The organism is Streptomyces sp. NPDC005496, assembly GCF_042872045.1.
GTDB lineage: Bacteria > Actinomycetota > Actinomycetes > Streptomycetales > Streptomycetaceae > Streptomyces.
The window spans coordinates 57,672-111,874 of sequence record NZ_JBIAJQ010000011.1; the positions used below are offsets into that span (position 1 = coordinate 57,672).

A 54,203-nucleotide genomic window follows, 5' to 3' on the forward strand; every position below is an offset into this window, starting at 1 on the left:
CGGGGCGGCCGTCCTCGCCGTCCGGGCCCTGGTCCGGCGGCGCACGACACCGCTCGCGGTGGTGCGCGCCACGGCGCCCGCCTTCCTGGCCTTCGTGCTGGCGCTGGGCATCGTCGTACGCGCGGTGGTCGACAACGGACTGTCCGACGCCCTCGGCCGGCTCCTGCCCGAGGGGACCGGTTTCCTCGCCCTCCTCGGCATCGCCGCCCTGGCCGCCGTCCTGGCCAACCTGATCAACAACCTGCCCGCGGTCCTCGTCCTGCTGCCGCTGACCGCCGCGTCCGGTCCCGGCGCCGTGCTGGCGGTGCTGCTGGGCGTCAACATCGGGCCGAACCTGACCTACGCGGGGTCCCTGGCGACGCTGCTGTGGCGGCGTATCGTGCACGAGCACGACCACGGCGTCGATCTCGGCGAGTTCACCCGGCTCGGGCTGATGACCGTGCCGGCCGCGCTGGTCTCCGCCGTGGCGGCGCTGTGGACGGGACTGCTGGTCTTCGGAGGCTGATGGACATGCGGGTGATCGCCTGGCTCGTCGAGGGGACCTGGCCCGCGTGTGTCGACGCCGTGCGCGCTCACGCCCCGGCAACCGCGGACGTGGTCCTGCTGCACGTGAGCGAGCCGGACGTACCGGGTCTCGCGCACGGCGCCTTCGCGGGCCTGCTCGGCCGCGGGCACCCGGAACGCGACCCCGGGAACCGCCTGGAGGACCTGGGCACGGTGTCGGCGGCCCGTCTCCTCGCCGCCGCGGCCGAGCGGCTCGGCGGCCCCTGCACCCGGCTGGAGCGCACCGGGCACGCCGAGCGCGAGGTGGTCGAAGCGGCCCGGGGCGCCGGCCTGCTCGTCCTGGCGCGCGACGGCGACCGCGCCCGTCTCGGCCCGCACAGCCTGGGGCCCGCCGGACGTTTCGTCGTCGACCACGCGCCCTGCCCGGTGCTGCTGGTCTGGCCGGAACCGGCGCCGGACGTCACGACGCTGCCGCCACCGCCACCGCCACCGCCCGCCTGAACCCGGTCAGTGCCGGTGTCCCCGGCCGCCCCGGCCCCACCAGCCGTGTCCGTCATCCCCGCAGGTGGACCAGGAGCACGTGTCCTGACCGGGACCGCCGGACGGGGCCTCGGTGGGGGCGGGGGTACGCGTGGCCGTCGGTGACGGGGGCGCGGAGGGCTTCGGGCTCGCGTCCCGCGGTGACGCCGGGCGGTCCGCGGAGTCCCAGTCGACCGACTCCGGTCTCAGCCGGTCCGCCGACGTGTCGGTCACCCAGCGCTGCTCCGCGGACTCGTCCGCCCGGGGCTTGAGGACCAGCGCGGCGCCGTCCCGCGAGGAGGCGGGCGTCAGCGCGAGATCCCGGTTCCACCGGGGGACCAGGGAGCCCCGCGGGGTGAAGTCGTAGCGCACGTTCCCGGTCCCGGGCCCCGCGGCGTCGGTGCACCCGCCCAGCACGACCGAGTCGCCGAGGTGGGAGTCGAGGCACAGGTCGGGGGCGGAGCCGCTGCGCAGCAGCCCGTCGGTCTCGTACACCCACTGCTGGTCCGCCGCCGCGCCGCACGGGACCAGCACCGCCTCCGCGCCCGCCACCGGCCTCCCCCGGTCCAGGCCGACGCAGAGGCCGCTCGCCGTGTTGCGGAGCCGGCCCCGCAGCGTGCCGACGGGACCGCGGTCCGCGGCGCTCACCCAGGAGGGCGGAGAGCCGGGCGCGGACTCCTTGTGCGGGCCGTTCCCCCCGGCCGGACGCCCGTCGCCGTCCCCCGAGGCCGCCCACACGATGAGCGGTACGAGGACGCAGACGCCCGCCGTCAGGGCGGCGAGGGCGAGATGCCTGCGGTGGCGTGCGCGGCGGTGCGCGCGCAGCGTGGCCGTGCGGGACCCGGCGCGCGGCGGCCGGGCGGGGGCCGCCGGGGAACCGGCCCCGCCGCGAGACGCCGTTCCGGTGACCGGCCCGGCCGGAGCCGCGGTGCCGGTGGACGGCTCACCGCCGGGCACCCCGCCCGGCCACGCCGTCCGCTCCTCGCCGGGCCCTTCGTCGGCCTGCCCTGGCCGGGAGTCCAGGTAGTCCCGCGCACCCCAGCCGAGTACCGCCTCGGCCAGCAGGAGGGCGAGCCGCCCGTCGCGGTGGTCGAGCTGCCCGGCGGCCTGCCCGCAGTGCCGGCAGGTGGCGAGATGGTCGCGCAGGTCGGGGTCCAGGATGTCGTCGTCGCGCCGGAGGGACACGTCCAGCAGGCGGCTGTAGCGGCGGCACTCCTGATCGGGGGCCAGTTCGCGGTGGACGTCGAGACAGCCCGCGCGCAGCAGCGAGCGTGCCCGCTCCAGCTTCACGGCGGCGTCCTCGGTGCTCAGCCCCAGCAGTGCGGCGGGCGCCTCCAGGGGCTCGGCCTCGACCTCCGCGTGCCAGAGCAGGCAGCGGGCGGGCGCGCCGAGCCGCTGGAACGCCCGGGAGACCAGACGTCCGGTCGCCGTGGGCAGGAGCCGGCTCGCGGCGCGTTCACCGTCCTCGGCGGCGGACAGCAGGGCGGGGTGGAGCAGTTGCCGGCGGTGGTCCGTGTCCCACTCCGCGGCGATGCGCCGTACGGCGACGAGGACCTCGGGCCGCCAGGCCGCCGTCGGACCGCTCCCGCGCAGGGCCTCCTCGAAGAGGCGGGTGAACGCGGCGGTGGTCAGCATCCCGGCGGGGTGGGGACCGTCCGCGCACAGCAGCGCGTACGAGAAGGCGGATTCCCAGTGGCGGGCGAGGAGTTCCTCGACGGGTCGGTTCGCGGGCCCTTTTCCCGAGTGCTTCTTCAGTTCGACGGCGAGCTGTTCGTCCGTCGGTTCGGGTGCTCGGCCGGGGGCGGAGGAATTCGGCGGAGCGAGGTCATTCACGTTCACTTTCCTCCTGAAGCCCGCGCGGCGAAAAGTCCGTACCAGAGTTCCGCGACAGGGGGTCACCAGAAACGCAAAAAGCGTGCAGGGGGAAACGAAATAGGCCGCCCCCCCGTCAGGCACGGCACACCTTTGCACAGGTCACGGAGGCGGAACAAGACATCCCGAAACTTTCGCGACTCCGCCCGTGGAACGCGGATTGACGAATTGTCAGCAAGGCCCCTCCACGGCTATTCACCTCTGCCCGCGCCCGGGCGGCGCGGGCTACTCCCCGAGTACGTCGCGGAGTTGGGCCCGCGAGGTGATACCCAGCTTGGGGAAGATCCGGTAGAGGTGGAAACCGACCGTTCGGGGCGAGAGGAAGATCCGCTCACCGATCTCGCGATTGGTGAGGCCGGTGGCGGCGAGCCGGGCGATCTGCACCTGCTGCGGGGTGAGTTCGGCCAGCGCGTCGGCGGCCGGCGGTGTGCCGGGCGTGACGCCCGCCGCGCGCAGCTCCGCGAGCGCGCGTTCACGCCAGGGGCGGGCACCGAGCCGGTCGAAGACGTCGAGCGCCGCGGTGAGCAGCGGTCGCGCCTCCACCGAGCGTCGCCTGCGGCGCAGCCATTCCGCGTAGTCGAGGCGGACCTGCGCGCGCTCGAAGGGCCACTGGTCGCCCTCCGGGCCGGCGAGGGCGGCCAGGAAGTGCCGTTCGGCGTCGTCGGGTGCGGCCAGGAGCGCGCTCGCCCGGTGCACGATCGCGTCGAGCCGCGCGGACACCTCGCCCCGCGCGAGCCGGCGGCGGACGGCGTCGAGGACGCGCCGCGCTTCCTCGGCCCGTCCCGTGCGCACGGCGGCCGCGGCGAGGTCGGCCAGGTGGTAGTCGGAGGCGTGGTAGTGCAGGGGTTCGGGTTCCGGGTCCTGGGTGTAGACGGCGCGGAAGCGGTCGTAGGCGGCCGGATGGTCGCCTTCGGCGAGCGCCGCCGCGCCCAGCGCGTAGTGCGCCCGCACCTGCAGGCTGCGGCAGTTGGGCAGGTCGATGCCGTGCGATGCGCGCTGTACGGCGGCGCGCGCCTCCTCCGTGTCGCCGCGCAGGGCGAGCAGGGTGGCCCCGAGGACGGGTGAGCCGACGGCCACGTTCTCCAGGCCCGCCTCCGCGGCCGTGCGGTACGCCTCGTCGACGGCTTCCTGACACGCGGCCCAGGAGCCGTTCTCGTACAGGGCGAGGGCGAGGGCCTGGGCGACGGTCGCGTTGGCGCCGGCGGTCGGGGAGCGTCGCAGGTGTTCCAGCGCGGCGCCGAGCAGACGTATCGCCTCGGCGGTCTCGTCGAGGATCCACGCGGCGGCGCCGGCCGCGGTCAGGCGGGACAGCCGTTCGTCCGAGCCGCCGGGGCCGGGCTCCGCCGCGGGCTCGGTCCAGGCCGTGCCGCGCAGCATCGAGAGGGCCCGGGTCCGGTGCAGCAGCGGGTCGCAGCCGGCCAGGATCCACAGCCGGGCCGTCTCGTCCCGCTGGGGCGGCACCCGCTCGGCGGTCCGCAGGATCTTCTCGCGGTGCGTGAAGTCCCCGGCGTTGTAGGCGGGGGTGGTCGCGGTGCTCAGAGCGTCCAGGGCGAGCCCGGGATTCGTCTCGACGGCGGCCTCGGCGACCGGCAGCAGGAAGCCGAGCGAGCCCTCGAACTGGGTCGTCACGGCGAGCGCCCAGCCCGCCCGGAGGGATGCCTCGGCCAGCACGGCCGGGTCCTCGGCGATCGCCGCGACGCGGGAGGCGATCTGGCCGACCCAGCGGGGGTGTCCGGCGTACATCGCCATGGTCGCGGCCCGGACCAGGCGTCGCGCGCGCACCTCGGGGTCGGGGGTGAGCAGCGCCGCCCGCTCCAGGGCGGTGGCCGCCGCCGCGTAGCCGCCCCGGCGCCGGGCGCGCGAGGCGCTGTCCACCAGTTCCCGGGCCACCTCCTCGTCGACGCCGGAGACGGCGGCGGCGCGGTGCCAGGCGCGGCGGTCGGGTTCGCCGTCGAGCACCTCGGCCAGCGCGCGGTGGGCGGCGTGGCGTTCGGCGTAGGTCGCGGCCTGGTAGACGGCGGAGCGGATCAGGGGGTGGCGGAAGCGTATGTGCCCGTCGGCGATGCGGACGAGGCCGGCCCGTTCGGCCGGCAGCCAGTCGCCGGGGCCGGGCGGGCGGTCCGGGGCCGTCGTCTCGGCGGCGGACAGGATCACCGGCAGCTCGGCCGTCTCCGCGGCCGCGGCGAGGAGCAGCAACTGCCGGGTGGCGCCGGGCAGTCCGGGCAGGTCCGCGGCGAAGATCTCCTCCAGCCGGCCGGTCAGCGGCAGCGTCCAGTCCTGGGCGGCGGCCGGGTCGCGTCCGGCGGCGCGGGCCAGCTCCACCAGGGCGAGCGGTACGCCCGCGGCCTGCTCCAGGATGCGGGAGCGGGCGCGTCCGACCGGCGGCCGGGGCTGGACGTCGAGGAGCCGGCCGGCCGCCGCGGGCTCCAGCGGCTCGACGGCCAGTGTCCGGGCCTCGCGGGCGAAGGGCGCGGGTACGCAGCCCTCGCGTGCCGCGACGAGCAGGGTGAGCGGTTCCCCTTCGAGGCGCCGGGCGACGAAGGCGAGGACGTCGAGCGTGCCCACGTCCAGCCAGTGGGCGTCGTCGGCCACCAGGAGCAGCGGGCCCCCGTTCGCCGCGTCGGAGAGCAGCGTCAGGGCGCCCAGCGCGGTCAGCAGCGGGTCGGCGGGCTCGGCGCTCTCCTCGATCCCGAACACGCCGAGCAGTGCGGCGCGTTGACGGGCGGGGAGCCCGTCGGCCAGGTCGAGGACCGGCCGCAGCAGCTGGTGGAGTCCGGCGAACGGTAGCTCCGACTCGCCCTCGCAGCCCCGGCAGCGCAACACCCGCGTTCCGGCGCGCCGGGCCTGGCGGGCGGTGGCGTCCAGCAGCACGCTCTTGCCGAGTCCGGGGCCGCCGGTGACCAGCAGGACCTGGGCCGACGGGTCGTCCACCAGCCGGGCGAGCAGCTCCAGTTCGTGTTCGCGGCCGACGATCCACTCGTCTCCGGCGGGCGTCATGCGGCGAACCGGAGGACGGCGTCGGCGACCGCCCTGGGGTTCTCGAGGAGCATGGCGTGGGTGGCGTCGATTCCGGTGACCGTCAACTCGGCCCGGTACTCGGCCAGTTCGGCGAGTTCCCGCTCGATGTCCCTCGCACCGGCGGCCGTCGGGGCGCACGACCAGTCCATGCCCGGGATCGGCGGCGCGGTCCGCAGCGCACGGCCGAGAAGCAGGGGCCGCGTGGTCCGCCGGAGAAGGCCGAAGAGGTCGAGCGAGTCGATCGCGGCGCGCATCTCCCGTACCTGGGCGCGCTCGGGCCGCAGCGCCAGCCGTCCGTCGGGCCCGTCGTGGGTCGCGCGCCGGACGCCGGCCTCCAGCAGTTCGTAGGGGATGCCGAGCCGCTCCGACAGGGTGCGCTGGAGCGCGAGGAGTTCCTTGAGTCCGTCGGCCGGCAGCGGACGTCCGGACGCGGCGAGCGCCGGATCTTCCTCGCTCCCGGGGTCCCCGTCCGGGCCGGGGCGTCCCCACCCGAACCCGTCCAGGTTCACCGCGCCCGGGGTGACGTCGGGGTGCTCCAGCGCGTACAGGACGGCGAGCACACCGCCGACGCAGTGCCCGACGGGCAGCGCGTCCGGGATGCCGTGCTCCTTGAGGACGCCTTCGAGGTCGCCGAGCAGCTCCGGGACGCTCCAGGCGCCGGACGGGGAGAGGCCGTGTCCGCGCAGATCCACGGCGAGCACCCGGTGTCGGCGCACGAGCATCGGCGCGACGGCCGCCCAGTCGGCGAGGGTGCGGCCCGCGCCGTGCAGCAGGAGCAGGGGCGAGCCCTCGCCCCCGTGGTCGTGCACGGCCAATGCGCCGCGGTCGTTCCTCATGTCATGACAATAAGGCCTCCGCGCCGGGCCTCAGAATGAGCTCCAGCGTCGCCAGCGGACCGCCCGGGAACTGCTGGAGCCGCCCGCCGCCCGCCAGCGGCCCGAGATCCACCGCCGCCCAGCCCGCGCGCCGCACGAGACCGGCGATACGCCCGTTGGCGCCCGGGTGGTTCCCGGAGAGGAAGATCACACGGCGTCCGGCGGGGGTGCGCGGGTCGGCTCCGAGCAGGGCCGGCGGCAGCGTGTTGAACGCCTTGACCAGGCGCGCGCCGGGCAGCAGACCGGCCACGACCTCGCTGGACGGGCGCCGGCCGAGCTCGGCCGGCGTGTGGCCGGGCCCCAGCGGGTTGGTGGTGTCGACGACGATCCGTTCCTGCCAGTCGGACGACTCGGCGGCCCGCACCGCCTCCCGCAGCCGCCGCCAGGGCACGGCGAGCACGACGATCTCCGCGACGGCCGCCTCCTCGACCGTCGCGGCCGTCAGTCCGGGCCCGAGGGCGTCGGCCAGGGCCCGCGACCGCTGCGGGTCCCGGCTGTCGCTGACGACGACCCGCTCCCCGGCGGCCAGGAAGCGGACGGCGAGGGCCTGTCCGACGGCTCCCGCGCCGATGATCCCGATGGGCATGCGTGCCTGCTCTCCCGTGGTGCCCGGCTTCTCCGACGTGCGCACCGGCCAGCATCGGGCACGGGCCGGGGCCGTGCTTCTGTCGCGTGACCTGATTCGGCGGCGCCGGGGGCCGCTTGACTCGCGGCGGCCCGGCACGCTTGGATCTTTCGCGTGCCGTGGTGGAACCCGGCACGCAGAGGTGCGCCCAGCCGGTAGCGGACTCGGTCCAAGCCCGGCCACAGTCGCCAGGACCGCCGACGCGTCCGAGGCGGGGTCGTACTCGCGATCGATGGAGCGGACATGTCCGTCACGCGTGTGGGCCGTGCCCGGCCCCTGCGAACCGTCGCCGCGGCCCTGGCCGTCCTGACCGCGCTCGCGGGCTGCGGATCGGGGTCCGGCGGGGCCGGGAAGAACGATTCGGGCGGCCGGGAAAGCGCGGCCACGGCCCCGGACGAGCACGGCGGCCCGAAGCCGCGCGAGGACTCCTCCTCGCGGGCCGGGGTGCGCCTGCCGCCGCTCGGCGCGGACTTCGACTACCAGATCGGCGGCGCCTATCCCCCGCCCGCCGGCGTGCGCGTCGTCAGCCGCGACCGCTCGGCGACGCCCGCGCGCGGCCTCTACAACGTCTGCTACGTCAACGCCTTCCAGGCCCAGCCCGCGGAGCGCGACGCGTGGCCCGCGGACCTGCTGCTGCGCGACGCGGACGGCGAGGTCGTCGTGGACCGCGACTGGAACGAGGCGCTGCTGGACATCGGCACCCCGGCCAAGCGCGAGCGGGTGGCCGCGCGGGTCGCCCGCTGGATCGACGGCTGCGCCGCCAAGGGCTTCGACGCCGTCGAGCCGGACAACTACGACAGCTACACCCGCTCCCGGCACCTGCTGACCGCCGACGACGCCGTCGCGTTCACCAGACTCCTCTCGGCGCACGCCCACGCCCGGCATCTGGCCGTCGGCCAGAAGAACACGCCGGAGCTGGCGGGGCGGCGGAAGGCTGCCGGGCTCGACTTCGCGGTGGCGGAGGAGTGCGGCCAGTACGACGAGTGCGGGGTCTACGCGAAGGCGTTCCGGGACCGGGTGCTCGTCATCGAGTACACCGACAGCGGCCTGCGCAAGGCGCGCTCCGCCTTCGGCGACCGGCTGAGCATCGTCCGCAGGGACGTCCTGGTGTCCACGCCGGACGACGAGAAGTACGTACGCCGGACCCGCTGACGCCCGGCCGTTGCCGTGGTGGCCCACGGCGGGCACCCACCCCCGCCCCGAGCCTCCGGTGCCCCGGATGGGTGCCCGTCCTTCGTGCCCGCAGGTGACCGTCCGGCGTGGGAGCGGCGGCCCGGGGCGGCCGGACGCGCATCCTCGACGCACGCGACCGGCGGACCCGCCGGTCACAGCCGTGCGGGAGGAAAAAGCCGTGCCGACACGCACCACCGTCCGCAGGACGTCCCGGACCCTCACGGCGGCGGCCCTGCTGGCCGCCGCCGTCGGATGGGGCGTCGTGGGGGAGCCCGCGGCGAGCGCCGAGCGGCGCGCCCCGGCCCCCGGCGGTTCCGCCCCCGCCACCCTGTGCGCGCAGGCGGGCACGCTGAAGGGCGAGAACGGCCAGCGGGCCTCCGTGAACCTGTGCGCGAGCAGCGGTGGTCCGACCATGTCGGTGTCGGCCCCGGCGACCTGCCGCCGGGCCGGCACGTCCGTCGCGTACGCCTGTACGACCTCGGGCAGCTGGACGGCGCGGCGCGCGGGCGAGACCGTCGCCTCCGGGACGCTGCCCGGCGGACGCGACTACCCGGGGCCCGGCACCTACGACATCAGCGGCGAGGTGCACGTCCGCTCGACACCCGCGGGTGTCGACCTGCGCGGCCGGGTGCACGCCACGCTGACCCTGTCCGGGCCGAAGGCCGCGCCCACCCACCGCATCGACGTCGACCGGGACTCGCTGCGCGCGGGCTCCACGACCACCGTGACCTACACGGTCGCGCGGGAGAGCGAGCAGGGTGACGGCAGCGCCCGCTTCGGGCTCATCGGCGAGGAGGGGTCCGGGGTGGAGCTGACGACGTCGGATCCCCGCTGCGTCAACCCGCTGACCGGCCGCTATCCCTCCACGGAGCGGAGCATGCACGCCCTGGACTGCGCCCTCACCGAACTCCAGCCGGGCCGGCCCGACACGGTCGTCGTCCACGTCTCCTTGCCCGAGTCCTGCTCCACGGTCGTCTCCAAACTGGGCTACTGGATGCCGCAGGGCCAGGCCGTCTACACGGGCGGCATGCTCGTCGGGCCCACGCTCACCTGCGCGGACCGGCGCTCCGCCGCCGGGGTCGGACGGGACGGGTGAGCAGGTCGAGCGCCCGCTCCCAGCGGAATTCCCCGCGTCCGCCGTCCTCCCCCGGCGCGCCGTCGTACGGGTCACCGAACCGGACGCCCATGCCGCCGAGCCGTTCGACGCTCGCGCGGTAGGCGGGGTGGGCGGCGAGCGCCTCGTTCACACAGGGCAGGACGGATATGGGCACGCCGAGACCGTACGCCTCGCACAGGGTGCCCAGGGCCAGGGTGTCGGAGATGCCGCCGGCCCATTTGTTGACCGTGTTGAAGGTGGCCGGTGCGACGGTGACCGCGTCGGGGGCCGGGAACGGGCGCGGGTCGCCGGGCGAGCGCCAGGCGGAGCGGATCGGGCGGCCGGTCCGCTGCTCGGCGTCCGCGGTGTCGAAGAAGCCGAGCGCCTGCGGGGTGGCGATGACGCCGACCTCCCAGTCCCGCAGGGCGGCGGTGATCAGCGTGCCGACGTCCGCGGCGACACCGGCGGCGCAGACGACGACGTACAGGAAGGGCTTCTCGGCGCGTTCGCTCACCCGAGCACCCTAATGACCCGGGTCCTGACGTCCGGATCCGGTCGGCGTAGCGCGGTCCGGAGCGGCACATCGCCGATGGCGGCCGGTCCGGACGGCCGGAGCTAGCGCAGGGGCAGGGTGTCCGCTCGTTCCGTCTCCGGGCGGGGGCCCCTGATCCGGCGCTCGGCCTCCTCGATCCGCACGTCGTCGATGCTCGCCTCGCGGCGCGTCATCAGGCCGTGCTCGTCGAACTCCCAGAGCTCGTTGCCGTACGAGCGCCACCACTGGCCGTCCGCGTCCCGGGACTCGTACTGGAAGCGCACGGCGATCCGGTTGCCGTCGAAGGCCCAGAGGTCCTTGCGCAGCGCGTACTCGTGCTCCCGTGCCCACTTGGCGGTCAGGAGCTCGACGATCTCGGCGCGGCCCCGCACGAAGGTGTCGCGGTTGCGCCAGACCGAGTCCTCGGAGTACGCGAGCGAGACCCGGTGCGGGTCGCGGGTGTTCCAGGCGTCCTCGGCCGCCCGGACCTTCTGTGCGGCGGTCTCGCGGGTGAAGGGCGGAAGCGGTGGACGGTCGCTCATGGCGTCCTCCTCGGGGCGGGGCGCGGACGCCCACGATATAGAGAACGGCCGTTCTCTCGATGGCTGCTAACGTAGAGAACGGTGGTTCTCACGTCAAGGAGCGGACTTCGGATGGACAGCACGGCCGCCCGTGAACAGGCAGTGGCCCTCGCCCGGGACCAGGCCCTGGACGCGGCCGAGGAGTTGTTCTACGGCCGCGGTATCCAGGCCGTCGGCATGGACGACGTGCGCGGCACCTCCGGCGTCTCGCTCAAGCGGCTGTACCAGCTGTTCCCGTCCAAGGAGCTGCTGGTCGAGGCGTATCTGGAGCGGCGTGACGTCCGCTGGCGGCGGCGGCTGGCCGAGTACGTCGACCGTCGGGAGGACCCGGCCGAGCGCGTCCTCGCGGTCTTCGACTGGCTGGAGGGCTGGTTCGCCGAACCCGGATTCCGCGGCTGCGCGTGGATCAACTCGTACGGCGAACTGGGCGCCACCTCGCCGCGGGTGGCCGCGCGGGTGCGGGCGCACAAGCAGGCGTTCAAGGGCTGGCTGGCGGCGCTGGTGGCCGACGCGGGGCGGCCGGCGGCCCTCGCCGAACAGGTGTACCTGCTCGCCGAGGGCGCCATGGTCACCGCGGGCGTCGAACAGAGCACCGCGCCCGCCGCGCACGCGCGCGAGGCCGCCCGCGCGCTGCTCAACTCCCGGCCGTAGGACATGGATCGCGGACGGGTCCGGGACGTCACGCGGGTGTCGGACCGTCAGGCCCCCGACACCGTGATGGCGCTCACGGGACAGGCCCGTGCGGCCTCGCGCACCATGGGGTCACCCGCGCCGTCCTCGCGGCCGGGGACCAACTCGCCGAATCCGTCGTCGTCCTGGGTGAAGACGCCGGGGGCGGCCAGGGCGCACTGCCCGGCCCCGATGCAGACGTCCCTGTCGATGGTGATGTCGTAGTCCATGCCCGAAGCCTCTTACCAGGTCACGGGGAGTTCCAGCATCCCCTGGATCGTGTCCCCCGGTTTGAAGGGGATGTCCTCGGCCGGGGCGGCGAGCCGCAGTGTGGGGAAGCGCTCGAAGAGGGAGCGCAGGGCGATCTCCAGCTCGGCCCTGGCCAGGTTCTGCCCGAGGCACTGGTGGATGCCGAAGCCGAACGCGACGTGGTGCCGGGCCGGGCGGTGCCAGTCCAGGGCGTCCGGGGTCCCGAAGGCGTCCGCATCGCGGTTGATGACGGAGGTGGAGAAGACGACGCCCTCGTCGGCCCGGATCGTCGCCCCGGCCACCTCGATGTCCTCGGTGGCCACCCGCAGCAGCCCGTCGGCGATCGAGAGATAGCGCAGCAGCTCCTCCACCACGTCCGGCCACAGCGCGGGTAGGGCGCGGAGTTCGGCCAGCCGCTCCGGGTGCCGCAGCAGCGTGAAGGTGCCCAGCGAGATCATGTTCGCCGTGGTCTCGTGGCCGGCGACCAGCAGGAGCGTGGCCAGTCCGAGCAGTTCGGTCCGGTCGAGCGTGCCCTCGCGCAGCCTCTCCTGGACGAGTTCGTCGAGCAGCCCGTCGCCGGGATTTTCCAGCTTGCGGTCGATCAACGCGCCGAAATAGGCGTCGAGTCGGTCGCGGGCGGCCTGGATGTCGGCCGCACCGGGGCCGCGCAGCAGTCTGCGGGACTCCTCCTCGAAGAAGTCGTGGTCGGCGTAGGGGACGCCGAGCATGGCGCAGATCACGGTCGAGGGCACGGGCAGCGCGAAGGCGTCCACGAGTTCGGCGTCGGGACCCTGTTCCGCCATCCGGTCCAGCAGCCGGTCCACGGTCTCCTGGATCCGGGGACGCAGCTCGGCGGTCCGCTTGAGGGTGAAGCGCGGCACCAGCATGCGGCGCTGCGTGCGGTGTTCGGGGTCGTCGACGCCGAGCAGGGCGACGCGGCGCGTGCGGGAGGCGGCGAACCGCTCCGTCGGCGCGGGGAACGCGGGCAGGGTGCGGTCGGACGACAGGCGCGGGTCGGCGAGCAGTTCACGCGCCTCGGTGTGGCCGGTGACGAACCAGACGTCACGGCCGTCGTACAGCGATATCCGCGACAGGGGCCCCGCCTCGCGCAACGGCTCGTAGGCGGCGGGCGGGTGGTAGGGGCAGGTGCGGTCCTGGGGGAAGGCGACGGGTTCTGTCATGAGTGACCTCGCAAGCGACGGTTCGCTCTTGCCGATCATCATTAGATGCCCAGGGCATCTACAGGGCCACGCGAAGTTCGGCCAGATGTACCTGCCACGCGATCTGGCTGAACCCCTACCGTGCGGGCGGTCCCGCGCCGGGCGGCAGCGGCCGTCCCGGGACCGGGTCGAACCGGCCCGGCCCGAGGGCCGGGACCGGTTCGGTCAGGGGTCAGGCGGGGGTGATGTTCTCCGCCTGCGGGCCCTTCTGGCCCTGGGTGACGTCGAAGGTCACCGCCTGGCCTTCCTGGAGCTCACGGAAGCCGCTCGCGTTGATGTTGGAGTAGTGCGCGAAGACGTCCGGTCCGCCGCCGTCCTGCGCGATGAAGCCGAAGCCCTTTTCGGCGTTGAACCACTTGACGGTTCCGCTGGCCATGCTGTGCCCTCCGGTTGAGATCGGGACCCGCACCGCGCGGGCCCCAGAGGTGATCGACCTGGTCGACCGCACAGCAAAGCGCCCGCGCCGGAGCGCGGGCAGGTACGGCGAACCACGACATCTGGCAGCGACGCTACACGGCGGAACCGGCGCCCACCAGAGAGCAATGGGACATGATCCGGACGGCGCGTCGCGCCGACGCCGCCCGGACCCGCCCCGGTCCGGTGCCGGCGACGCGTCCCCGGCCGGGCTCAGGGCCGTCCGGGGGCGTGACCGGCGGGCCGGGCCGGCTCGAAGGCGCGGGCCACGGAGAGGCTGTCCTCGTACACGTGGTGCCGGGTGACCAGCCCGTCCTCGACGGTGAGATGCAGGGCGAACCTGGCCCGGTACTCCCGTCCGGTGGCCGCCGCCGTCTGGCGGATCTCGCCGAGCACGACCGCGTCCCCGCCGTCGACGAGGACGCGCTCGATCGCGGTGGCCGCCGCGCCGGGCCTGTGGTGCGCGGCCAGCTCGCGGTAGTGGGCGGCGGCGTCGGCGCGCGTGGAGCGGTGGCGGATCCAGGGGGTCGCGGACCGCCCGTGCTCGTCCTCGGGCCAGCTCAGCTTCCAGTCACCCCGTTCGGCGTACAGCCCGGCGATCCGCTCCGGGTCCCCCTCGCCGATCCGGCGCAGCAGTTCCTCGACGACGGTGCGCGTGGCGGGGGTTCGGCCGTTGGCTGCGGACATGGCGGGACTCTCTCATCTCTACCGGTTCCGACCGGGGCTGCGGCGGCGTGACGACGGGTCCACCGTGCCCCGTCCGGCCGACACCGTCGGTTACCCCCGAGGTAGGGGCCTGGTTGATTTGCGCGCGAACCGGTGTTGAATCTTGACTGGACGACACCAGTACAACGCGACGATGGGACGGAAGACATGCCTCTTGAGGGTGAGTACGAACCCAGCCCGGAGCAATGGGTGCGCGACCAGGTGGAGTTGTACGAGAGTTCGGGCGGCACCAAGGGGACGACCCTCGGGAACACGGGCCTTCCCGTCATCATCCTCACCACCCGGGGCGCCAAGAGCGGCAAGATCCGCAAGACCCCGCTGATGCGGGTGGAGCACGACGGGCGCTACGCGGTGGTCGCGTCCCAGGGCGGCGCGCCCAAGCACCCGGTCTGGTACCACAACCTGAAGGCCGACCCGCGCGTGTCGCTGCAGGACGGCCCCGCCCTCCACGATCTGACCGCGCGTGAGGTCACGGGCGAGGAGAAGGCGGTCTGGTGGGAGCGCGCGGTCGCCGCCTATCCGCCGTACGCGGACTACCAGAAGCAGACCGACCGCGCCATCCCGCTGTTCGTGCTGGAGCCGACCGACTGAGCCGGACGGCCGCACGGGAGTGACCCGTACGGGCGCCGGTCCGCACGGGTCACCGCCGGTGTCCTACGGCCCGCGCGGGCGTGCGGGACCGGCGCCGCATGATCCGCCGCCTCCGGGGGCACCCGGACGTCAGGCCCCGCCGCGCTCCCCCGTCGCGGCGGGGCTTTCCGTCGCGCTCCGGCCCGCGGCCTCCCGGGCGGCCCGCGCGTCCGTCACGTCGAGGAATATCTGGTCGGCCTCCGGCACCAGCCGGGCGACGGAGCGCTTGATGCGGACGGCGACGTCCTCCACCTCCTCGCTGTCGAGCCCGGGGACCAGGTCGACGCGGGCGGCCACCAGGGTGGAGTCCAGGCCCATCTTCATGGTGAGGAGCGCCTCCACGCTGTCGATCTCGGGTTGGGCGTCCAGCACGGCGCGGATCCGGTCGCTGAGTTCCTCGTCGGCGGCCTCCCCGACGAGCTGGGCGCGCGCGTCCCGTCCCAGCCAGTAGGCGACGCAGACGAGCAGCGCCCCGATGGCCAGCGAGGCGGCGGCCTCCCACACGACCTGGCCGGTCACCATGTGGAGCACCATGCCGATGATCGCGAACGTCACACCGAGCACCGCGGTGCCGTCCTCGGCGACGACCGTCCGCAGGGCGGGGTCGCGCAGCCCGCCGCCCTGCTTGTGCACCTGGTGCAGCGCCCGCACCAGGGAGGCGCCCTCCGCCAGCAGGGCCACGCCGAGGACCACCAGGCCCGTCACATAGCCGGAGAACGACTCCTCGGCTCCGTTCCTGAGTGCCTCGACGCCCTGGAAGACGGAGAAGCAGCCGCCCATCACGAAGATCCCGACGGCCGCGAGCAGGGACCAGAAGAAGCGCTCCTTGCCGTACCCGAACGGGTGGCGCCGGTCCGCGGGGCGCCGGCTGCGCCGCAGGGCCGCGAGCAGGAAGACCTCGTTCAGGCTGTCGGCGACGGAGTGCGCCGCCTCGGAGAGGAGCGCGGGCGAACCGGAGACCAGACCACCCACCGCCTTGGCGACGGCGATCAGGAGATTGGCGCCGAGCGCCACCAGGACGGTGATGCGCGTCTTGCGGTCGGAGCTGGTCGGTTGTTGCGTCGAGTCGTTGGCCACAGGCCCCGGATGCCCGAGCCCGGCCCGCTCACACAGTGGCGTCGGCGGAAATCGGGGAACCCCTCCACCGAGGGCTCACGCGGACGGCGGCGGGCGGAGAGGAGAGGCGTGATGGGCGAGGACGGGTCGAACGCCGACTACGGCAAGAAGGAGTTCAAGCGCTCCGGCAGCCACTTCACGGACCGCGTCACCGCCGACGGACGGGACGGCTGGCCCGTCGAGGCCGGACGCTACCGGCTGGTCGCGAGCCGGGCGTGCCCCTGGGCGAGCCGCGCGCTTGTGTCACGGCGCCTTCTCGGGCTGGAGGACGCCGTGTCCCTCGCCGTCGTGGACCCGATCCAGGACGACCGGAGCTGGCGGTTCACGCTGGACCCGGACGGCCGCGACCCCGTCCTCGGCATCCGCTTCCTGAAGGAGGCCTACGAGGCCCGGGAGAAGGACCATCCGGGCGGGGTGAGCGTGCCCGCGCTCGTGGACGTGCCCAGCGGCAGGCTGGTCACCAACGACTACCAGCGGCTCACCCTGGACTTCGCCACCGAGTGGACGGACCTGCACCGCGAGGGGGCGCCGGACCTGTATCCGGCGAAGCTGCGCGACGAGATCGACGAGGTCATGGCGGGCGTCTACGACGACGTGAACAACGGGGTGTACCGGGCGGGATTCGCGAACCGGCAGGAGCGGTACGAGGAGGCGTGCGCGGGTGTCTTCCGGCGGCTGGAGTGGCTGTCACGGCGGCTGGCCGAACGGCGCTACCTCGTCGGGGACACGATCACCGAGGCGGACATCCGGCTGTTCACGACGCTGGTCCGCTTCGACGCGGTCTACCACGGCCACTTCAAGTGCAACCGCTGGAAGCTCGCCGAGGACCGGGTGCTGTGGGCGTACGCCCGCGATCTGTACCAGACGCCCGGGTTCGGCGACACCGTCGACTTCGACCACGTCAAACGGCACTACCACCAGGTCCACACCGGCATCAATCCGACCGGGATCGTGCCGCTGGGCCCGGATCCGGCGGGCTGGCTGACGCCGCATCACCGCGCGGAACTCGGCGGCCGGCCGTTCGGCGACGGGACGCCGCCGGGACCGGTGCCCGAGGGTGAGGAGGTGCCCGTACAGGGGCGGCCCTGATCACCGAAGACCGCGTCGACCGACCCCGGCCTGCGTATTCGCCGCGGATAGGGACACACGCCAAGTGTCCGGCGACACCCCGGAGGCCGGCCGAAGGCAACAAGGAGAACCACATGTCGAAGAAGACGAAGAAGAAAACGCTCCCCCTCGCCTACAAGCCCGTCGGGTTCGTGCTCGGCTGGGCGGGAGGTGCGCTGGCGGGCAAGGCGTTCCAGACCACCTGGAAGGCGATCCGCCACGAGGACAACGCGCCGGACGCCCTCGACAAGGACCGCGGCTGGGGCGAGGTGCTGCTCGCCGCCGCGGTGCAGGGCGCCATCTTCGCCGTCGTCCGCAGCGCGGTGGACCGCACGGGCGCGAAGGCCATCGAGCGCTCCACGGGCGTCTGGCCGACCGACGACAAGACCGGCCGGGACTGAGCCGGAGCGGCGCACGGGCATCCGGCATTCCGGTGCCGGTGCCGTCCGGCGGCGGTCCTCGGACCGCCGCCGGCGCTCAGCCCTGCTTGGGGGCCGTGGCCGGGACGAGCCGCAGGGTGAAGGAGTGCCCGGCCGGATCGCTGTAGCCGCGCTCCTCGTACGGACCCGAGGCGTCCTTCGTCTCCAGCGGACGCCCGCCGAGGCCCACGACCCGGCGCTCCGCCTCGTCGAGGTCGTCGACGTGGAAGTCCAGGTGGGCCTGGAGCGAGTTCTCCGGGCGCGGCCAGCTCGGCGGCGTCGCCATCACATCGCGGCGGAAGGCCAGCCGCAGCCCGTCGGGGGCCTTGATCTCCACCCGGTTCGCGGTCGCGTCCGTCTCCTCGGCGTCCAGCAGTTCCTTGTAGAAGGTGGCGAGCTTCTCCGGCTCGGCACAGTCCAGCACCACGACGCCTGTCACTACCAGTGCCATGCTTCCTCCGTACGGTCGGGGCGCGGGCGGCGGTGCCACCTGCTGCCATACGCTCCCCGGGTACCCCCCGCCCGACGGAATCAGTCGGGCACCGACGACCTTGCCCGGTACATGTATTGACACTTCGTCAGGTCTGTACGCGCGTCCGCACCGCCGACAAGTCCCGTTCACGGGAAGGGAGTCGAGGCCGCTCTCAGCCCGTGATCTCGGCGAGGCGCGCCGCGACGGCGGCGAGGAGCAGGTCGAGCGCGGTCGGGTAGGCGCTGCGCCGCATGGCGGCGACCAGGTGCCCCGCGGTCGCGGCGATGTGCGGGTGGGTGCCGGAGGGCAGCCTGGCGTACGTCCGCCGCCACACTCCGACATCCGCCTGTCGCGCGGGCGCCGGGAGGGCGGCGCTTCCCGCGTCGAGCGCGCCGAAGGCCAGCGCCTGGTCGACGAAGGCGTGGTAGACGCGCACGGCCTCGGCGTCCGGGAAGCCGGCCCCGCGCAGGACGCCCAGGATCGTCTCGACGGCCTAGATCTCGTGGACGCGCCCGGTCACCCGGTACGCGCTCAGCACCGCAGCCTGGGGATGCGCGAGCGCTCCCGCGTGCATCCGCAGTCCGAGGTCGCGCAGGTCGGCGCGCCAGTCCCCGCAGGGCCGCCAGGTTCGCATGCTGCGGCCGATCAGCTCGTCGGCGATCGCGAGCAGCAGGTCGTCCGTGTCCCGGAAGTAGCGGTACAGGGCGCTGGGATCGGCGCCGAGGGCGCGGCCGAGCCGGCGGACGGTGAGGGCGTCGGCGCCGTGCTCACCGAGGAGCCGCAGCGCGGTCTCGACGATGAGTTCCTCGGACAGGACGACACCCGACTTGGTGGGGCGCCTGCGCCGCCTGGCGGCGGGCGGGACGAGGCGGTCGGTCATCGGCTCCTCCTGACGGCGGCCGTACGGGGACGGACGGGCGCCGTCGACCGGCGTACGCGCACCTTATGTCAACACCGTTGACCTGTTGCGGGGCCGGGCAGTTGCATGGGCCGTCACCGGGCCGTTCCCGGGCCGCGGGGTCCCGCACCGGTCACGGCACCGGCGCCGGAGGCCCCGCGGCCTCGCGCCCTCGACCCAAGGAATCAGGACCATGCGAGCTGACATCATCTTCATCGGCGGCCCCGTCTTCACCCCCGGCGGCGGCCGGGCGAGCGCCGTCGCGGTGACCGGCGACCGGATCACCGCCGTCGGGGGCGCGGAACTCGCCGGGCTGCGGGGGCACGGGACCGAGGTCGTCGACCTGGCGGGCAGGCTGCTGCTGCCCGGCTTCCAGGACGCCCACGTCCATCCGGTCCCGGCGGGACTGGAGTCCACCCGGTGCGACCTCACCGGCACGACCACCGCCAAGGACACCCTCGCCGCCGTCCGTGCCTACGCCGACACGCATCCCGACCGGGAGTGGATCACCGGCGGCGGCTGGTCCATGGAGGCGTTCGAGGGCGGCACGCCGACCAGGCAGCTGCTCGACGCCGTCGTCCCGGACCGGCCCGTGTACCTGCCGAACCGGGATCACCACGGCGCCTGGGCCAACAGCAGGGCGCTGGAGCTCGCGGGCGTCACCCGCGACACCGCCGACCCGGCCGACGGACGGTTCGAGCGGGACGCGGCCGGCGAACCCACCGGCATGCTCCAGGAGGGGGCCATGCAGTACGTCGGCCGGCTCGCCCCGGAGGCCACCGCGGCGGACCGGCTCGCGGCGCTGCTGCACGCCCAGCGGACCCTGCACGCGTTCGGGATCACCGCGTGGCAGGACGCCCTGGTCGGCTCGTTCCTCGGTATGGACGATCCGGCGGACGCCTATCTGACGGCGGCCCGCGACGGTTCACTGACCGCGCGCGTGGTCGGCTCCCTGTGGTGGGACCGCGAGCGCGGCGCCGAGCAGATCCCCGAACTCGTCGAACGGCGGGCGGCCTTGAGTCACGGCCGGTTCCGCGCCTCCACCGTGAAGCTGATGCTCGACGGGGTCGCCGAGACGGGCACCGCGGCACTGCTCGGCCCCTACTTGGACAAGTGCGGCTGCGCCACCGCCAATCACGGCACCAGCTTCATCGACGCGGCCCGACTGCCGTCCTACGTGACCGAGTTGGACGCGCTCGGCTTCCAGTGCCACTTCCACGCGCTGGGCGACCGGGCGGTACGCGACGCGCTGGACGCCGTGGAGGCGGCCCGCTTGGCCAACGGGGACACCGGTACCCGCCCGCACCTGGCGCACCTCCAGGTCGTGCATCCGGACGACGTGCCGCGCTTCGCACGCCTCGGCGCGACGGCCACCGTGCAGCCGCTGTGGGCCGCCCACGAACCGCAGATGGACGAGCTGACCATCCCCTTCCTCGGCCCCGAGCGGGCGGCCCGGCAGTACCCGTTCCGCTCGCTGTTGCGGGCCGGGGCGCGGCTCGCCGCCGGCAGCGACTGGCCGGTCAGCAGCCCCGATCCGCTCCAGGGCATTCACGTCGCCGTCAACCGCGTGCTGCCGGGTGCGTCCGGGCCGGTCTTCCTGCCGGGCGAGCGCCTGACGCCGACGGCCGCGTTCACGGCGTACACCGCGGGGTCGGCGTACGCCAACCACCTGGACGACACGGGGAGCGTGCGGGCCGGGGCTCTCGCCGATCTGGTGGTGCTGGACCGCGACCCGCTCGCCGGGCCGCCGGAGGCGATCGCCGAGGCCCGGGTGGCGCTGACGTACGTCGGCGGTGAGCGGGTCTTCGCGTCCCCGGACGCCTGAGGGTCTCGACGCCGGCCGCGCGGGACCGACGGGCGGGGCTCACGCGCGGCGCAGGATCCGGTTGGCGCCGGCGGCGGCCGTGGTGGCGAGCAGCCAGCCCAGGCAGATCAGCAGCACGGCCGGCCACTGGAGCGCGCCGTCCGGACTGAACGCCCGTTCCTGCCCGAAGTCCACGAGCGGCAGGAGCAGGTCCAGGGTGTAGACGGCGGGCTGGAAGCGGGGTGGCCGGCCCGGGTCGAGGGGCTGGGGCGGCCACCGGGAGAACAGCAGGGTGCCGCTGACCATGATCGCGGCCAGCCACCACACCGCGCGCATCGGCCGGTAGCCGTATCCGACCGTCACGTCCTGGAGCCGGCTCCACACCCGGCCCGGCCAGGGCAGGGTGGCGCGCAGCCGGGTCTGCTTGGCCAGCTGCACCGTACGGGCGTCGGCGTCGTGCCCGTGTTGCCGGTACACGGAGGCGAGCTGCTCGTAGGGCTGGGGGGTGAAGCCCTGGGGGTCGCGCGCCAGCAGCGGAAGCCGCCCCCGGGCGGGGAGTTGGGGCAGCAGGCTCTCGTACACCACGCCCTCCATGCGCACCCCCTCGGGCCAGCCGTCGGGGGTGCCGCGCAGCACGGTGACCCGGGTGTGGCTGAGGTCGACGGTGCCCCGCGCGGGCGGGGCGAGGCCCAGGGTGAGTTCGGAGGCGGTGGAGCGGCGGCTGGTGAGGGCGGGGCGGCCGGCCGGTACGTCGACGCGGGCGTCCGCGAAGGACACCTTGCTGCGGACGGTGATGTTGCTGAGGGCGAGTCTGCCGCGTGCGGTGAAGCCGTCGCAGCAGTTGAACTCGGCGCCCACGTCTATGCCGTGGGCCCGCAGCGCGGTTTCGTGCCCGGCGCCGAGTGAGGCGCCCTCGAAGAGCACGCCGCCGCCCACCCGCGCGTCGCACAGGTCCACGATGCCCTCGGCGACCAGACCGCCCCGGCCGTTCAGGTCACCGCCTATGTGCAGCCGGTTCGCCTTGAGCACGGTCCCGGCGGGGTTGCCGAGCACGGCGCGGGTGAGCACGACGCTGCCGCGTACGGAGGTGTCGCGCAGGTCGGCGCAGCCGTCGACGCGCAGCCCGGTGCCGGCCTGGATGTCGCCGCCCACGGTGGCGCACAGGAGTTGGAGGGCGCTCTCGCCACGCCGCTCGCCGCGTCCGGTCAGGTGGCTGCCCTCCAGGTGCAGGGTGCCGCCGATCGAGGCGCCGTACAGGTCGGTCGGGCCTTCCACCCGGCAGCCGCTGATCTCGCATTTCCAGCCGGTCGTCAGGCCGACGGCGGACAGGCCGGGCAGGGAGCAGCCGCGCATCTCCAGTGCGCCCAGCGAGGCGCCGTCGAGGCAAGGGGCCTGCGTGAAACGGCAGTTGTGCAGGCGCAGGGTCCCTCCGACGACGGCTTCGGCCAGGTCGAGCCGGCCGGTCACGCGCACATCGCGCAGCCGGAGGCGGGCCAGGTGTCCGGGCTCGGGCGGCGGCGGGGCGATCAGCAGCCTGCGGACGGCCGCCGCCCGTACCTCTCCGCCGTCCGCATACCACTCCCCCCGGCGGAAGGCGGCCCACATGCTCCGCTCGTTCCGGCTCCACTCGCTGGGCGCGAGACTGCCCGACACGTCAACTCCCCCTCCGATCAAGGAAAACCGCAGCATCGCTACCCCTGCCGCCCACCGGACAACCCACGCCTTCGCGCGCCTGCGCCCGTGACGACCGGCAGCCCGTACCCCGAGGTGTTTCCTGGACACCTGTCCAGCTATAGTGGACACCTGTCCATGAAGTCATCCTGAACGGGGAGTCCACAGACGATGCAAACGGTCGCGAACGTGCTGGTCGGCTTGGTGGCCGCGCTGCACGTGTACATCCTGGTCCTGGAGATGTTCCTGTGGGAGCGCGAGCCGGGCCGGGGGCTGCACGGCTTCGATCCGGACATGGCCCGGGCCACCGCTCCACTGGCCGCCAACCAGGGCCTCTACAACGGTTTTCTGGCCGCCGGGCTGGTGTGGGGCCTGGTCGCCGCCGACCCCACCGGGTTCCGCGTCCAGGTGTTCTTCCTCGTGTGCGTCGTGGTCGCCGGGGTGTTCGGGGCGGCCACCGCGAATCGCCGCATCCTCGTCGCCCAGGCACTGCCGGGCGCCCTGGCCCTCGCCGCCGTGCTGGTCGCCGGGTGACACCGGCACGCCGCCGGGACCCGCACGAAGGCACGCCGCCGGCGGACGGCGGGACCGGCCGGGGCGACCCGGCGCCGCAGGACCCGCGTGCCGCCCGGACCCGGGCCAGGCTGCGCCGGGCACTGCTCGACGAGTGCGCCCGGCGCCCGCTGTCAGAGGTGGGCGTGGCGGCGCTGACCCGGACGGCCGGGGTCGGCCGGGCCACGTTCTACGTGCACTACGCCGACCTGGAGGCGCTGGCGGTCGACGCCTGCGCCGATGTCGTATGGGACGCCGTGGACGCGCTGCACGCCTGGCGCGGGCGGCCGGACCCGGTGTCGGCCCCGCCCGCCCTGCTCGCGTTCTTCGGCGGCCTCGCCCCGCACGCCGCCCTGTACCGCACGCTGCTCACCCCGGGTGGCGGCGGCCCGCTCGGCCACGTCCTGCACCGTGACCTGCGCGCCCGCAGCCTCGCGGAGCGTGAACTCGCCGGCGCCCCCGACGCCCCGCTCGTCGCCTCCGCCGTGGCGGCCACCTTCGCCGGGGTGCTCGCCGACTGGCTGCACGGCCTCATCGAGGCAGGCACGGACGAGATCGCCCACCAGGTCTGGCAGTTGCTGGTCGCCCTGCACCGGAGCCGTTGAGGGTCGCGGGCGCGCGCCGGTCCCGCCCGCGGTGGGTGAAGCGCACGGCGGCCGGGAGCACCGCCTGGGCACTCCTAGTGCACGGTCTGGAACGTGCGCCGGTACGCCTGGGGCGAGACCCCGATCGCGGCGTGGAGGTGCTGCCGCAGCGAGGCGCCGGTCGCGAATCCCACCTCACCGGCGATCTGGTCCACCGACAGGTCGCTGGACTCCAGCAGATGACGGGCGCGGGCGACGCGCTGCTGGATGAGCCAGCGGCCGGGGCTCATGCCCACCTCCTCGTTGAAGCGGCGGGCGAAGGTGCGCAGGCTCATCCGGGCGTGGCCCGCGAGATCGGCGAGCGTCAGCGGTTCACCGAGGTGTTCGAGCGCCCAGTGCCGGGTGGCGGCCGTGCCGGCGGCCGAGGGTTCCGGGACCGGCTGCTCGATGTACTGCGCCTGGCCCCCGTCGCGCCAGGGCGGCACCACGCAGCGCCGCGCCACCTTGTTGGCCAGCTCGCTCCCGTGGTCCTTGCGGATCAGGTGCAGGCAGACGTCCACGCCGGACGCGGCGCCCGCCGAGGTGAGGACGGAGCCGTCGTCGACGAACAGCACGTCGGGATCGAGGTCCACCTTCGGGAACATGGCGCGGAAGTGCTCGGCGAGCTGCCAGTGCGTGGTGGCCGGGCGCCCGTCGAGCAGTCCGGCGGCCGCCAGCACGAAGGCACCGGTGCAGATCGAGACGATGCGGGCGTCGGGCCGGATGTGCGCGAGGGCCGCCGCGATCTCGTCGGACAGCAGCGAGGTGACGTACGAGGGCGTGATCGGCGGGATCACCACGGTGTCGGCCGTGCCGAGCACCTCGGGGCCGTGCTCGACGGTCACCGAGAAGTCGGCGTTGGTGCGCACCGGACGTCCGTCGACGCTGCACGTCAGCACTTCGTATCTGCCGTCCGCCGCACCGAAGATCCGGCTGGGGATGCCGAGTTCGAAGGGGTAGATCCCCTCGAGCGCCAGCACCACGACTCGCTCCACATGGTCCATGGCACGATTCTAGCGAACATTGGCAATCTTGCCATTTCCTCGGCCGGCCGCTTTCGGCAGGCTGGTGCCCATGAGTACTGCGAACACGATGCGAGCCATTCGTCAGACCGTCCTCGGCGGCCCCGAGGTCCTGGAGGAAGTAGTGGTGGAGCGGCCCTCCCCCGGACCCAGCGAGGTGCTGGTGCGGGTGCGGGCCGCCGGGGTCAACCCCACCGACTGGAAGCACCGCGCGACCGGCGGGTTCCTCAAGGAGCCCCCCTTCGTCCTCGGCTGGGACGTCTCCGGCGTGGTCGAGGCGGTCGGTCTCGGCGTCGCCGTCTTCAAGCCCGGGGACGAGGTCTTCGGGATGCTGCCCTACCCGTTCGGTGTCGGCTCGCACGCCGAGTACGTCACCGCGCCGGCCCGCGCCTTCGCCCGCAAGCCCGCCTCCGTCGACCACGAGCAGGCGGGCGCCCTCCCGCTCGCGGCACTGACCGCCTGGCAGGTCCTCGTCGACACCGCCGACGTGCGGCCCGGACAGCGGGTGCTGATCCACGCGGCCGCGGGCGGGGTCGGCCACCTCGCCGTGCAGATCGCCAAGGCGCGCGGCGCCCACGTGATCGGCACCGCCAGCGCGGCCAAGCACGACTTCCTGCGCGAGCTGGGGGTCGACGAGCCGATCGACTACCGGGAGACCGACTTCGCGGAGACCGTCCGTGACGTGGACGTCGTCCTGGACACGATCGGCGGCGACTACCGGTTCCGCTCGCTGCGCGTGCTGCGCCCGGGCGGCCTCCTCGTCTCGATCCTGCCGAGCGGGGCGACAGACTTCATCGAGGAGGCCGAGAAGCTGGGCGTCCGGGCGGTGGAGATGCTCGTCGAGGCCGACCACGCCGGCATGAACGCGATCGCGGGGCTGGTGGAGGAGGGCAAGCTGCGCGCCACGATCGCGGGATCGTTCCCGCTCGCCGAGGCGGCCAAGGCGCACGCGCTCGGCGACACCGGCCGCACGACGGGCAAGCTCGTACTGACGCTCCCGTAGTGCCCCTCGCGGAACTCACGGCCCGGCCCGGCTCGGATGGACACGAGCCGGGCCGGGCCGCGCCTGTGCCGTGACGACCGAGCCGACCCGTCGAACCCGTCACCCCGGAGTCCGCCGTTCCACCCCAACCGCTCAAGACGCGCCGCGATGATCCAAGACAAGACATATGTCAATCGAACATGCTGGAATTCACTCCAACGGGGGTAACTTGCAGAGCAAGGAACGGTTTTGCAGCCCCGGGTGTCCAGGTGTCGTGTCTACGCTCGCAGATGTCGTCACCCCGGCCCCGGTGACTTCGGGGCCCGCGACCAGCAGCGGGCCGGCGGCCGGTTGGAGGCGATGTCGTCGTGCGGCAGGAACCTGCACCCCTCACCCGGCAGCTGCGGATCCGCCGGTACCGGGGCCACACCGTGCTGGAGCTCCACGGCGAGATCGACATCAGCGCGGCGCTCGACCTCGTCCCGCTGATGGACGCGGAGACCGGCCGCCCCGACGCCTCGATCGTGATCGACCTGCGCCCCGTCCAGTTCTTCGACTGCTCCGGGCTGCGCCTGCTGTACCGCGCCAGGCACCGCGTCGTCTCCCGGGGCGGCGAACTGCGGCTGGTGTGCACCCACCCGCTGACGCTGCGGATCATCCGGGTCACCGGCCTCGCCCGGGTGCTGCCGCCGGCGGCGTCCCTGGCCGAGGCGGTCGGCCGCACCGAGGCGGCGGCCGGGTCCTCACCGGGCTCCGGACGGACCGGACGGCCGCTTCCCACCTGCCCGGACTGACGCGGCCGGGCCGGCGTACGCCGAGCCACGGCCTGCCGACCGGCGTCCCCGCGCCTACGCGGTCTCGGGCGGGTCGAACAGGGCGCTGACCGACTCTCCGTTGTGGATCCGCCGGACCGCCTCGGCCAGGGCCGGGGCGATGGACAGGATCCGCAGCTTGTCCGTGCGCTCCTCGGGGGCGATCGGCACGGTGTTCGTGCAGACGATCTCCAGCACGTCGGGCTGCTCGCTCAGCCGCTTGAGGGCGCCCGCGGCGAACAGGCCGTGCGTGCAGGCGACCCGGATGGAGCGCGGGCCCAGCTCGCGCAGTCGCTCCAGCAGCTCCAGGACCGTACTGCCCTTGGCGATCTCGTCGTCCAGGACGATGACGTCCCGCCCGCTCACGTCGCCGATCACGGAGCTGATGCTCACCCGGTCGTCCGCGAACCGCTGCTTGGCACCGGCGGCCACCCGCGCGCCCAGCATCCGCGCGAACGCGGCGGCCTCCTTGGCGTTGCCGAGGTCCGGTGAGACGACCGTCGTCATCGAGAGGTCGTTCCCCTGGAAGTGCGCGGCAAGCTCCCGCAGGGCGTGCAGGTGGTCCACCGGCACGGAGAAGAAGCCGTGCACCTGGGGCGAGTGCAGGGTCATCGCGAGGACCCGGCTCGCCCCGGCCGCCACCAGCAGGTCGGCCACCAGCCGCCCGCCGATCGAGATGCGCGGCGCGTCCTTCTTGTCCGAGCGGGCGTAGGCGTAGTGCGGCATGACGACCGTGATCCGCCCGGCGGAGGCGCCCCGCGCCGCGTCGCACATCAGCAGCAGCTCGACCAGGTTCTCCTGGACCGGCGCCACCAGCGGCTGCACCAGGAACACGTCCCGCTCACGGCAGTTGGCCTGCAGCTGCGCCTCCAGGCAGTCGTTGGCGAAACGGCTGATCCGGGCCGGGCTGAGCGGTACGCCCAGGTGCGCGCAGACCTCGGCCGCAAGCTCGGGATGGGCACTGCCGCTGAAAACCGCGATGTCACGCACGATCCGCTCCTCCAAGATCAGATCCGGACTGCGCGGCACATGCTACGGGCAGGGAAGACCGCCCCTGACGGCCGCCTCTCCCCCGGCGCCGACGGTGGACGGCCGGAGCGGCACACCGGGCGGGGCGGGGCGGGCCGGATGAGTGGCGTGCCGGACGGGCGGGGGCGAGCCGGACGACCGGCGTACCGGAGCGGAGGCGGCCGGACGGACGGGGCGGCGGACCGTACCGGCGGCACGGACGGCGCGGACCGGACGAGCGGTGTACCGGAGCGGAGGTGGGGGCCGGACGACCGGCGTACCGGACGGGTGGAAGGGACAGAGAGCGGGCGGCGGACCGGGCGGTCAAGGGCGGTACGCGCGGGCGGACACGGCGGCACGCGGGCACGCCGGCACGGCGGCGCGCGCGGGCGGCCGGTGTGTCAGCAGCCCGAGGCCGCGGCCTGCGCGAGGATGCGGGCCGTCTGCTGTCCGGCCCGGACCGCGTGTTCGGCGCGGGAGCGCCGGCAGCGGCCCAGCACGGGGTCGTACTCCGCCATGACCACGCCCGCGTGGTCGGTGGCGGGTTCCGTGAGGCTGGCGGGCCGGCCCTGGTCGCGCAGCGCGTCCAGGAGGCGGCGCGAGTGGTGGCCGGGTACGTCGGTGTCCCCGGTGCCGTGCACCAGGTGGACGGGCGTCGGGGAGGCCGGAAGGTCCTCCGCGTCGGCGAGGGGCACCGTGCCCGTACTGCGGGCCGCGACGTCGTAGCGTCCCGCGACGCCGACCACCGCGCAGGGGCGCCAGTGGTCGGACCCCGCGCGCAGGGCGACACCGACGGCCGCGCCCGCCCCGGCGGACCAGCCGGCCAGCACCGTGCGGTCTGGGTCCCCGCCGAGACGCCCGGCCCGGTCGCGCAGCCAGTCGAGGGAGGCGAGGAGGTGGGAGCGGCCGCGGTCGGGGGCCGCGGGGTTCCAGTCGGGGACGAGGACCAGCAGTCCGTTGCCCGCCGCCTCCTCGGCCAGGGCGGCCAGCGTGTCCTTCTCGTCCGTGCCGCTGCCGTGCCAGAGCAGGGCGGCGGAGACCGGCGCGTCGAGGTCGGGTCGGTAGACGTCCAGGAGTTGCCGGCGGCCGTTCACGGGAGTGGTGTAGGGCAGGTCGCGGGTGACGGTGACGGGCATGTGCGCTGAGGAGACCTTCCGCGGGTTCTGCGGGGCGGGCGGGACCATCGGGAATCTTTGTCTATCAGCCGCGCCGCGGCGCCGGACCGGCGGGGCGGTGTCTTCGCGACCCACGCCCGGGCAGGGGCTGTTCGTGGTTCCGGGCGCGGCACAGCCCCGGCGCTCGCCTGAACCGCCGTCGGCGGCCGGAACCGTGCCCCGGCGGACGCCGGCCCACTTTCGTGATCCTCCGGGCGGGCCGCGAGGATTCGGCCAACCGGGCGTTGTGCCGGGGGATTTGGCGGGCACACGGCGTAGAGAAAGGAGGGCTGTCGACATGACGACGTCCACCAAGCAGACGCCCGGCTCGACGACGTCCGAGGACCGGGGCAAAAGGCAGCTGCCCGGCTGGATCAAGGCGCTCGTCGCCCTCGTCCTGGTGCTCGCGGTGCTGTTCGCCGGACTGCGGCTCAGTGTGCTTCCCGGGCTGCGTGACATGTTCGGCGAGGAGACGCACGACCGGTCGGGGCCCGCGCTCCTGAAGTCCATCCAGGACATGAGCCGGTACGAGGCCGCGTCCGGCAACTTCCAGGTCGTCGTGGACCTGGAGAAGGACGCCAAGCTCCTGCCCGACGCGATCCGCGGCACCCGCACCCTGTACGTCGGCGCGGGCACCGTGGACGCCTACGTCGACCTCGGGCGGCTGGACGAGAAGGACGTGTCCGTCAACGACGACCGCACGTCGGCCACGCTCCACCTGCCGCACGCGGCGCTCGGCAAGCCCGCGCTCGACGCCGACCACTCCTACGCCGTCTCCAAGCAGCGCGGCCTCCTGGACCGGCTCGGCGACCTCTTCTCGGACAACCCCAACAGCGAACGCGCCGTGCAGAAGCTCGCGGTCCAGCACATCGGCGAGGCCGCCGACGACAGCGAACTCACCGTGCGCGCCGAGGAGAACACCACGAGCATGCTCAAGGGACTGCTGGGCTCGCTCGGCTTCAAGGAGGTGAAGGTCACCTACGGCACCGCCTGACCGTGCGGGACCGCGACGCCCCGGGGGACTGCCGCTCCCCCGGATGGCAGTCTTCCCGGAACGGGCGGAGCATGGAGATGAGGGGTCCGGTTGACGTGGGCGTCGGCCGGAGAACGCCGCGGAGGAGACGAGCACCGGCCCCCGGCAGGCATCGGGCACGACCCGGTGGAAGGGAGCCGTCATGCTTGAGGTCAAGACGGTCGACAAGCCGGACGAGCGGCGCGATTTCCCCCGCGGGCACCTCGAAGCGGTCCACCTCAGCGGGCTGGACTTCGCCGTGGGGACCTTCGAGCCCGGCTGGCGCTGGTCCGAGTCCGTCGGTCCGATCGCGGGCACGGAGAGCTGCATGATCCACCACAACGGCTACGTGGTCCAGGGCCGGATGCGGCTGCTCATGGACGACGGCGCCGAGGGCGAGGTCGGCCCCGGTGACGTCTTCGTCTGTCCGCCGGGGCACGACGCCTGGGTGGTGGGCGACGAACAGGTGATCCTCTACGACTTCGCGGGCGGTATGGCGCAGGACTACGCGAAGGCCGGCAACGGGTAGGACCCGTCGTCCGGAGACCGGACGGGGCCCGGCGGGTACGCATCCCGCCGGGCCCCGTCGCGTTCCCGTGCCTTATCCGGCGGTTTCCCGGTCCTACGCACGGCGGCCCGGTGAGGCGGGGGAAAGCGGGCAGACGGCGAGGGAGGGAATCGCGGCCGTGGCGCCCACGGCTCACGGCCACCTCGTCGAACCCGCGCTCGCGGCTGCCTCCGACCGGGCATCCACCGCCGTATCGCGGGTAACCGCGCTCATCCGTAGAGCAGTTGAAACCGGGAGGACGGAATGGCACGTACGGCGTCGGGACTGTGGGGCATGCGCACCACGCGAACAGCCAAGTCCGGCAGGCGAACGCCGGCACCGCCGCCGGAGCCGGCGCCGCGGGAGCGGCGCGGACTTCCCCTCCCCTTGCGGCTGCTGGTCATGCTGCTGGCCTTCGCGGCGATGGTGGGCTTCGCGGCCGTGCTCGCGCGGCTGACCCTGGAGCCGTCGCCGGCCTCGGAGGCGCTCACCCACAACAACCTGCACCCGGGCCGCTCTCTGGAGGCATATCTCTCCCAGCCGGCCCTGCGTGACGCGGTGAAGCAGGTCGGCGGAAACCTGCTGCTGGGCGTGCCGTTCGGGGTGCTGCTTCCCATGCTCGCCCCCAAGACCCGGGGTCTGCTGCGCGTGGTGCTCCTGACCGCCGTGGTGATGCTCCTGGTCGAGGTGGTGCAGGGGGCGTTCATCACCGGGCGCGCCTTCGACATCGACGACGTCATCCTCAACACCACCGGGGCGCTGGTGGGTTACCTGCTGCTGGGCCGCCGGCTCGGGCGGGCGGTGCACCCGCGTCGTCGTCGCCGTGACTGACGCGCGGACTCCCCCGAGGTGGTCCGTACCAAAGTCTTGACACCCCCTTACCTCACTTCTTAAATCAAGAGGCGAAGCATGCACCCCCCACACCTATCGGCACACCCGCCGCACGGGTAGCCGTACAGAAGGGAGAGTCATGGACTCCCCGCGCCTGCTCCGCCGATGTCTGCTCGCCGCGGTGTCCGCCGTGTTCGTCGCCTCCGCCGCCGTGGTCCCCGCGCACGCGGGACCTCAGGCGGCGGCGGCCGTGACGTTCTCGGACACCTTCGACGGGCCCGCCGGATCGGCCGTCGACTCCTCGAAGTGGCAGATCGAGACCGGCGACAACGTCAACAACCACGAGCGCCAGTACTACACCTCGGGCAGCAACAACGCGGCCCTGGACGGCCAGGGGCACCTGGTCATCACGGCCCGCAAGGAGAACCCGGGCAACTACCAGTGCTGGTACGGCCGTTGCGAGTACACCTCGGCCCGGCTCAACACCTCGGGCAAGTTCACCAGCACGTACGGCCACGTCGAGGCGCGGATGAAGATCCCGCGCGGGCAGGGCATGTGGCCGGCGTTCTGGATGCTGGGCAGTGACATCGGGCAGGTCGGCTGGCCCAACTCGGGTGAGATAGACGTCATGGAGAACGTGGGCTTCGAGCCCTCGACCGTGCACGGCACGATCCACGGCCCGGGCTACTCGGGCTCGGGCGGCATCGGGGCCGGCTACACCCTCCCGGGCGGCCAGATCTTCGCGGACGCCTTCCACACCTTCGCGGTGGACTGGGCGCCCGACTCCATCACCTGGTCGGTCGACGGCACGGTCTACCAGCGGCGCACCCCGGCCGACCTGGGCGGCAAGACCTGGGTGTTCAACAAGCCGTTCTTCCTGATCCTGAACCTCGCGGTGGGCGGCTACTGGCCGGGCGACCCCGACGGATCCACCACCTTCCCGAAGCAACTCGTCGTGGACGAGGTCAAGGTGACCACCAGCGACTCGGCCGGCACCGCGGGCCCGATCACGGGGCTGGCCGGCAAGTGCGTGGACGTGGCCGGGGCCAGCTCGGCCAACGGCACCCCCGTACAGCTCTACGACTGCAACGGCACCGCCGCCCAGAAGTGGACGGTGTCCCCGGACGGCACGATCCGCGCGCTGGGCAAGTGCCTGGACGTCAAGGACAACGGCACGGCGGACGGTTCCGTCGTCCAGCTGTGGGACTGCGGCGGCAGCCCGAACCAGAAGTGGGTGGTGACGGCGGCCCGCGACATCGTCAATCCCCAGGCCGACAAGTGCCTGGACGTCACCGGCAACAACTCCGCCAACGGCACCCGGCTGCAGATCTGGACCTGCTCCGGCAACGCCAACCAGAAGTGGACGGTGAGCTGAGGCACGGACCGCCCGGCGGGCGGCTGAGGGGTCCGGCGGGGGTCGCCCCGGCCGGACCCTCTTCCCGTTCCCGGCGCGAGGGCCGGGCGGTCTCTAGTGCAGGGTCCAGGTGAGCTTGTCGCCGCCGACCCAGCGGACGACGTCCGGGTCGTCCAGGTCGTGGACCGTGATGCCGTAGGCCGCCGCGACCACCAGGACGTCGGTCACGGCCCTGGCCTCGCCGACCACTTCGCCGTCGATCTCGACGATGCGGAACGGCGGCCTGCCCGGCTGCACCCCGAGCACCATGATCCGCGGGGTGGAGATGTGGGGGCTCGCGATTTCGGTCATGTCTAGAGCGTAAGACGGTTCTCCCGGGACGGTTGAGAACGGCTGAGGCGCCTGTGGCTGCCCCGGCCCGTACGGCGCGGGAGGGCCGGGGCGTCCGTGTTCGCCCAGCCGGGTGAGCGCGGCGGGGCGCCTTGCGTCCCGTTCACCCGGCCGGGCGAGCGGAGCCGCCGTGCGCTCCGGCGGCCGCTGGGCAAGGCTGGAGACAGGAGGTGGCGATGGACCCCGTCGAGGCGCTGGACCGGATCGCGTTCCTGCTGGAGCGGGCCCAGGAGCCCACGTACCGCGTGCGCGCGTTCCGGACCGCGGCCGGCGTGCTGGGCGCGCTGCCCGCGGACGAGCTCCGGGAGCGGGCGGCGGCGGGGACGCTGGAGTCCCTGAAAGGGGTCGGCCCGAAGACCGCGCAGGTGGCCCGTGAGGCACTGGCCGGGCAGGTGCCCGGCTACCTGGAGAAGCTGGAGGGCGAGGCCGAGGTCCCGCTCGCCCGAGGCGGCGAGGAACTGCGGGCACTGCTGCGCGGAGACTGCCATCTGCACTCGGACTGGTCGGACGGCGGCAGCCCGATCGAGGAGATGGGGCGGGCCGCGGCCCGTCTCGGGCACGAGTGGGCGGTGCTCACGGACCACTCCCCGCGGCTCACCGTGGCGAGGGGCCTGTCCCCGGAGCGGCTGCGCGAGCAGCTGGACGTGGTGGCGGAGCTCAACCGGACGTGGGCGCCTTTCCGGCTGCTCACCGGCATCGAGTGCGACATCCTCGACGACGGCTCCCTCGACCAGGAACCCGAGCTGCTGGAGCGGCTCGACGTGGTGGTGGTCTCCGTGCACTCGAAGCTGCGCATGGACGCCCGCGCGATGACGCGCCGCATGGTGGCCGCCGTACGTGATCCGCACGCGGACGTCCTCGGGCACTGCACGGGGCGGCTGGTCACCGGGCGGGGGCGGCCCGAGTCCGAGTTCGACGCCGACGAGGTCTTCGCCGCCTGCGCCGAGGCCGGGACCGCCGTGGAGATCAACAGCCGACCCGAGCGGCTCGACCCGCCCCGCCGGCTGCTGCGCCGGGCGGTCGACGCGGGCGTGCTGTTCTCCGTCGACACCGACGCGCACGCACCGGGCCAGCTGGACTGGCAGATCCACGGCTGCGCCCGCGCCGAGGAGTGCGGGGTGCCCGCCGAACGGGTCATCACCACCTGGACGGCCGACGAGCTGCTGGCCTGGACCCGGAACCGGACGGCTCCGCGACGCGTGGCGGGCCCGTGACGTGGTACCCGAGCGACGCGAGAGGAGATCACATCTGATGGAACGGGCTGCCGTGTTCGACGTCGACGGGACTCTCGTCGACACCAATCACCTGCACGTGACGACCTGGTGGGAGGCCTTCCGGCAGGCCGGGCACCAGGTGCCGATGCATGCCATCCACCGGGCGGTGGGGCTGGGGTCGGACGACCTGATCGCCCACCTGCTCGGCGACGACCGCGATCCCGACCAGGACGAGACGCTCAGCCAGGCCCACAAGGCGCTCTACGGCACGTACTTCGACCGGCTGCCGCCCCTGCGGGACGCCGGGCGGCTGCTGCGGCGCCTCGCGGACGACGGCTGGACCGTCGTCCTGGCCACCTCGGCGAGCGGTGCCGAGCTGGGCGCCCTGCGCCGGGCCATCGACGCCGACGACGCCATCAAGGCGACGGCCAGCGCCGACGACGTGGAGCAGGGCAAGCCGGCCCCGGAGCCGGTCGAGCACGCCCTGGAGCTGGCCGGGGTGCCGCCCGAGCGGGCGGTGTTCGTGGGCGACACCGTGTGGGACATGCGCGCGGGCACCCGGGCCGGGGTGACCACGGTGGGTGTCCTGTGCGGCGGTATCCCGCGCGCCGACCTGGAGGAGGCCGGGGCGGGCAGCGTCTACCGCGACCCTGCCCATCTGCTCGAACGGCTGTCGGACACCCCGCTGGCGCCCGGCGCCTGACGCGCGGCGCGTGTTCCGGAGGCCTGGAACACGCGCCGAACCGCTCCTCCCCGCCCGGTCAGGAGGCGGGCCCGGCCGCCCTGCGGAGGTTGGAGATGCAGGCGCCGATGGCCTCCTGGAGCTCCTCCAGGCGCTGGAGCATGTCGTCCTCGTAGATGTCGTCGATGTCGTCGACATCGTCGAAGGTCAGCTCCTCGAAGACCTTCGTCGCCCGCTGGAGACTGCTGTAGAACTTCGTACGGCGCTCCTGGACCCGCAGCTCGGGGTCGGCCTCGACGGTCTGCACGACGAGGTTCTTGACGGTGTCGTACGCCTCGGCGGCCCACTGCCCCGCCTCCTCGTCCTCGTCCAGCTCGTCGATGAGGGACAGGTGCCGCTCCGCCTCCGCGCGCAGCTCGGCCGGGGCGTCGATGGTCTGCCCGGCCGGCGTCTTGACCTGCCCGTTCTCCACGATCTGGCGGACGTAGCCGATCCGGTCGGCGGCGCGGGTCTCGGTGGCCACCGCCTTCTTGAGGTCGTCGGTGCGGGCGATGTCCCGGGCCAGCTCCGTCTGCAGCGCCGGGTCCTCCTTCAGCCGGTCGAGCAGCGCCGTCCGCGCGGCCTGGGCGGTGGAGGGGTCGGCGAGGATCGCGGCCCGCAGCGCGGTGGGGTTCTCGGCGACCTCCAGGGCCTTGGTCGGCCGGATGCCCTCGGCCTCGGCCGCCGCCGTGATGGCGGTCCCGCGCTCGGACGCGGAGCTGGAGCGGGAGGAGTAGTACGACAGCCAGGCGTCCGAGTCCGGCAGGTCGACGTCCTCGCCCGGGGCGAGCACCTCGAAGTGCGGGACGAGACCGTCGTCGGCCGCCCGGTCCCAGGCCTTGTAGTAGCGCATGACCCGTTCCGGGGAGCACCCGGCGAGTCCGGCGAACTCCTTCGCGGAGATCTTCGGGGTCTCCCCCGCCGCCTGCCCGCCGGGGCGCACGCTGCGCGCCACCTTCAGGGCGAAGGCCCAGCCGCCGGTGCGGGCGTAGACGCCGAACTCCCGCGCGTCGAGCGAGACGCGCTCGTCCACGGGGCCCGCCGGCGCCTCGTCCGGAGCGTCTCCCGGAGCGGCGGGCGCGGGCACGGAGCCGGCCGGGGCGCCCTCGTCGGAGGCGGCTCCCTCGTCCCAGAAGTGCTCCTCGGCGGAGGTGTCGTCGGTGGGGGGAACGGTCGCCTCGGGTGCGGCGCTCGCTACGGACACAGGGAACTCCCCAGATCAGTGCGGATGACACAGACAGAACGAGCAGCCTATATGAGCCCGTTCACTCGGCTTTGTGCTCGCGCCGGAGCGGCTCGGCACGGGTGCCGGGAGCCCGAACCCCGCGGTGACGCAGATCACCGCGAATGCCCCCATCCCGGGGAACACCGACAGGTAGTCGCCCGTTGAACAAACCGTGGGTGCGGATGGGACAGTGTCCCCGGGCCTCACCTATTGCCCACAGGGACGATCAGTCCGGCTGAAGCCCTGTGGAGCGTCTCGCCGAGAGGCGACCGCCATGCGTGCCCACATCAGGACCGCCCCGACCGTGATCCCCCCGTCCGGTCGGGGCACTTCTGTGTCCGGCCGAGGACGCCCGCCGGAGCGAGGTCGACCGGGCGGCCGTGTCCGCTTGACTTGGAGTGCGCTCCAATTCGTAGCGTGCTGGGCATGAGCACTGCACAGCACAAGATCGGCTCGGGCTTCGGCGCCACGAGCACCGCCGACGACGTCCTGCACGGCATCGACCTGGGCGGCAAGCTCGCGCTCGTCACGGGCGGCTACTCCGGCCTCGGCCTGGAGACGACCCGGGCGCTCGTGAAGGCGGGCGCCCGCGTGGTCGTGCCCGCCCGGCGGGTGTCCGTGGCACGGGAGGCGCTGGCCGGACTCGACGGCGTCGAGGTCGACGAACTCGACCTCGGGGACCAGGACAGCGTGCGCGGCTTCGCCGAGCGGTTCCTCGCCTCGGGCCGCCCGCTCGACATCGTCGTCGACAGCGCCGCGATCATGGCCTGCCCCGAGACGCGGGTGGGTCCCGGCTGGGAGGCGCAGTTCGCGACCAACCACCTGGGTCACTACGCCCTCGTCAACAGGCTCTGGCCGGCCATCGCGCCCGGCGGCGCCCGCGTGGTGTCCGTCTCCTCCGCCGGCCACCACTACTCGGGCATCCGCTGGGACGACGTGAACTGGCAGGAGGGCTACGACAAGTGGGAGGCGTACGGCCAGGCCAAGACGGCGAACGCCCTGTTCGCCGTGCACCTCGACCGGCTCGGCCGGGACACGGGTGTACGGGCCTTCTCGCTCCACCCCGGCGGCATCCTCACCCCGCTCCAGCGCCACCTCCCCAAGGAGGAGATGGTCCAGCGCGGCTGGATCGACGAGAACGGCACCCCGCTGAACCCGCAGGGCTTCAAGACGCCCGAACAGGGCGCGGCCACCCAGGTGTGGGCGGCGACCTCGCCGCAGCTCGCCGGGATGGGCGGGGTGTACCTGGAGGACTGCGACATCGCCGAGCCCGCTCCCGCGGACGGCACGCGCACCGGCGTGTGCGCGCACGCGACGGACCCCGAGCAGGCCGCGCGGCTGTGGCGGCTGTCCGCGGAGCTGACCGGGGTCGACGCGTTCGCGTGAGCCCCGACCGCGTTCAGCGGGAGGCGAACTCCCGCAGATCCGCGGTGAGCCGGGCGGCGTGGGTGGCGAACAGGCCGTGGCCGCCGTTCCGGCCCGGCCATGGCCCACGGGCAGGTCGGCCGGCTCCGGACGGGACGGAACTACGCCCGGCGGTCCGCCCGTTCCCGCTGCGGTAGGACCGTGTACTTCGGGTCCTCGGCCGAGGCGACGCCCGCCGCGAAGACGCCGAAGCGGGTGCAGACCGATCCGGCGAGGAGGGCGAGTCCGCCCACCGCGGCGGCGCCCCGGGAACGGCCGCCGAGGAGGGCGCCGCCGAGCGCCCCGCCCACGGTGAGGGCACGCGCGGCCCGCAGCAGCGTGCCCGCCCTGCCCTCCCGGTAGGTCTCCGCGACCATGCCGAGCCGCTTCTCCGCGGCCCGGGTCGCCGCGGTCTCGCCGAGCGCCGCGAGCACCGCGGCGCAGCGGGCGGGCGCCGTCTCCCGGGCGGGGGCGACGACGAGGGCCATGCCGGCGGCGGCCGCCGTCGCGGAGGACACGAAGAGGTACGGCAGTTCGCGGTGGGCGCCGTGCCAGGCCGGTACGGCCGTGTCCGCCGCGAGGACGGCGGTGTAGGCGGCGACGGCAGGCCCGAGCAGGGCGGCGGCGCCGGTCGCGGCGGCCCCGGTCCGCGGCATCCGACCCGTCACGGCGCAGGCCGCGGCCGCCCCCGCGGCGGGTCCGTACGCGGACAGCAGCCAGGAGCCGACGCTCATCGGGGAGGTCGGTTTGAAGACCCGCAGCATGTTGACGAAGCGGTCCGGCCGCCCCAGGTCGTGGACGAGGGCCGCCGCGGAGAGCGAGACCGCTGCGAGGGAGGAGACCTTCAGCGCGGTCGCCGTGGTGGTGCGCCCGGTCAGCTGGGCGCCGGCCGCGAGCACCGACCCGGCCCCGGCGAGCCCGCCGAGGAAGAAGTACCCGGCGATGTCCCGCGGCTCCCAGGACGGTGCCTTGATGACGGGACGGCCGTAGTAGGACTCGAACTCGGCGCGCGGGACCATCAGTTGCTCCCCGCGGCGGCCGCGTCGGCGCCGCCGTCCCGGTTCCTGTTCCCGCGTCTCGGCGGAGCCGGAACTGGTCATCGGCGTCCCTTCCCGGTCACGGCGAACGACAGCGCGATCCCGCCCAGCAGGGACAGGGCGGCGGCGCCCGCGTGCTTCCACATCGCGGGCAGGTCCCGGGTGGTGACGACCGGGTCCGGGGGCAGCCCGTACACCTCGGGCCGGTCCAGGAGCAGGAAGAACGCGCCGTCGCCGCCCACCCCGTCCTCCGGGTCGTGTCCGTAGAGGCGGGCGTCGGCGACGCCCGCCTCGTGCAGCTGGTCGACCCGCAGCGCGGCCCGCTCGCGCAGTTCGTCCAGGGGACCGAACTGGATGGACTCGGTGGGGCAGGCCTTGGCACAGGCGGGTTCGCCGCCCGCGCCGAGCCGGTCGTAGCACATGGTGCACTTGAACGCCCGCCCGTCGTCCGGGCGTTGCTCGATGACGCCATACGGGCAGGCGGGTACGCAGTAGCCGCAGCCGTTGCACACGTCCTGCTGGACGACGACGGTGCCGAACTCGGTGCGGAACAGGGCGCCCGTGGGGCACACGTCCAGGCACGCGGCGTGGGTGCAGTGCTTGCACACGTCCGAGGACATCAGCCAGCGCATGCCGTCGCCCTCGGAGGCGGATGCCGGAGCCGACTCCGGCTGCGCGAGCGGGAGTTCGGTCCGGCCGTCCGGGCGGGGCGGCTCGGCCGGTGCGGTCCGGCGCGGCTGCTCGACGAACGCCACGTGCCGCCAGGTCGACGCGCCGAGCGCCTGCGTGTTGTCGTACGACATACCGGAGAGCGTCAGGCCGTCCTCCGGGATCGCGTTCCACTCCTTGCAGGCCACCTCGCACGCCTTGCAGCCGATGCAGACGGAGGTGTCGGTGAAGAAGCCGACCCGTTCGCCGCTCATGCGCGGGCCTCCGTTCCGGTGGTCTCGGTGATGCCCGCGCGCCGGCGGTACTCGGCGACCAGGCGCGGCAGTTCAGGGCCGCGCGGGCGGCGGCCGGGACGGATGTCGGCGGTCAGCGCCTTGTCCTCCTGGATGTGGGCGTTGGGGTCGAGCGCGATGGCGACCAGCTCGTTGGCCGCGTCTCCGGTGGCCACGCCGTTGGGGCCCCAGTGGAAGGGCAGCCCGATCTGGTGGACGGTGCGGCCCTGCACCTTCAGGGGGCGGATCCGCTCGGTGACCATCACGCGCGCCTCGATGGCGTTGCGCGCGGTGACGACGGTGGCCCAGCCGCCGTGCTCCAGTCCGCGTTCGGCGGCGAGCTCCGGGGAGACCTCGCAGAAGAACTCCGGTTGCAGCTCGGAAAGATAGGGCGACCAGCGGCTCATGCCGCCCGCGGTGAAGTGCTCGGTCAGCCGGTGGGTGGTGACGATGTACGGGTAGACGTCCGCGCCCGGTTCGTCGCCGCTCGGGTGGTAGCGGTTGCCCTCGCGGGGCAGCAGCTGGCGCACCGGGGAGCGCGGGGTCGACGGGTACAGGGCGTTGGTGAACGGCGAGTCCTGCGGCTCGTAGTGGGTGGGCAGCGGCCCGTCCTCCAGGCCGGCGGGCGTGTAGAGCCAGCCCTTGCCGTCGGCCTGCATGATGAACGGGTCGTCGCCGCGCAGCGCGTCGGGCCCGGTGGCGTCCTCGTCGGGCACGAAGTCCGGGGCGCGGTCGGGCACGAAGTCCGGGACGTCGCGGCCGGTCCACCGGCCGGCCTCCGGGTCCCACCATACGTGGGCCTTGCGCTCGCTCCACGGGGTGCCGTCGGGGGCGGCGGAGGCGCGGTTATAAAGGATGCGGCGGTTGGCGGGCCAGGCCCAGGCCCATTCGGCGGCGACCCAGTCCTGCTCGCGCCCGGGCTTCCGGCGGGCGGCCTGGTTGACGCCCTCGGCGTAGACACCGCAGTAGATCCAGCAGCCGCACCGCGTCGAGCCGTCGTCCTTCAGCTCGGTGTACGCGCCGAGCGGACTACCGTCCGCGGCGTGGCCGTTGATCTCGGCGAGGACGGCGTCGGCGACGGGTTCGTCCAGCGGGCCGGTCACCGGGTAGTCCCAGGTGAGGTCGAGGACGGGACGGTCCATCGGGTCGGTGGAGCCGGCCAGCTTCTCCCTGACCCGGCGGCCCAGGTGGTACACGAACCACAGGTCGCTGCGCGCGTCACCCTCGGGTTCGACGGCGGGGTGGTGCCACTGGACCCAGCGGTTGGTGTTGGTGAAGGAGCCCGCCTTCTCGGTGTGCGCGGCGGCCGGGAAGAAGAACACCTCGGTGCCGATGTCCTCGGTGCGCAGCTCGCCGCTCTCGATCTCGGGGCCGTCCTGCCACCAGGTCGCCGACTCGATGAGGGAGAAGTCACGGACCACCAGCCAGTCGAGCTTCGCCATGCCGAGGCGCTGCAGGCGGGTGTTCGCGGAGCCCACCGCCGGGTTCTCCCCCATCAGGAAGTAGCCCTTGCAGGTGCCGTCGAGCTGCGCCATGACCGTCTCGTACGTGGAGTGGGAGCCGGTGAGGCGCGGCAGGTGGTCGAAGCAGAAGTCGTTCTCGGGGGTGGCCGCGTCGCCGTAGTACGCCTTGAGGAGGCTGACGAAGTAGGCCCGCATGTCGCCCCAGAAGCCCTTGTCGGTCCGGCTGGCGGCGACGCAGGAGTCGAGGTCGATGTGGGCGTGGGCGTGCGGCATGGGCAGGTAGCCCGGCAGCAGGTTGTAGAGCGTCGGGATGTCGCTGGAACCCTGGATGGAGGCGTGGCCGCGCAGGGCCTGGATGCCGCCGCCGGGGCGCCCGATGTTGCCGAGCAGCAGCTGGAGGATGCTCGCGGCGCGGATGTACTGGGCGCCGACCGAGTGCTGGGTCCAGCCGACGGCGTAGCAGAAGGCGCTGGTGCGGTCGCGGCCGGAGTTGGACGTCAGGTCCTCGCAGACCCGCAGGAAGGTGTCGCGGGGTACGCCGGTGATCTCCTCGACCATCTCGGGGGTGTAGCGGGCGTAGTGCCGTTTGAGGATCTGGTAGACGCAGCGCGGGTGTTGCAGCGTCTCGTCGCGCGGCGGGCGGGGGCCGGTGCGGGCGCCGCCGGAGCCGTGGGTCTCGGAGCCGCCGAGCGTCCCGACCCGCTCCTCGTACTGCTCGTCGACCTCGCCGGTGGGCTGCTGGACGTCGATGCCCTCGTACTGCCAGGTGCGCGGGTCGTAGTGCCGCTCGGTCTCGTCGAGTCCGGAGAACACCCCGTCCAGGTCCTCGGTGTCGCGGAAGTCCTCGCGGACCAGGAAGGAGGCGTTGGTGTAGTTGAGGACGTACTCGCGGAAGTCCTTGCCCTCGGTGAGGACGTGGTTGATGATCCCGCCGAGGAAGGCGATGTCGGTGCCTGCGCGGATCGGGACGTGCAGGTCGGCCAGGGCGCTGGTGCGGGTGTAGCGCGGGTCGACGTGGATGACGCGGGCGCCGCGCTTCTTGGCCTCCATGACCCACTGGAAGCCGACGGGGTGGGCCTCGGCGAAGTTGGAGCCCTGGATGACGATGCAGTCCGAGTGCTGGAGGTCCTGCATGAAGGTGGTGGCGCCACCGCGTCCGAAGGAGGTGCCGAGTCCGGCGACGGTGGAGCTGTGGCAGACCCGGGCCTGGTTCTCCACCTGCACCACGCCGAGGCCGGTCAGCAGCTTCTTGATGAGGTAGTTCTCCTCGTTGTCCAGCGTCGCGCCGCCGAGGCTGGCGATGCCCATGGTGCGGGCGGTGCGCATCCCCTCGTGCTCCCACTCCCAGGTGTCGCGCCGGGTGCGCACGACCCGCTCGGCGACCATGTCCATCGCCGTGTCGAGGTCGAGCGGCTCCCACCCGGTGCCGTACGGGCGCCGGTAGAGCACCTGGTGGCGGCGGGCGGAGCCGGTGGTGAGCTGGAGGGTCGCGGAGCCCTTGGGGCACAGGCGGCCGCGGCTGACGGGCGAGTCGGGGTCGCCCTCGATCTGGACGACCTTGTCGTCCTTGACGTACACCTGCTGGCCGCAGCCGACCGCGCAGTACGGGCAGATCGACCGGGTCACCCGGTCGGCCGTGTCGGTGCGCGGTCGCAGCTGCTCCGTGTGCGGCGAGGTCGCGGCGGACCCCCGGGCCAGGCGGTCCTCTCCGGTGAGCTGACGGTAGACGGGCCAGCGGCGCAGCCGGTCGGACACACCCATGGACGCTCCCTGTCGGGGTCAGGCGGAGGGCTCTTCGGGACCGGGGTGCTCGGGGTGGACGGTGTCCGAGCGGTCGCCGCCCTGTCTGCCGGTGCCCGCCTCGTCGGTGTCGGGCACGTCGGAGCCGGACTCGTCCTCGTCGTCCGCCTCCTGGGCGAACGGAGCGACGTCCCAGGGGTCCTCACCCTCCTGGACCTGCTGGTCGGGCAGGTCGCGCGGGATCGGATCGCCGGTCTCGCCGGGACCCTCCATCCGGTGATCGGTCACAGCGCTCTCCATTCTTCGGCAGGTCGGCGCGGCCCGCACACGCTGAGGGGCCACCCGTCGGCGAGGCGCGGGTACCGCACCGCTCCCCGGCGAAACCCCGTGCCGAGGATCAGTGCGGGGCGCGCTCCTCCAGCGCGGTGCGCCAGGCGGGTGAGCGCCCCTCGCTCACGGTCTCGGCACGCCGGCCGCCGCGGGCGAAGAAGTCGGCGAGCGGCAGGATGGCCGCGCCGACCGTGACGGCGTCCGGGCCCAGCCGTCCCAGGTCGATGGTGACGTGCTGGGCCGGGTAGCGCAGGGCGTAGGAGGCGGCGTAGCGCCGGACGGCGGGCAGGAAGCGGGAGCCGAGCTGGAGGCCGGCCCAGCCGCCGATGAGGATGCGCTCGGGCTGGAAGAGGTTGATCAGGTCGGAGAGGCCGGCGCCCAGGTATTCGGCGGTCTCCTCCAGGACGGCGAGCGCCACGGAGTCGGGGGCCTCCTCGCCGGCCGGGTAGGCGGCGGCGAGCATGGCGGTCAGGGCGGTCTCCTCGTCGACGCCCTCGGGGGGCCGTCCGCCCTCCTCGCGCCAGCGGTCGAGCAGCGCCTCGGCGCCGGCGTAGGCCTCCAGGCAGCCCAGGGCGCCGCAGCGGCAGCGGCGCCCGCGGACCCGTACGGTCAGGTGCCCCCACTCCACGGCCCGGCCGTGCTCGACCTCCTCGGTGACCAGGCAGGCGCCGACGCCGGAGCCGAAGAGGACGACGGCCGCGTTGCGGGCGCCGCGTCCGGCGCCGAACCACATCTCGGCCTGGCCGAGGGTCTTGGCACCGTTGTCCGTGAAGTACGGGACGGAGTCGGGGAGTTGGCAGGCCGAGCGGAGCAGGGACTCGATCGGGACGGCGTCCCAGCCGATGGTCTGACCGTGCACGACGGCGCCGCGCTCGGCGGTGCGGGCGACGATGCCGGGGACGCCGACACCGACGCCGAGGAGGCGTTCCGGGGCGATGTCCGCCGCGGCCAGGACCTCGGCGATGCCGTCGCAGATGTGCCCGACGATGACATCGACGTCGTATCCCTGCTGCTCCAAGGGCCGCTCGGTGCGGGCGAGTTCGGTGAGGGTGAGGTCGAAGAGCTCGACGCGGACGCGGGTCTCGCCGACGTCGACGCCGATCATGTGGCCGCTTGCGGGCGCGACGCGCAGCAGGGTGCGCGGGCGGCCGCCGTCCGAGTCGACGCTGCCGGCCTCCTCGACCAGCCCGTCGGCGAGGAGCTCGGCGACCACGTTGCTGATGGAGCCGGAACTCAGTCCGGTGGCCGGGCCCAGTTCGTAGCGGCTCATCGGCCCGTCGAAATACAACCGTTGCAACACGGCGGTGCGATTGCCCCGCCGCAGGTCACGCACTGTTCGCCCGTTCCGCCCCGCCATGTGGGTCCCTTCCGGTCCGCCCGACCTGCAAGATACCCCTGCGCGAAGGCTTGACGCGACTTTCTTCCGGGTCTTAACTCACGTCCTAAATTAAGCCATGAGGGTCGTTCGGGAAGTGAACGCACGCCCGGCCCCCTCACGGCTGGTTCTCCGGAAAGGGACACCAGAGCCATGCGCAGATTCCGAGCCGCGGCCGCCGGTGCGGTCACCGTCTCCATGCTGACCGCCGTGACCGCCTGTGGCGGCGGCTCGTCGACGGGCGGGGGCGGGTCCAACGACTCGCCGAAGACGCTCACCTACTGGGCCTCCAACCAGGGGCCCAGCGTGGAGGCGGACAAGAAGATCCTCACGCCCGAACTGAAGAAGTTCGAGAAGCAGACCGGGATCAAGGTGAAGCTGGAGGTCGTGCCCTGGTCCGACCTGCTCAACCGCATCCTGGCGGCGACGACCTCCGGTCAGGGGCCGGACGTGCTCAACATCGGCAACACCTGGTCCGCCTCGCTCCAGGCGACGGGCGCCCTGCTGCCCTGGGACGACAAGAACTTCGACAAGATCGGCGGCAAGGACCGCTTCGTCGACTCGGCGCTCGGCTCCGCGGGCGCGTCCACCGCCGACCCGGCCGCGGTCCCGCTGTACTCGATGGCGTACGCCCTCTACTACAACAAGAAGATGTTCGCCGACGCGGGCATCTCCAAGCCGCCGGCGACGTGGGACGAGATGGTCGCCGACGGCAAGAAGATATCCAAGAACGACAAGTGGGCGCTGGGCGCCGAGGGTTCGAACCTCTCCAACAACATCCACCAGGTCTTCGTCCTCGCCAAGCAGCACGGCGCCGACTTCTTCGACGCCGAGGGCAAGCCCGACTTCACCTCGGACGGTGCCGTCGCGGCCGTCAAGCAGTATGTCGACCTGATGGCGAAGGACAAGATCGTCGCGCCCGGCAACGCCGAGTACGCGCAGAACCAGTCCCTCCAGGACTTCGCCAAGGACAAGACCGCGATGGTGCTGTGGCAGACCGCCTCGGCCACCTTCAAGGCGCACGGCATGAGCGACGACGAGTGGGGCGTCGCTCCCGTCCCGGTCCAGTCCGGCACCCCGGGCACCGGGACGGCCACCAACTCGATGGTCGCCGGCATCAACATGGCCGTCTTCAAGAACACCAAGAACATCGACGGCGCCACCAAGTTCGTGAAGTTCATGACCAGCGACGGCGAGCAGAAGATCCTCAACAAGACGTACGGATCGATCCCGCCGGTCAAGGCGGCGCAGGCGGACCCGGCGTTCAACACCCCGGCCCTCGCGGTGATCAAGGACACGCTCGCCAAGAGCGCGGCGCCGCTGCCGCAGGTCGCCGACGAGTCGCAGTTCGAGACGGCCGTGGGCACGGCCGTCAAGGAGCTCTTCGCGGACGCGGCGGCGGGACGGGCGGTGACCACCGCCTCGGTGAAGGCCAAGCTCGCCAAGGCCCAGCAGCAGATGCCGAAGAAGTGAGCGTCTCGATGACCGCGACGTACGACGGGGGCGGTCGGCCGCCCTCGGTGACCGTGACTGCAGAAGCGAGTGCTCCATGACCGTGACCGCTGCCCCCGAAGCCGGGGAGCGGGCGGTACGCAAGGACTCCCCCGGTGCGGCGCGCGGCCCGCGCCGCACCGGGCGGATCCGCCGTATCGGGCTCCCGTACCTGCTGCTGCTCCCCGCGCTGCTGCTCGAACTCCTGGTCCACCTGGTGCCGATGGTGATCGGCATCCTCATGAGCTTCAAGGAGCTCACCCAGTTCTACATCCGCGACTGGGGCACCGCGCCCTGGACGGGCCTGGACAACTACCGCCTGTCGGTGGACTTCGACGCGCCCCTCGGGCAGTCGCTGCTGCACTCGTTCTGGGTGACGTGCGCCTTCACGCTGCTGTCCGTCGGCCTGTGCTGGCTGATCGGCACGACGGCCGCGGTGTACCTCCAGGAGACGTTCCGCGGACGCGGGCTGCTGCGGGCGATCTTCCTGATCCCGTACGCCCTGCCCGTCTACGCGGCCACCATCACCTGGGCGTTCATGTTCCAGCACGACAACGGCCTGGTGAACCACGTGCTGCACGACCAGCTCGGGCTCACCGACAAACCGTCCTTCTGGCTGATCGGCGACAACAGCTTCTACGCGCTGCTGACCGTCTCGGTCTGGAAGGGCTGGCCGTTCGCCTTCCTCATCGTGATGGCGGGCCTGCAGAACATCCCCAAGGAGCTGTACGAGGCCGCCTCGATCGACGGCGCCGGCATCTGGCAGCAGATCCGCCGGATCACGCTGCCCTCGCTCCAGCCGGTCAACCAGGTGCTCGTGCTGGTGCTGTTCCTGTGGACGTTCAACGACTTCAACACGCCGTACGTGCTGTTCGGCAAGGCGGCACCCGAGGCCGCGGACCTCATCTCGATCCACATCTACCAGTCGTCGTTCGTGACCTGGAACTTCGGCACCGGATCGGCGATGTCCGTACTGCTGCTGCTCTTCCTGCTCGTCGTGACGGCCGTCTACCTCGTGGTGACCTCCCGGGGAAGGAAGACCGCCGATGTCTGACACCGTCCGCGCACCCCGGTCGCCGATGGCGGCCCCGCGCTCCTTCCTCTGGTCGCGCCGGATCTTCCTCACCCTGCTCACCGGCTTCGTCCTGCTGCCGGTGTACGTCATGCTCTCCAGCTCGCTGAAGCCGCTGGAGGACGTGTCGGGCAAGTTCCGCTGGCTGCCGAGCGGGCTCACGATCCGGCCGTACATCGACATCTGGTCGACGGTCCCGCTCGCCAGGTATTTCGTGAACTCGCTGATCGTGGCGGGCGCGGCGACGGTCTGCTCGGTGACGATCGCGGTGTTCGCCGCGTACGCGGTGAGCCGCTACCGCTTCGCGGGCAAGCGGGTGTTCACCGTCACCGTGCTGTCCACCCAGATGTTCCCGGGCATCCTGTTCCTGCTGCCGCTCTTCCTGCTGTACGTGAACATCGGCAACGCCACGGGCATCGCGCTGTTCGGCTCGCGCGGCGGCCTCATCCTCACGTATCTCACCTTCTCGCTGCCGTTCTCGATCTGGATGCTGATCGGGTACTTCGACTCGGTGCCGCGCGATCTGGACGAGGCGGCCATGGTGGACGGCTGCGGGCCGCTCGGCGCGCTGTTCCGGGTGGTCGTGCCGGCCGCCATCCCCGGCATCGTCGCCGTCGCCGTGTACGCCTTCATGACCGCGTGGGGCGAGGTGCTCTTCGCCTCGGTCATGACCAGCGACGAGACCCGCACCCTGGCCGTCGGCCTGCAGGGCTACGCCACCCAGAACGACGTGTACTGGAACCAGGTCATGGCCGCCTCGCTCGTCGTCAGCGTCCCCGTGGTCGCCGGGTTCCTGCTCCTGCAGCGCTACCTCGTCGCCGGGCTCACCGCGGGAGCCGTCAAGTGACCGGCTCTCCCCCTTCCGAAAGGACCTCCGTGACCATCGACCTCGCCGCCTTCCCCGATGACTTCCTGTGGGGCACGGCCACGTCGGCCTACCAGATCGAGGGCGCCGTCGCCGAGGACGGCCGCTCCCCCTCGATCTGGGACACCTTCTCGCACACCCCCGGCAAGATCGACAACGGCGACGACGGGGACCTCGCCTGCGACCACTACCACCGCTGGCGCGAGGACATCGGGCTGATGCGGCAACTGGGCACCAACGCCTACCGGTTGTCGATCGCCTGGCCGCGCGTGGTGCCGGGCGGCGACGGCCCGGTCAACGCCAAGGGGCTGGACTTCTACGACGGGCTGATCGACGCCCTCCTGGAGGCGGGCATCACGCCGTCCGTCACCCTCTACCACTGGGACCTGCCGCAGGTGCTCCAGGACCGCGGCGGCTGGCCGGAGCGCGACACCGCGCACCACTTCGCCGCGTACGCCTCGGTCGTCGCCGAGCGCCTCGGCGACCGCGTCCAGCACTGGACCACCCTCAACGAGCCGCTGTGCTCGGCGTGGATCGGCCACCTGGAGGGCCGGATGGCTCCCGGCTGGACGGACCTCACGGCCGCGGTACGCGCCTCCTACCACCTGCTCCTCGGCCACGGCCTCGCCACCCAGGCGATCCGCGCGGCCTCCCCCGGCGCCCAGGTCGGCATCGTCAACAACCTCTCCAGCGTCGAGCCCGCCACCGACCGCCCCGAGGACATCGCCGCGGCCCACCGGCTGGACGGGCACACCAACCGCTGGTGGCTGGACCCCGTCCACGGCCGCGGCTTCCCCGCGGACATGCGCGAGGTCTACGGGGTCGAACTCCCCGAGCAGCAGGGCGACCTGGAGACGATGGCGCAGCCGCTGGACTGGCTGGGCCTGAACTACTACTTCCCGTCCGCGGTCGCCGACGACCCCGCCGGGCCGGCCCCCCGCGTCCGCACGGTCCGCCGGCTCGGCGTCCGCCGCACCGCCATGGACTGGGAGATCGACGCGGCGGGCATCGAGAGCCTGCTGCTGCGCCTCACGAACGAGTACGGAGCCCGCAAGCTGTACGTCACCGAGAACGGCTCCGCCTACCCGGACGTCGTACGGCCCGACGGGACCGTCCACGACCCGGAGCGCACGGAGTACCTGGAGCAGCACCTCGCGGCCTGCGCCTCGGCGGTCCGCCAGGGCGCGCCGCTGGCCGGGTACTTCGCCTGGTCCCTCCTGGACAACTTCGAGTGGGCCTACGGCTACGACAAGCGCTTCGGTCTCGTGCACGTCGACTACAAGACGCAGAAGCGGACCGTGAAGGGCACCGGGCACCGGTACGCGGACATCATCCGCAGCCACGGGGGCCTGCGCCGGAACGCGGCCTGACACCGACGGCGGTCGCCGCCCCCGCGCACGGCGCGGGGGCGGCGACCGCCGTTTCGCCTCCTCCTGCGGGAAATCCATTCGCCCGTCGGCCGGGTCGCTATGTAGCTTAGGTGTGAACCTAGTCGTCCTAGGTTTTTCTCGTAGCCGTACGCACACCTCAGGAGTTCCCGTGAGACCGCTCACCGAGCAGGACATCCGCACCTCGTTCATCAACTGCTCGAAGGGCGAGGCGAAGCGCCTGGCGGTGCCCCGGGACCTGGACGAGCGCCCCTGGGAGCACCTGGACTTCCTGGGCTGGCGAGATCCGGGGGCACCCGACCGCAGCTACCTCGTCACCGAGCACGCGGGCCGGCTCGCCGGCGTGACGCTGCGCTTCCCCTCGTCCCGGCGGGGGCTCCTGCACCGGAGCATGTGCTCGCTCTGCCTGACCACGCACCCGGGCAGCGGCGTCTCGCTGATGACCGCGCGCAAGGCGGGCGCGGCGGGCCGCGACGGCAACTCGGTCGGCATCTACATGTGCACCGACCTCGCCTGCTCGCTCTACGTGCGCGGGAAGAAGGCCCCGGAGCCCGGGGGCCGCTTCGAGGAGACCCTCACCCTGGAGGAGCAGATCGCCCGGACCGTGGGCAACCTGTCCGCCTTCCTGGCGAAGCTCTCCGGCTGACCGCCCGGGTCCCGGCGCGGGCGGCTCAGGACGCGGCGGGCGTCCAGTGCGGGTCCCGGCCCAGGAACGCCAGCAGGGCCGCGGCCCGCCCCTCGTCCGCCGCGGGCTCGCGCGCCGGGGCGAAGACGCCGTACGCGTCGCGGAGCCGGTCGACGAGCGCGGTCGCGACCGGCCAGATCCCCTCGGCGACATCCTCGGCCAGCGGCGCGTCCTGGCCCGTCGCCACGGCGACGTCCCAGGCGTGCACCGCCGCGTCCATCGCGGCCGCCGCCGCGGCGAGCGGGAAGGGCAGCGGCCCCAGCGGGGTCGGCACCTGCGCGCCGTCACCCGCCAGCCCGTCGTAGACGTCCCGCACGCCCGCCAGTACCGCGTCCAGCTCGGCCGAGGCGTCACCGTGCAGCGCGTCGGCGGGCTGGAAGGGGTCCGACTCCGGCAACCCGTGGCCGGTGACGACAGCGCCGTAAGCCTGCTGATCGAGACGCGCGTGATTCACTACCTGACGTACGGTCCACTCGCTGCAGGGCGTCCGCGCCCCCCAGGCCTGCTCCGGTACGGCCGCCACCACCTCGCTCAGGTAGGTGTGCGCCCGCGACAACAGCTCGACGCCCTCTGTGCCGACCATTCCGGTCCCCTTCCCTCGCTCGACCTCACTTCGCCCTTCGAGAACAACTTAGGCACACTTGCGGACAGTTACGGTCCTCAATGAGTACGGAACAAAACGTTCGTTGCACCTGTGAAAGGGGAACAGCGCAAGGATGCGAGTGGCACGTGGGGAGTGGACGACATCCGTCACACGGATCGTGAGGCGACGGCGGGAACCCGCGGTCGTGCAGGCCCTGAGATCGACTCTGGCGGCGACGATCGCGTACGTGGTGGCCGTTCGGCTCAGCCCCGAGGCCGCTCCGCTCACCGCTCCGCTGACCGCCCTGCTGGTCGTCCAGGTGACCCTGTACGGCACGATCACCACCAGCCTGCGGCGGGTGAACTCGGTCGTCGCCGGTGTCATCGTCGCCATCGGCTTCAGCGTGCTGGTGGGTCTGACCTGGTGGAGTCTGGCGCTGCTCATCATCGCCTCGCTCGCCGTCGGGCACCTGGTACGGGTCAGCGAGTTCGTGCCCGAGGTGGCGATCAGCGCCATGCTGGTCCTCGGCGTCACCAAGGTGGGCGACTACGCCTGGGCCCGTGTCCTGGAGACGGTGATCGGCGCGGTGGTGGGCCTCGCGTGCAACCTGCTGTTCGCCCCGCCGGTCTGGACGGACGCGGCCGGCGAGTCCATCGGGGACCTGGCGCGCCGGATGCGGCAGCTGATGCTGCGCCTCGGCGAGGAGGCCGCGGGACGCACCGCGTTTGCACAAGCGGCCGCGCGACTGCACGAGGCGCGCCGGCTCGACCACGACATCGCCGAGGTGGACGGGGCGCTGCGCCAGGCCGAGGACAGCCTCAAGCTCAACCCGCGCGTCCGCGAGGGGCTGCTGCACCGGGTCGTGCTCCGCACCGGCCTCGACACGCTGGAGATCTGCACGGTCGTCCTGCGGGTGCTCGCGCGCAGCTTCACCGACCTGGCCAAGGAACACGAGCCCGAGCCGCTGTTCGATCCGCAGGTGGGGGCGGCACTTGAGGAGCTCCTGTCCGAAGTGGGCGATGCCGTGGTGAGCTTCTCGGTCCTGGTGACCACCCACGTCAGCCAGAGCGCCGAGTCCGCCGAGACGCGGCTCGGCGCGGAACTCGCCAGGGCCGCCGCCACCCGCGACAAGCTGGCCCAGCTGTTGCTGGAGGGCGTCCAGCGCGACGCGCGGCTGTGGCAGTTGCACGGTGCCGTGCTGACCGAGGTCAACCGCATCCTCGACGAACTCGACATGGAGCACCGCTCCCGCCGGCTTCTGGAGGAGCTGGACCGCTGCACACGGGAGCAGCGCGAGCGCTGGCCGCGCCTGGCCCGCCTCCAGCAGCGCGTGCGCCGGCTGCGCCGCAAGCACGGACACCTCGCCCTCCCGTGGCGGAACCGCCGCTCCCCCGCGAAGCGTTCTAGCTGACGAGGTGCCACGCCGGAGCGTGGCACCAGCGCGACGAGGGGAGCGTCCGGATGCCCGAAGGCACCGCGCGGATCGACGGTAATACCCTGCTGCTGCCCGGAGGGGTGCGCGTCCGGTTCATGAGGACGCTGCGGCTGCCCGAGACGGGCACCCACGCACTGCCTCCCGGCCTCGGCGAGTTCCCGGTTCGGCGTGTCGAGGACTACGCGGACTCGGTGCCAGAGGCCTGGCGGACTCGCGGCGGGGTGATGCTGCCGGTCTATCTGCGCGAGGCCATGTGGCTGAGTTTCGGGGGTTCGCAGGAGCCGGCCGCCCTCCAGGTCGGGGTGGGCAAGGTGTGCGCGATCTCGGGCCGCCCGTGGAGTGCCCGGCTGCACCGGGACCCGCAGAACTACGTCGTGCTCCCGCGGCAGCCGTGGCTGGACGGGATCAATTCCGGTAAGGGGACGGTCCGCCAGTTCGTGGCGGTGCCCCTCGGCCTCGGTGCCACCGTCGAGGGCCAGGTGACCGGTGAGGAGGTGTGGGGCGGCGTGCAGCTCCAGTCCTTCCCGCTGAACGCGCGGCGGCTGGCCGAGTGGCGCGAGGAGCAGCGTGTGCGGGCCGAGCAGGCGCGGACGGCCGCGCCGCCGCTCCAGGCGTACGGAGCGATGCCGGCGGCCCCGATGGCCGCGGCCCCGCCGCCCGCTCCCGGCGGCGCTCCGGCGGGCGGTCCCCCGCGGCGGGCCGCCGCCATGGGGCTGGGGGTCGGCGGTTCGATGCGCCAGGAGGTCTACCGGGACGACCGGCCGGCGGGCAGTTGGGCGGAGGAACCGTCCGGTCGCGTGTTCGTGCACCTGGTGACGCCCCCGGAGTGGCGGCGCATCACCGGCGAGGCACCGCCCCCGTCGCCGGTCGACCGGGCGGCGTACACCCGCGCGGGCCTGCCGTGGTTCGACTACTACGACCAGGACGCCACGGACACCGCTCCCCCGGACACCCTGGGCGGGGTGAAGCCGGTCGGCGAGTGGCTGGGCAACGACCACGAGCCGTGGCAGCAGCCCTCGCCCCACCAGGTGAAACCCCTCGGGGACGCGCCGGGCGAGCCGGTGGGGGACGGTGACTGGTGAGCGGCGGACGGCCGTTGCGGTGACCGCAACGGCCGTTGTCTTTCTTGCACGGGACGGGTGGGTCGCGTCAAGGTGGCTGTCACAGCCGAGGCGACCGACACCCGAGGTGCAGGCATGAGCAGTGATGGAGAGCCGGAGCGCGGTCCGGGCGGCGGAAGGTGGAGCAGGCGCCGGTTCGTCGGGACGTTCACGGCGGCCGCCGCCGTGACGGCGATCCCGGCGCCGGTCGCGCCCACCGGCTCCGCGTCCGGCGAGGCCGCCCCCGCGGCACCTTCGGGACCGCCGCGGCCGGCTCCGGACTCCGCCGCGCCGCCCGCCCGTTCCGCCGGCCCCCGGCCGCTGTTCATCGGCACGTACACCTCGGTGGAGGGCGGCGGCAGGGGCATCGGCCTGGCCACGTACGACGCGTCGACCGGCCGGATCTCGGGGACCGGGACGATCACGGGCGTCGGCGATCCGTCCTATCTGGCGGTACACCCGGACGGGCGCACGCTGTACGCCGTGGACGAGCGGCCGGACGGCGGGGTGACGGCCGTACGGCTCGCGGGGAACAGGGTCCTAGGCACCCGTGGCACCGGCGGCTCCGGTCCCTGCCACCTGTCCGTGCACCCGGGCGGACGCTGGCTGCTCAGCGCCAACTACGGCTCGGGGAGCGTCGCCGTGCATCCGATCGGCGACTCGGGCGCCCTCGGCGAGCGCACGGACCTCGTGACGCACTCCCGGCCCGCCCCCGGCCCCGGCCAGGAGGGCCCGCACGCCCACCAGGTCCTCACGAGTCCCGACGGCGGCCATGTGCTCGCCGTCAACCTGGGCACCGACACCGTGTACACGTACCGCCTGGACGAGTCCGCGGGCACACTGACGGAGGTCTCGCGGGCGCGGACCCGGCCGGGCGCGGGCCCGCGCCATCTGACCTTCCACCCGGGCGGCCGCTTCGCCTATCTGGCGAACGAGGTCGACAACACCGTCACGGTCTGCGCGTACGAGCCGGCCACCGGACGCCTGACGCCGGGCGACCCCCAGCCGACCGGGACCGGAGCGGGCACGAGCTATCCCGCGCAGATCCTGGTCACCTCGGACGGGTCGTACGCCTACCTCGCCAACCGCGGACACGACAGCCTGACCCGGTACGCGGTCGAGAAGGACGGCGCCCGGCTGCGCCTCCTCGGCACGGTGCCGGTGGGCGGCGACTTCCCGCGCCAGATCGCCTTCTCCCCGGACCAGCGCCTGCTGTTCGCGGCGAACCAGAAGTCGGGCACGGTCAGCGTCTTCCGGGTCGACCGCGCCAGTGGTGAACTGCGGCGGGCGGGCGAGCCGTTCGCCTCACCGGTCGCCGTCTGTGCGCTGCCGCTGTAGCGCCCGGGGGCAGGCTGCGGCACTCGCCTGGGCGAGCAGGACGTGCATGCGCTCCGTGAGCCGCCCGAGGTCGTCGGCCGGGGCGTGGAAGGGCAGGCGCACGTCGCCGTTGCCGCGCGCCCGCTCGATGCGCAGGGTCAGCCCGTGCCGGTCGACGGCGAGCGGCCGCACGCGGACGGCGCCGTGCAGGCTGTCGGGCTCCACGAGCCGGGTCAGCCGCTCGACCGCGTCCGGGTGGGCGTCGGCGAGGTGGGTGAGCAGCTTGGCCTCCGCCGTCGCGAGGGGGTCGGGCCGGGCGGCGGCCAGGTCGTCGAGGTCC

At 73.3% G+C, this 54,203-nt stretch carries 53 protein-coding genes and 1 pseudogene (2 of these 54 cut by a window edge); 28 read left to right on the forward strand and 26 right to left on the reverse strand.

Annotated elements, in window-relative coordinates; genetic code table 11:
• Together ACFYQQ_RS29850 and ACFYQQ_RS29855 are read left to right on the forward strand one after the other, a co-directional pair.
• Nucleotides 1-505, forward strand: partial view of an arsenic transporter gene (locus tag ACFYQQ_RS29850; protein WP_388905795.1) — the 3' end only. 791 nt of this gene lie to the left of the window's left edge; only the last 505 of its 1,296 coding nucleotides appear in the window; its start codon lies beyond the left edge, outside the window; its stop codon occupies nucleotides 503-505.
• A 5-nt stretch (nucleotides 506-510) separates the two neighbouring features.
• Nucleotides 511-1,005: a universal stress protein gene (locus tag ACFYQQ_RS29855; RefSeq protein WP_355795577.1), complete on the forward strand. Its 495-nt coding sequence runs from the start codon at nucleotides 511-513 to the stop codon at nucleotides 1,003-1,005.
• Nucleotides 1,006-1,011: 6 nt separating this feature from the next.
• On the opposite strand, the gene ACFYQQ_RS29860 is transcribed toward ACFYQQ_RS29855, so the two are convergent.
• The 4 genes from ACFYQQ_RS29860 to ACFYQQ_RS29875 all read right to left on the reverse strand — a co-directional run bounded on the left by ACFYQQ_RS29860 (nucleotide 1,012) and on the right by ACFYQQ_RS29875 (nucleotide 7,374).
• Nucleotides 1,012-2,856: a ricin-type beta-trefoil lectin domain protein gene (locus ACFYQQ_RS29860; RefSeq protein ID WP_356172711.1), complete on the reverse strand. Its 1,845-nt coding sequence runs from the start codon at nucleotides 2,854-2,856 to the stop codon at nucleotides 1,012-1,014.
• Nucleotides 2,857-3,120: 264 nt separating this feature from the next.
• Nucleotides 3,121-5,892, reverse strand: a complete 2,772-nt coding sequence (locus ACFYQQ_RS29865; RefSeq protein WP_388905800.1) for an AAA family ATPase — start codon at nucleotides 5,890-5,892, stop codon at nucleotides 3,121-3,123.
• Nucleotides 5,889-6,749 (reverse strand): alpha/beta hydrolase, encoded by an 861-nt coding sequence (locus ACFYQQ_RS29870; protein ID WP_356172706.1) that lies wholly within the window; start codon nucleotides 6,747-6,749, stop codon nucleotides 5,889-5,891. The genes ACFYQQ_RS29865 and ACFYQQ_RS29870 overlap by 4 nt, the downstream gene beginning before the upstream one ends.
• Before the next feature lies 1 nt (nucleotide 6,750).
• Nucleotides 6,751-7,374: an NAD(P)-binding domain-containing protein gene (locus ACFYQQ_RS29875; RefSeq protein WP_356241487.1), complete on the reverse strand. Its 624-nt coding sequence runs from the start codon at nucleotides 7,372-7,374 to the stop codon at nucleotides 6,751-6,753.
• 282 nt (nucleotides 7,375-7,656) lie between these two features.
• Between ACFYQQ_RS29875 and ACFYQQ_RS29880 the strand changes: the two genes are divergently transcribed.
• Both ACFYQQ_RS29880 and ACFYQQ_RS29885 read left to right on the forward strand, forming a co-directional pair.
• Complete coding sequence (locus ACFYQQ_RS29880) at nucleotides 7,657-8,565, forward strand: endo alpha-1,4 polygalactosaminidase (protein WP_355792230.1); 909 nt, start codon at nucleotides 7,657-7,659, stop codon at nucleotides 8,563-8,565.
• Between the two features lie 199 nt (nucleotides 8,566-8,764).
• A complete protein-coding gene (locus tag ACFYQQ_RS29885) occupies nucleotides 8,765-9,682 on the forward strand; it encodes a hypothetical protein (RefSeq protein ID WP_356241490.1) in 918 nt (305 codons plus the stop codon).
• On the opposite strand, the gene ACFYQQ_RS29890 is transcribed toward ACFYQQ_RS29885, so the two are convergent.
• Both ACFYQQ_RS29890 and ACFYQQ_RS29895 read right to left on the reverse strand, forming a co-directional pair.
• Complete coding sequence (locus tag ACFYQQ_RS29890; protein ID WP_355786628.1) at nucleotides 9,633-10,196, reverse strand: flavoprotein; 564 nt, start codon at nucleotides 10,194-10,196, stop codon at nucleotides 9,633-9,635. The two genes, ACFYQQ_RS29885 and ACFYQQ_RS29890, sit on opposite strands and share 50 nt — an antisense overlap.
• Nucleotides 10,197-10,297: 101 nt before the next feature.
• Nucleotides 10,298-10,756 (reverse strand): nuclear transport factor 2 family protein, encoded by a 459-nt coding sequence (locus ACFYQQ_RS29895; protein ID WP_355786630.1) that lies wholly within the window; start codon nucleotides 10,754-10,756, stop codon nucleotides 10,298-10,300.
• A 111-nt stretch (nucleotides 10,757-10,867) separates the two neighbouring features.
• Here ACFYQQ_RS29895 and ACFYQQ_RS29900 point away from each other — a divergent pair, with 111 nt between their 5' ends.
• The gene (locus tag ACFYQQ_RS29900) at nucleotides 10,868-11,446 is read left to right on the forward strand and encodes a TetR/AcrR family transcriptional regulator (protein ID WP_355786633.1); all 579 of its coding nucleotides are present in this window, start codon (nucleotides 10,868-10,870) and stop codon (nucleotides 11,444-11,446) included.
• A 47-nt stretch (nucleotides 11,447-11,493) separates the two neighbouring features.
• Here ACFYQQ_RS29900 and ACFYQQ_RS29905 read toward each other — a convergent pair whose 3' ends face one another.
• The 4 genes from ACFYQQ_RS29905 to ACFYQQ_RS29920 all read right to left on the reverse strand — a co-directional run bounded on the left by ACFYQQ_RS29905 (nucleotide 11,494) and on the right by ACFYQQ_RS29920 (nucleotide 14,034).
• A complete protein-coding gene (locus tag ACFYQQ_RS29905; protein WP_355786636.1) occupies nucleotides 11,494-11,694 on the reverse strand; it encodes a ferredoxin in 201 nt (66 codons plus the stop codon).
• A gap of 12 nt (nucleotides 11,695-11,706) precedes the next feature.
• A complete protein-coding gene (locus tag ACFYQQ_RS29910; protein WP_356241493.1) occupies nucleotides 11,707-12,894 on the reverse strand; it encodes a cytochrome P450 in 1,188 nt (395 codons plus the stop codon).
• Nucleotides 12,895-13,105: 211 nt separating this feature from the next.
• The gene (locus ACFYQQ_RS29915; RefSeq protein WP_004979083.1) at nucleotides 13,106-13,309 is read right to left on the reverse strand and encodes a cold-shock protein; all 204 of its coding nucleotides are present in this window, start codon (nucleotides 13,307-13,309) and stop codon (nucleotides 13,106-13,108) included.
• Nucleotides 13,310-13,560: 251 nt separating this feature from the next.
• Entirely contained in the window at nucleotides 13,561-14,034 is a 474-nt protein-coding gene (locus ACFYQQ_RS29920; protein ID WP_356172692.1) for a nuclear transport factor 2 family protein, read from the reverse strand.
• A 186-nt stretch (nucleotides 14,035-14,220) separates the two neighbouring features.
• Between ACFYQQ_RS29920 and ACFYQQ_RS29925 the strand changes: the two genes are divergently transcribed.
• Nucleotides 14,221-14,664: a nitroreductase family deazaflavin-dependent oxidoreductase gene (locus tag ACFYQQ_RS29925; RefSeq protein ID WP_355796117.1), complete on the forward strand. Its 444-nt coding sequence runs from the start codon at nucleotides 14,221-14,223 to the stop codon at nucleotides 14,662-14,664.
• A gap of 129 nt (nucleotides 14,665-14,793) precedes the next feature.
• On the opposite strand, the gene ACFYQQ_RS29930 is transcribed toward ACFYQQ_RS29925, so the two are convergent.
• A complete protein-coding gene (locus ACFYQQ_RS29930; protein ID WP_356172689.1) occupies nucleotides 14,794-15,780 on the reverse strand; it encodes a cation diffusion facilitator family transporter in 987 nt (328 codons plus the stop codon).
• A gap of 111 nt (nucleotides 15,781-15,891) precedes the next feature.
• Between ACFYQQ_RS29930 and ACFYQQ_RS29935 the strand changes: the two genes are divergently transcribed.
• The gene (locus tag ACFYQQ_RS29935) at nucleotides 15,892-16,908 is read left to right on the forward strand and encodes a glutathione S-transferase C-terminal domain-containing protein (RefSeq protein WP_355794147.1); all 1,017 of its coding nucleotides are present in this window, start codon (nucleotides 15,892-15,894) and stop codon (nucleotides 16,906-16,908) included.
• A 113-nt stretch (nucleotides 16,909-17,021) separates the two neighbouring features.
• Entirely contained in the window at nucleotides 17,022-17,327 is a 306-nt protein-coding gene (locus ACFYQQ_RS29940; RefSeq protein ID WP_356172683.1) for a DUF4235 domain-containing protein, read from the forward strand.
• Nucleotides 17,328-17,403: 76 nt separating this feature from the next.
• On the opposite strand, the gene ACFYQQ_RS29945 is transcribed toward ACFYQQ_RS29940, so the two are convergent.
• Both ACFYQQ_RS29945 and ACFYQQ_RS29950 read right to left on the reverse strand, forming a co-directional pair.
• Nucleotides 17,404-17,796, reverse strand: coding sequence for a VOC family protein (locus ACFYQQ_RS29945; RefSeq protein ID WP_355792594.1), 393 nt, complete (start codon nucleotides 17,794-17,796; stop codon nucleotides 17,404-17,406).
• Between the two features lie 193 nt (nucleotides 17,797-17,989).
• Nucleotides 17,990-18,697, reverse strand: a pseudogene (locus ACFYQQ_RS29950) (TetR/AcrR family transcriptional regulator).
• A 211-nt stretch (nucleotides 18,698-18,908) separates the two neighbouring features.
• On the opposite strand from ACFYQQ_RS29950, the gene ACFYQQ_RS29955 reads away from it, so the two are divergent.
• Nucleotides 18,909-20,540: an amidohydrolase gene (locus ACFYQQ_RS29955; RefSeq protein ID WP_356172677.1), complete on the forward strand. Its 1,632-nt coding sequence runs from the start codon at nucleotides 18,909-18,911 to the stop codon at nucleotides 20,538-20,540.
• A gap of 39 nt (nucleotides 20,541-20,579) precedes the next feature.
• Here ACFYQQ_RS29955 and ACFYQQ_RS29960 read toward each other — a convergent pair whose 3' ends face one another.
• Entirely contained in the window at nucleotides 20,580-22,172 is a 1,593-nt protein-coding gene (locus ACFYQQ_RS29960) for a hypothetical protein (RefSeq protein WP_388905812.1), read from the reverse strand.
• A 189-nt stretch (nucleotides 22,173-22,361) separates the two neighbouring features.
• Between ACFYQQ_RS29960 and ACFYQQ_RS29965 the strand changes: the two genes are divergently transcribed.
• Both ACFYQQ_RS29965 and ACFYQQ_RS29970 read left to right on the forward strand, forming a co-directional pair.
• Nucleotides 22,362-22,724, forward strand: coding sequence for a DUF1304 domain-containing protein (locus ACFYQQ_RS29965; protein ID WP_355789937.1), 363 nt, complete (start codon nucleotides 22,362-22,364; stop codon nucleotides 22,722-22,724).
• Nucleotides 22,725-22,834: 110 nt separating this feature from the next.
• On the forward strand, nucleotides 22,835-23,347 hold the full coding sequence (locus tag ACFYQQ_RS29970; protein WP_355789946.1) for a TetR/AcrR family transcriptional regulator: 513 nt from the start codon (nucleotides 22,835-22,837) through the stop codon (nucleotides 23,345-23,347).
• A 74-nt stretch (nucleotides 23,348-23,421) separates the two neighbouring features.
• On the opposite strand, the gene ACFYQQ_RS29975 is transcribed toward ACFYQQ_RS29970, so the two are convergent.
• Nucleotides 23,422-24,369, reverse strand: a complete 948-nt coding sequence (locus tag ACFYQQ_RS29975) for a helix-turn-helix domain-containing protein (RefSeq protein ID WP_355789934.1) — start codon at nucleotides 24,367-24,369, stop codon at nucleotides 23,422-23,424.
• 70 nt (nucleotides 24,370-24,439) lie between these two features.
• On the opposite strand from ACFYQQ_RS29975, the gene ACFYQQ_RS29980 reads away from it, so the two are divergent.
• The gene (locus ACFYQQ_RS29980; protein WP_355789931.1) at nucleotides 24,440-25,390 is read left to right on the forward strand and encodes an NADP-dependent oxidoreductase; all 951 of its coding nucleotides are present in this window, start codon (nucleotides 24,440-24,442) and stop codon (nucleotides 25,388-25,390) included.
• Nucleotides 25,391-25,737: 347 nt separating this feature from the next.
• Entirely contained in the window at nucleotides 25,738-26,163 is a 426-nt protein-coding gene (locus ACFYQQ_RS29985; protein WP_356172667.1) for an anti-sigma factor antagonist, read from the forward strand.
• Between the two features lie 54 nt (nucleotides 26,164-26,217).
• On the opposite strand, the gene ACFYQQ_RS29990 is transcribed toward ACFYQQ_RS29985, so the two are convergent.
• On the reverse strand, nucleotides 26,218-27,171 hold the full coding sequence (locus tag ACFYQQ_RS29990; RefSeq protein ID WP_355795971.1) for a ribose-phosphate pyrophosphokinase: 954 nt from the start codon (nucleotides 27,169-27,171) through the stop codon (nucleotides 26,218-26,220).
• 419 nt (nucleotides 27,172-27,590) lie between these two features.
• Nucleotides 27,591-28,325, reverse strand: coding sequence for an alpha/beta hydrolase fold domain-containing protein (locus ACFYQQ_RS29995; RefSeq protein WP_356172663.1), 735 nt, complete (start codon nucleotides 28,323-28,325; stop codon nucleotides 27,591-27,593).
• Between the two features lie 316 nt (nucleotides 28,326-28,641).
• On the opposite strand from ACFYQQ_RS29995, the gene ACFYQQ_RS30000 reads away from it, so the two are divergent.
• The 4 genes from ACFYQQ_RS30000 to ACFYQQ_RS30015 all read left to right on the forward strand — a co-directional run bounded on the left by ACFYQQ_RS30000 (nucleotide 28,642) and on the right by ACFYQQ_RS30015 (nucleotide 32,108).
• The gene (locus tag ACFYQQ_RS30000; RefSeq protein WP_355795035.1) at nucleotides 28,642-29,337 is read left to right on the forward strand and encodes a DUF4230 domain-containing protein; all 696 of its coding nucleotides are present in this window, start codon (nucleotides 28,642-28,644) and stop codon (nucleotides 29,335-29,337) included.
• A gap of 181 nt (nucleotides 29,338-29,518) precedes the next feature.
• Entirely contained in the window at nucleotides 29,519-29,884 is a 366-nt protein-coding gene (locus tag ACFYQQ_RS30005; RefSeq protein ID WP_356172658.1) for a cupin domain-containing protein, read from the forward strand.
• Between the two features lie 312 nt (nucleotides 29,885-30,196).
• On the forward strand, nucleotides 30,197-30,733 hold the full coding sequence (locus ACFYQQ_RS30010) for a VanZ family protein (RefSeq protein WP_388906002.1): 537 nt from the start codon (nucleotides 30,197-30,199) through the stop codon (nucleotides 30,731-30,733).
• Between the two features lie 139 nt (nucleotides 30,734-30,872).
• Nucleotides 30,873-32,108, forward strand: coding sequence for a ricin-type beta-trefoil lectin domain protein (locus ACFYQQ_RS30015; RefSeq protein ID WP_355792303.1), 1,236 nt, complete (start codon nucleotides 30,873-30,875; stop codon nucleotides 32,106-32,108).
• A 93-nt stretch (nucleotides 32,109-32,201) separates the two neighbouring features.
• Here ACFYQQ_RS30015 and ACFYQQ_RS30020 read toward each other — a convergent pair whose 3' ends face one another.
• Nucleotides 32,202-32,438, reverse strand: coding sequence for a hypothetical protein (locus ACFYQQ_RS30020; protein ID WP_355792306.1), 237 nt, complete (start codon nucleotides 32,436-32,438; stop codon nucleotides 32,202-32,204).
• 215 nt (nucleotides 32,439-32,653) lie between these two features.
• Here ACFYQQ_RS30020 and ACFYQQ_RS30025 point away from each other — a divergent pair, with 215 nt between their 5' ends.
• Together ACFYQQ_RS30025 and ACFYQQ_RS30030 are read left to right on the forward strand one after the other, a co-directional pair.
• Nucleotides 32,654-33,691 carry a PHP domain-containing protein gene (locus tag ACFYQQ_RS30025; protein ID WP_355792309.1) on the forward strand — a complete coding sequence of 346 codons (1,038 nt, stop codon included), beginning with the start codon at nucleotides 32,654-32,656 and terminating at the stop codon, nucleotides 33,689-33,691.
• A 37-nt stretch (nucleotides 33,692-33,728) separates the two neighbouring features.
• Nucleotides 33,729-34,394 (forward strand): HAD family hydrolase, encoded by a 666-nt coding sequence (locus ACFYQQ_RS30030; RefSeq protein ID WP_356172651.1) that lies wholly within the window; start codon nucleotides 33,729-33,731, stop codon nucleotides 34,392-34,394.
• Between the two features lie 58 nt (nucleotides 34,395-34,452).
• Here ACFYQQ_RS30030 and ACFYQQ_RS30035 read toward each other — a convergent pair whose 3' ends face one another.
• The gene (locus tag ACFYQQ_RS30035) at nucleotides 34,453-35,616 is read right to left on the reverse strand and encodes a hypothetical protein (RefSeq protein ID WP_355794972.1); all 1,164 of its coding nucleotides are present in this window, start codon (nucleotides 35,614-35,616) and stop codon (nucleotides 34,453-34,455) included.
• 447 nt (nucleotides 35,617-36,063) lie between these two features.
• On the opposite strand from ACFYQQ_RS30035, the gene ACFYQQ_RS30040 reads away from it, so the two are divergent.
• A complete protein-coding gene (locus tag ACFYQQ_RS30040) occupies nucleotides 36,064-37,023 on the forward strand; it encodes an SDR family NAD(P)-dependent oxidoreductase (RefSeq protein ID WP_388905821.1) in 960 nt (319 codons plus the stop codon).
• 140 nt (nucleotides 37,024-37,163) lie between these two features.
• On the opposite strand, the gene nrfD is transcribed toward ACFYQQ_RS30040, so the two are convergent.
• The 5 genes from nrfD to ACFYQQ_RS30065 form a co-directional block, all read right to left on the reverse strand.
• A complete protein-coding gene (gene nrfD, locus ACFYQQ_RS30045; RefSeq protein ID WP_356172642.1) occupies nucleotides 37,164-38,141 on the reverse strand; it encodes an NrfD/PsrC family molybdoenzyme membrane anchor subunit in 978 nt (325 codons plus the stop codon).
• Nucleotides 38,138-39,001, reverse strand: coding sequence for a 4Fe-4S dicluster domain-containing protein (locus ACFYQQ_RS30050; protein ID WP_356172639.1), 864 nt, complete (start codon nucleotides 38,999-39,001; stop codon nucleotides 38,138-38,140). Before ACFYQQ_RS30050 ends, nrfD begins: the two co-directional genes overlap by 4 nt.
• A complete protein-coding gene (gene fdh / locus ACFYQQ_RS30055) occupies nucleotides 38,998-42,243 on the reverse strand; it encodes a formate dehydrogenase (RefSeq protein ID WP_355783519.1) in 3,246 nt (1,081 codons plus the stop codon). The genes ACFYQQ_RS30050 and fdh overlap by 4 nt, the downstream gene beginning before the upstream one ends.
• Before the next feature lie 18 nt (nucleotides 42,244-42,261).
• Nucleotides 42,262-42,510 (reverse strand): hypothetical protein, encoded by a 249-nt coding sequence (locus ACFYQQ_RS30060; RefSeq protein ID WP_355783516.1) that lies wholly within the window; start codon nucleotides 42,508-42,510, stop codon nucleotides 42,262-42,264.
• Between the two features lie 109 nt (nucleotides 42,511-42,619).
• Entirely contained in the window at nucleotides 42,620-43,909 is a 1,290-nt protein-coding gene (locus tag ACFYQQ_RS30065; RefSeq protein ID WP_355783513.1) for an ROK family transcriptional regulator, read from the reverse strand.
• Between the two features lie 171 nt (nucleotides 43,910-44,080).
• On the opposite strand from ACFYQQ_RS30065, the gene ACFYQQ_RS30070 reads away from it, so the two are divergent.
• The 5 genes from ACFYQQ_RS30070 to ACFYQQ_RS30090 all read left to right on the forward strand — a co-directional run bounded on the left by ACFYQQ_RS30070 (nucleotide 44,081) and on the right by ACFYQQ_RS30090 (nucleotide 49,389).
• Nucleotides 44,081-45,400 (forward strand): sugar ABC transporter substrate-binding protein, encoded by a 1,320-nt coding sequence (locus ACFYQQ_RS30070; protein ID WP_355783511.1) that lies wholly within the window; start codon nucleotides 44,081-44,083, stop codon nucleotides 45,398-45,400.
• A 76-nt stretch (nucleotides 45,401-45,476) separates the two neighbouring features.
• The gene (locus ACFYQQ_RS30075) at nucleotides 45,477-46,472 is read left to right on the forward strand and encodes a sugar ABC transporter permease (RefSeq protein WP_355783508.1); all 996 of its coding nucleotides are present in this window, start codon (nucleotides 45,477-45,479) and stop codon (nucleotides 46,470-46,472) included.
• The gene (locus ACFYQQ_RS30080) at nucleotides 46,465-47,337 is read left to right on the forward strand and encodes a carbohydrate ABC transporter permease (RefSeq protein ID WP_355783505.1); all 873 of its coding nucleotides are present in this window, start codon (nucleotides 46,465-46,467) and stop codon (nucleotides 47,335-47,337) included. The genes ACFYQQ_RS30075 and ACFYQQ_RS30080 overlap by 8 nt, the downstream gene beginning before the upstream one ends.
• A 29-nt stretch (nucleotides 47,338-47,366) precedes the next feature.
• The gene (locus tag ACFYQQ_RS30085) at nucleotides 47,367-48,725 is read left to right on the forward strand and encodes a GH1 family beta-glucosidase (RefSeq protein WP_356241521.1); all 1,359 of its coding nucleotides are present in this window, start codon (nucleotides 47,367-47,369) and stop codon (nucleotides 48,723-48,725) included.
• Between the two features lie 169 nt (nucleotides 48,726-48,894).
• Nucleotides 48,895-49,389, forward strand: a complete 495-nt coding sequence (locus ACFYQQ_RS30090; RefSeq protein ID WP_356241524.1) for an FBP domain-containing protein — start codon at nucleotides 48,895-48,897, stop codon at nucleotides 49,387-49,389.
• A gap of 25 nt (nucleotides 49,390-49,414) precedes the next feature.
• Here the strand turns inward: ACFYQQ_RS30090 and ACFYQQ_RS30095 are convergent, their stop codons facing one another.
• Nucleotides 49,415-50,011: a TIGR03086 family metal-binding protein gene (locus tag ACFYQQ_RS30095; RefSeq protein WP_356241527.1), complete on the reverse strand. Its 597-nt coding sequence runs from the start codon at nucleotides 50,009-50,011 to the stop codon at nucleotides 49,415-49,417.
• Nucleotides 50,012-50,144: 133 nt separating this feature from the next.
• On the opposite strand from ACFYQQ_RS30095, the gene ACFYQQ_RS30100 reads away from it, so the two are divergent.
• From ACFYQQ_RS30100 to ACFYQQ_RS30110, 3 genes are all read left to right on the forward strand, one after another.
• Nucleotides 50,145-51,422, forward strand: coding sequence for an aromatic acid exporter family protein (locus ACFYQQ_RS30100; RefSeq protein WP_355794312.1), 1,278 nt, complete (start codon nucleotides 50,145-50,147; stop codon nucleotides 51,420-51,422).
• A gap of 50 nt (nucleotides 51,423-51,472) precedes the next feature.
• A complete protein-coding gene (locus tag ACFYQQ_RS30105) occupies nucleotides 51,473-52,528 on the forward strand; it encodes a hypothetical protein (RefSeq protein WP_356241530.1) in 1,056 nt (351 codons plus the stop codon).
• Between the two features lie 114 nt (nucleotides 52,529-52,642).
• Nucleotides 52,643-53,884: a lactonase family protein gene (locus ACFYQQ_RS30110; protein ID WP_355794055.1), complete on the forward strand. Its 1,242-nt coding sequence runs from the start codon at nucleotides 52,643-52,645 to the stop codon at nucleotides 53,882-53,884.
• Here ACFYQQ_RS30110 and ACFYQQ_RS30115 read toward each other — a convergent pair.
• Nucleotides 53,852-54,203: the 3' portion of a DUF2470 domain-containing protein gene (locus ACFYQQ_RS30115; protein WP_355794056.1), read on the reverse strand. It continues 374 nt past the right edge of the window; the window shows 352 of its 726 coding nt (coding positions 375-726); the start codon falls outside the window, past its right edge — the gene reads right to left on this strand; its stop codon occupies nucleotides 53,852-53,854. The genes ACFYQQ_RS30110 and ACFYQQ_RS30115 overlap by 33 nt on opposite strands.

Excerpts from the sequence above, each read along its gene's own strand:
- ACFYQQ_RS29865 (WP_388905800.1), bottom strand. The coding sequence starts at position 5,892 with ATGACGCCCGCCGGAGACGAGTGGATCGTCGGCCGCGAACACGAACTG.
- ACFYQQ_RS30100 (WP_355794312.1), top strand. The coding sequence starts at position 50,145 with ATGCGAGTGGCACGTGGGGAGTGGACGACATCCGTCACACGGATCGTG.
- ACFYQQ_RS29870 (WP_356172706.1), bottom strand. The coding sequence starts at position 6,749 with ATGAGGAACGACCGCGGCGCATTGGCCGTGCACGACCACGGGGGCGAG.
- ACFYQQ_RS29855 (WP_355795577.1), top strand. The coding sequence starts at position 511 with ATGCGGGTGATCGCCTGGCTCGTCGAGGGGACCTGGCCCGCGTGTGTC.
- ACFYQQ_RS29995 (WP_356172663.1), bottom strand. The coding sequence starts at position 28,325 with ATGCCCGTCACCGTCACCCGCGACCTGCCCTACACCACTCCCGTGAAC.
- ACFYQQ_RS30015 (WP_355792303.1), top strand. The coding sequence starts at position 30,873 with ATGGACTCCCCGCGCCTGCTCCGCCGATGTCTGCTCGCCGCGGTGTCC.
- ACFYQQ_RS30050 (WP_356172639.1), bottom strand. The coding sequence starts at position 39,001 with ATGAGCGGCGAACGGGTCGGCTTCTTCACCGACACCTCCGTCTGCATC.
- ACFYQQ_RS30065 (WP_355783513.1), bottom strand. The coding sequence starts at position 43,909 with ATGGCGGGGCGGAACGGGCGAACAGTGCGTGACCTGCGGCGGGGCAAT.
- ACFYQQ_RS30010 (WP_388906002.1), top strand. The coding sequence starts at position 30,197 with ATGCGCACCACGCGAACAGCCAAGTCCGGCAGGCGAACGCCGGCACCG.
- ACFYQQ_RS29900 (WP_355786633.1), top strand. The coding sequence starts at position 10,868 with ATGGACAGCACGGCCGCCCGTGAACAGGCAGTGGCCCTCGCCCGGGAC.
- ACFYQQ_RS30040 (WP_388905821.1), top strand. The coding sequence starts at position 36,064 with ATGAGCACTGCACAGCACAAGATCGGCTCGGGCTTCGGCGCCACGAGC.
- fdh (WP_355783519.1), bottom strand. The coding sequence starts at position 42,243 with ATGGGTGTGTCCGACCGGCTGCGCCGCTGGCCCGTCTACCGTCAGCTC.
- ACFYQQ_RS29880 (WP_355792230.1), top strand. The coding sequence starts at position 7,657 with ATGTCCGTCACGCGTGTGGGCCGTGCCCGGCCCCTGCGAACCGTCGCC.
- ACFYQQ_RS30030 (WP_356172651.1), top strand. The coding sequence starts at position 33,729 with ATGGAACGGGCTGCCGTGTTCGACGTCGACGGGACTCTCGTCGACACC.
- ACFYQQ_RS29910 (WP_356241493.1), bottom strand. The coding sequence starts at position 12,894 with ATGACAGAACCCGTCGCCTTCCCCCAGGACCGCACCTGCCCCTACCAC.
- ACFYQQ_RS30110 (WP_355794055.1), top strand. The coding sequence starts at position 52,643 with ATGAGCAGTGATGGAGAGCCGGAGCGCGGTCCGGGCGGCGGAAGGTGG.
- ACFYQQ_RS30075 (WP_355783508.1), top strand. The coding sequence starts at position 45,477 with ATGACCGTGACCGCTGCCCCCGAAGCCGGGGAGCGGGCGGTACGCAAG.
- ACFYQQ_RS30070 (WP_355783511.1), top strand. The coding sequence starts at position 44,081 with ATGCGCAGATTCCGAGCCGCGGCCGCCGGTGCGGTCACCGTCTCCATG.
- ACFYQQ_RS29945 (WP_355792594.1), bottom strand. The coding sequence starts at position 17,796 with ATGGCACTGGTAGTGACAGGCGTCGTGGTGCTGGACTGTGCCGAGCCG.
- ACFYQQ_RS30020 (WP_355792306.1), bottom strand. The coding sequence starts at position 32,438 with ATGACCGAAATCGCGAGCCCCCACATCTCCACCCCGCGGATCATGGTG.
- ACFYQQ_RS30095 (WP_356241527.1), bottom strand. The coding sequence starts at position 50,011 with ATGGTCGGCACAGAGGGCGTCGAGCTGTTGTCGCGGGCGCACACCTAC.
- ACFYQQ_RS30025 (WP_355792309.1), top strand. The coding sequence starts at position 32,654 with ATGGACCCCGTCGAGGCGCTGGACCGGATCGCGTTCCTGCTGGAGCGG.
- ACFYQQ_RS30000 (WP_355795035.1), top strand. The coding sequence starts at position 28,642 with ATGACGACGTCCACCAAGCAGACGCCCGGCTCGACGACGTCCGAGGAC.
- ACFYQQ_RS30080 (WP_355783505.1), top strand. The coding sequence starts at position 46,465 with ATGTCTGACACCGTCCGCGCACCCCGGTCGCCGATGGCGGCCCCGCGC.
- ACFYQQ_RS29915 (WP_004979083.1), bottom strand. The coding sequence starts at position 13,309 with ATGGCCAGCGGAACCGTCAAGTGGTTCAACGCCGAAAAGGGCTTCGGC.
- ACFYQQ_RS29935 (WP_355794147.1), top strand. The coding sequence starts at position 15,892 with ATGGGCGAGGACGGGTCGAACGCCGACTACGGCAAGAAGGAGTTCAAG.
- ACFYQQ_RS29905 (WP_355786636.1), bottom strand. The coding sequence starts at position 11,694 with ATGGACTACGACATCACCATCGACAGGGACGTCTGCATCGGGGCCGGG.
- ACFYQQ_RS29925 (WP_355796117.1), top strand. The coding sequence starts at position 14,221 with ATGCCTCTTGAGGGTGAGTACGAACCCAGCCCGGAGCAATGGGTGCGC.
- ACFYQQ_RS30005 (WP_356172658.1), top strand. The coding sequence starts at position 29,519 with ATGCTTGAGGTCAAGACGGTCGACAAGCCGGACGAGCGGCGCGATTTC.
- ACFYQQ_RS29955 (WP_356172677.1), top strand. The coding sequence starts at position 18,909 with ATGCGAGCTGACATCATCTTCATCGGCGGCCCCGTCTTCACCCCCGGC.
- ACFYQQ_RS29875 (WP_356241487.1), bottom strand. The coding sequence starts at position 7,374 with ATGCCCATCGGGATCATCGGCGCGGGAGCCGTCGGACAGGCCCTCGCC.
- ACFYQQ_RS29980 (WP_355789931.1), top strand. The coding sequence starts at position 24,440 with ATGAGTACTGCGAACACGATGCGAGCCATTCGTCAGACCGTCCTCGGC.
- ACFYQQ_RS29920 (WP_356172692.1), bottom strand. The coding sequence starts at position 14,034 with ATGTCCGCAGCCAACGGCCGAACCCCCGCCACGCGCACCGTCGTCGAG.
- ACFYQQ_RS29940 (WP_356172683.1), top strand. The coding sequence starts at position 17,022 with ATGTCGAAGAAGACGAAGAAGAAAACGCTCCCCCTCGCCTACAAGCCC.
- ACFYQQ_RS29965 (WP_355789937.1), top strand. The coding sequence starts at position 22,362 with ATGCAAACGGTCGCGAACGTGCTGGTCGGCTTGGTGGCCGCGCTGCAC.
- nrfD (WP_356172642.1), bottom strand. The coding sequence starts at position 38,141 with ATGACCAGTTCCGGCTCCGCCGAGACGCGGGAACAGGAACCGGGACGG.
- ACFYQQ_RS30105 (WP_356241530.1), top strand. The coding sequence starts at position 51,473 with ATGCCCGAAGGCACCGCGCGGATCGACGGTAATACCCTGCTGCTGCCC.
- ACFYQQ_RS29895 (WP_355786630.1), bottom strand. The coding sequence starts at position 10,756 with ATGAGCGACCGTCCACCGCTTCCGCCCTTCACCCGCGAGACCGCCGCA.
- ACFYQQ_RS29975 (WP_355789934.1), bottom strand. The coding sequence starts at position 24,369 with ATGGACCATGTGGAGCGAGTCGTGGTGCTGGCGCTCGAGGGGATCTAC.